General features: G+C 68.8%; 56 protein-coding genes (2 of these 56 only partly in view). 34 read left to right on the forward strand and 22 right to left on the reverse strand.

The window, feature by feature from the left end:
* On the reverse strand, positions 1–1094 hold the beginning of the coding sequence (locus OL599_RS12580; protein ID WP_264714121.1) for an ATP-binding protein. 1777 nt of this gene lie to the left of the window's left edge; 1094 of the gene's 2871 nt are visible here — the first part of the coding sequence; it begins with the start codon at positions 1092–1094; its stop codon lies off the left edge, out of view.
* 254 nt (positions 1095–1348) lie between these two features.
* On the opposite strand from OL599_RS12580, the gene OL599_RS12585 reads away from it, so the two are divergent.
* The 4 genes from OL599_RS12585 to OL599_RS12600 all read left to right on the forward strand — a co-directional run bounded on the left by OL599_RS12585 (position 1349) and on the right by OL599_RS12600 (position 5114).
* Positions 1349–1531 (forward strand): hypothetical protein, encoded by a 183-nt coding sequence (locus OL599_RS12585; RefSeq protein ID WP_264714122.1) that lies wholly within the window; start codon positions 1349–1351, stop codon positions 1529–1531.
* Positions 1532–1647: 116 nt separating this feature from the next.
* On the forward strand, positions 1648–2418 hold the full coding sequence (locus OL599_RS12590) for an SDR family NAD(P)-dependent oxidoreductase (protein ID WP_264714123.1): 771 nt from the start codon (positions 1648–1650) through the stop codon (positions 2416–2418).
* A gap of 91 nt (positions 2419–2509) precedes the next feature.
* Positions 2510–3445, forward strand: a complete 936-nt coding sequence (locus OL599_RS12595; protein WP_264714124.1) for a retroviral-like aspartic protease family protein — start codon at positions 2510–2512, stop codon at positions 3443–3445.
* Positions 3446–3527: 82 nt separating this feature from the next.
* Positions 3528–5114, forward strand: coding sequence for an ABC transporter substrate-binding protein (locus tag OL599_RS12600; RefSeq protein ID WP_264714125.1), 1587 nt, complete (start codon positions 3528–3530; stop codon positions 5112–5114).
* Between the two features lie 28 nt (positions 5115–5142).
* Here the strand turns inward: OL599_RS12600 and OL599_RS12605 are convergent, their stop codons facing one another.
* Positions 5143–6036 carry a MurR/RpiR family transcriptional regulator gene (locus tag OL599_RS12605; RefSeq protein ID WP_264714126.1) on the reverse strand — a complete coding sequence of 298 codons (894 nt, stop codon included), beginning with the start codon at positions 6034–6036 and terminating at the stop codon, positions 5143–5145.
* Between the two features lie 79 nt (positions 6037–6115).
* Between OL599_RS12605 and OL599_RS12610 the strand changes: the two genes are divergently transcribed.
* Both OL599_RS12610 and OL599_RS12615 read left to right on the forward strand, forming a co-directional pair.
* Positions 6116–6841: a COG4280 domain-containing protein gene (locus OL599_RS12610; protein WP_264714127.1), complete on the forward strand. Its 726-nt coding sequence runs from the start codon at positions 6116–6118 to the stop codon at positions 6839–6841.
* Complete coding sequence (locus OL599_RS12615) at positions 6838–7026, forward strand: hypothetical protein (protein ID WP_264714128.1); 189 nt, start codon at positions 6838–6840, stop codon at positions 7024–7026. The genes OL599_RS12610 and OL599_RS12615 overlap by 4 nt, the downstream gene beginning before the upstream one ends.
* An 82-nt stretch (positions 7027–7108) precedes the next feature.
* On the opposite strand, the gene OL599_RS12620 is transcribed toward OL599_RS12615, so the two are convergent.
* The 5 genes from OL599_RS12620 to OL599_RS12640 all read right to left on the reverse strand — a co-directional run bounded on the left by OL599_RS12620 (position 7109) and on the right by OL599_RS12640 (position 12964).
* Positions 7109–7489 carry a hypothetical protein gene (locus OL599_RS12620; protein ID WP_264714129.1) on the reverse strand — a complete coding sequence of 127 codons (381 nt, stop codon included), beginning with the start codon at positions 7487–7489 and terminating at the stop codon, positions 7109–7111.
* Between the two features lie 140 nt (positions 7490–7629).
* Positions 7630–8922, reverse strand: a complete 1293-nt coding sequence (locus OL599_RS12625; protein WP_264714130.1) for an O-acetylhomoserine aminocarboxypropyltransferase/cysteine synthase family protein — start codon at positions 8920–8922, stop codon at positions 7630–7632.
* Positions 8923–9062: 140 nt separating this feature from the next.
* Positions 9063–10487 (reverse strand): M20 family metallopeptidase, encoded by a 1425-nt coding sequence (locus OL599_RS12630; RefSeq protein WP_264714131.1) that lies wholly within the window; start codon positions 10485–10487, stop codon positions 9063–9065.
* A gap of 25 nt (positions 10488–10512) precedes the next feature.
* Complete coding sequence (locus OL599_RS12635) at positions 10513–11358, reverse strand: alpha/beta hydrolase (protein WP_264714132.1); 846 nt, start codon at positions 11356–11358, stop codon at positions 10513–10515.
* A 13-nt stretch (positions 11359–11371) separates the two neighbouring features.
* On the reverse strand, positions 11372–12964 hold the full coding sequence (locus tag OL599_RS12640) for an ABC transporter substrate-binding protein (RefSeq protein ID WP_264714133.1): 1593 nt from the start codon (positions 12962–12964) through the stop codon (positions 11372–11374).
* Between the two features lie 536 nt (positions 12965–13500).
* On the opposite strand from OL599_RS12640, the gene OL599_RS12645 reads away from it, so the two are divergent.
* On the forward strand, positions 13501–15093 hold the full coding sequence (locus OL599_RS12645; protein ID WP_264714134.1) for a pyrroloquinoline quinone-dependent dehydrogenase: 1593 nt from the start codon (positions 13501–13503) through the stop codon (positions 15091–15093).
* Positions 15094–15178: 85 nt separating this feature from the next.
* Entirely contained in the window at positions 15179–15730 is a 552-nt protein-coding gene (locus OL599_RS12650; protein WP_264714135.1) for a c-type cytochrome, read from the forward strand.
* Positions 15731–15774: 44 nt separating this feature from the next.
* Here the strand turns inward: OL599_RS12650 and OL599_RS12655 are convergent, their stop codons facing one another.
* The 3 genes from OL599_RS12655 to OL599_RS12665 all read right to left on the reverse strand — a co-directional run bounded on the left by OL599_RS12655 (position 15775) and on the right by OL599_RS12665 (position 19934).
* Positions 15775–17937 carry a malate synthase G gene (locus OL599_RS12655; RefSeq protein ID WP_264714136.1) on the reverse strand — a complete coding sequence of 721 codons (2163 nt, stop codon included), beginning with the start codon at positions 17935–17937 and terminating at the stop codon, positions 15775–15777.
* A 179-nt stretch (positions 17938–18116) separates the two neighbouring features.
* Positions 18117–18830: a ribonuclease activity regulator RraA gene (locus tag OL599_RS12660; RefSeq protein WP_264714137.1), complete on the reverse strand. Its 714-nt coding sequence runs from the start codon at positions 18828–18830 to the stop codon at positions 18117–18119.
* A gap of 126 nt (positions 18831–18956) precedes the next feature.
* On the reverse strand, positions 18957–19934 hold the full coding sequence (locus OL599_RS12665; RefSeq protein ID WP_264714138.1) for a LacI family DNA-binding transcriptional regulator: 978 nt from the start codon (positions 19932–19934) through the stop codon (positions 18957–18959).
* 136 nt (positions 19935–20070) lie between these two features.
* On the opposite strand from OL599_RS12665, the gene OL599_RS12670 reads away from it, so the two are divergent.
* The 4 genes from OL599_RS12670 to OL599_RS12685 are packed head-to-tail and all read left to right on the forward strand — an operon-like array spanning position 20071 to position 24042.
* A complete protein-coding gene (locus OL599_RS12670; RefSeq protein ID WP_264714139.1) occupies positions 20071–21252 on the forward strand; it encodes an extracellular solute-binding protein in 1182 nt (393 codons plus the stop codon).
* A gap of 4 nt (positions 21253–21256) precedes the next feature.
* Positions 21257–22303 (forward strand): ABC transporter ATP-binding protein, encoded by a 1047-nt coding sequence (locus OL599_RS12675; protein ID WP_264714140.1) that lies wholly within the window; start codon positions 21257–21259, stop codon positions 22301–22303.
* Positions 22293–23198 (forward strand): ABC transporter permease, encoded by a 906-nt coding sequence (locus OL599_RS12680; protein ID WP_264714141.1) that lies wholly within the window; start codon positions 22293–22295, stop codon positions 23196–23198. The genes OL599_RS12675 and OL599_RS12680 overlap by 11 nt, the downstream gene beginning before the upstream one ends.
* A gap of 4 nt (positions 23199–23202) precedes the next feature.
* Positions 23203–24042: an ABC transporter permease gene (locus OL599_RS12685; RefSeq protein ID WP_264714142.1), complete on the forward strand. Its 840-nt coding sequence runs from the start codon at positions 23203–23205 to the stop codon at positions 24040–24042.
* Between the two features lie 293 nt (positions 24043–24335).
* Here OL599_RS12685 and OL599_RS12690 read toward each other — a convergent pair whose 3' ends face one another.
* From OL599_RS12690 to OL599_RS12715, 6 genes are all read right to left on the reverse strand, one after another.
* A complete protein-coding gene (locus OL599_RS12690) occupies positions 24336–24731 on the reverse strand; it encodes a TadE/TadG family type IV pilus assembly protein (RefSeq protein ID WP_264714143.1) in 396 nt (131 codons plus the stop codon).
* Between the two features lie 17 nt (positions 24732–24748).
* On the reverse strand, positions 24749–25168 hold the full coding sequence (locus tag OL599_RS12695; RefSeq protein ID WP_264714144.1) for a TadE/TadG family type IV pilus assembly protein: 420 nt from the start codon (positions 25166–25168) through the stop codon (positions 24749–24751).
* A 38-nt stretch (positions 25169–25206) separates the two neighbouring features.
* Entirely contained in the window at positions 25207–26520 is a 1314-nt protein-coding gene (locus OL599_RS12700) for a pilus assembly protein TadG-related protein (protein ID WP_347403204.1), read from the reverse strand.
* A gap of 213 nt (positions 26521–26733) precedes the next feature.
* Positions 26734–27177: a GNAT family N-acetyltransferase gene (locus OL599_RS12705; RefSeq protein WP_264714145.1), complete on the reverse strand. Its 444-nt coding sequence runs from the start codon at positions 27175–27177 to the stop codon at positions 26734–26736.
* Positions 27178–27322: 145 nt separating this feature from the next.
* The gene (gene trpE / locus OL599_RS12710; RefSeq protein WP_264714146.1) at positions 27323–28837 is read right to left on the reverse strand and encodes an anthranilate synthase component I; all 1515 of its coding nucleotides are present in this window, start codon (positions 28835–28837) and stop codon (positions 27323–27325) included.
* Between the two features lie 34 nt (positions 28838–28871).
* Positions 28872–30767 carry a peptidylprolyl isomerase gene (locus OL599_RS12715; protein WP_264714147.1) on the reverse strand — a complete coding sequence of 632 codons (1896 nt, stop codon included), beginning with the start codon at positions 30765–30767 and terminating at the stop codon, positions 28872–28874.
* A 104-nt stretch (positions 30768–30871) separates the two neighbouring features.
* On the opposite strand from OL599_RS12715, the gene tpiA reads away from it, so the two are divergent.
* From tpiA to eno, 6 genes are all read left to right on the forward strand, one after another.
* A complete protein-coding gene (tpiA, locus tag OL599_RS12720; RefSeq protein WP_264714148.1) occupies positions 30872–31606 on the forward strand; it encodes a triose-phosphate isomerase in 735 nt (244 codons plus the stop codon).
* Positions 31607–31750: 144 nt separating this feature from the next.
* Positions 31751–32089, forward strand: a complete 339-nt coding sequence (secG, locus tag OL599_RS12725; protein ID WP_264714149.1) for a preprotein translocase subunit SecG — start codon at positions 31751–31753, stop codon at positions 32087–32089.
* Positions 32090–32216: 127 nt separating this feature from the next.
* A complete protein-coding gene (locus tag OL599_RS12730) occupies positions 32217–33851 on the forward strand; it encodes a CTP synthase (RefSeq protein WP_264714150.1) in 1635 nt (544 codons plus the stop codon).
* Complete coding sequence (kdsA, locus tag OL599_RS12735) at positions 33844–34674, forward strand: 3-deoxy-8-phosphooctulonate synthase (RefSeq protein ID WP_264714151.1); 831 nt, start codon at positions 33844–33846, stop codon at positions 34672–34674. The genes OL599_RS12730 and kdsA overlap by 8 nt, the downstream gene beginning before the upstream one ends.
* On the forward strand, positions 34674–35084 hold the full coding sequence (locus OL599_RS12740) for a bleomycin resistance protein (protein WP_264714152.1): 411 nt from the start codon (positions 34674–34676) through the stop codon (positions 35082–35084). Before kdsA ends, OL599_RS12740 begins: the two co-directional genes overlap by 1 nt.
* 70 nt (positions 35085–35154) lie before the next feature.
* Positions 35155–36432, forward strand: coding sequence for a phosphopyruvate hydratase (gene eno, locus OL599_RS12745; RefSeq protein WP_264714153.1), 1278 nt, complete (start codon positions 35155–35157; stop codon positions 36430–36432).
* Between the two features lie 42 nt (positions 36433–36474).
* Here eno and OL599_RS12750 read toward each other — a convergent pair whose 3' ends face one another.
* The gene (locus OL599_RS12750) at positions 36475–36726 is read right to left on the reverse strand and encodes a hypothetical protein (RefSeq protein WP_264714154.1); all 252 of its coding nucleotides are present in this window, start codon (positions 36724–36726) and stop codon (positions 36475–36477) included.
* A 175-nt stretch (positions 36727–36901) separates the two neighbouring features.
* Between OL599_RS12750 and OL599_RS12755 the strand changes: the two genes are divergently transcribed.
* Entirely contained in the window at positions 36902–37231 is a 330-nt protein-coding gene (locus OL599_RS12755) for an FtsB family cell division protein (RefSeq protein ID WP_264714155.1), read from the forward strand.
* Positions 37232–37244: 13 nt separating this feature from the next.
* Here OL599_RS12755 and OL599_RS12760 read toward each other — a convergent pair whose 3' ends face one another.
* Positions 37245–38459 (reverse strand): MFS transporter, encoded by a 1215-nt coding sequence (locus OL599_RS12760; protein ID WP_264714156.1) that lies wholly within the window; start codon positions 38457–38459, stop codon positions 37245–37247.
* 333 nt (positions 38460–38792) lie between these two features.
* Between OL599_RS12760 and pdhA the strand changes: the two genes are divergently transcribed.
* The 11 genes from pdhA (at position 38793) to OL599_RS12815 (ending at position 49017) form a co-directional block, all read left to right on the forward strand.
* Entirely contained in the window at positions 38793–39815 is a 1023-nt protein-coding gene (gene pdhA, locus OL599_RS12765; protein ID WP_408886937.1) for a pyruvate dehydrogenase (acetyl-transferring) E1 component subunit alpha, read from the forward strand.
* 5 nt (positions 39816–39820) lie between these two features.
* On the forward strand, positions 39821–41173 hold the full coding sequence (locus OL599_RS12770; RefSeq protein WP_264714157.1) for a pyruvate dehydrogenase complex E1 component subunit beta: 1353 nt from the start codon (positions 39821–39823) through the stop codon (positions 41171–41173).
* A 24-nt stretch (positions 41174–41197) separates the two neighbouring features.
* Positions 41198–42511, forward strand: a complete 1314-nt coding sequence (locus OL599_RS12775) for a pyruvate dehydrogenase complex dihydrolipoamide acetyltransferase (protein ID WP_264714158.1) — start codon at positions 41198–41200, stop codon at positions 42509–42511.
* On the forward strand, positions 42508–42990 hold the full coding sequence (locus OL599_RS12780; protein ID WP_264714159.1) for a GNAT family N-acetyltransferase: 483 nt from the start codon (positions 42508–42510) through the stop codon (positions 42988–42990). The genes OL599_RS12775 and OL599_RS12780 overlap by 4 nt, the downstream gene beginning before the upstream one ends.
* Before the next feature lie 14 nt (positions 42991–43004).
* A complete protein-coding gene (gene lpdA, locus OL599_RS12785; protein WP_264714160.1) occupies positions 43005–44405 on the forward strand; it encodes a dihydrolipoyl dehydrogenase in 1401 nt (466 codons plus the stop codon).
* A 135-nt stretch (positions 44406–44540) separates the two neighbouring features.
* Positions 44541–45506 carry a lipoyl synthase gene (lipA, locus tag OL599_RS12790; protein ID WP_264714161.1) on the forward strand — a complete coding sequence of 322 codons (966 nt, stop codon included), beginning with the start codon at positions 44541–44543 and terminating at the stop codon, positions 45504–45506.
* Position 45507: 1 nt separating this feature from the next.
* On the forward strand, positions 45508–45999 hold the full coding sequence (locus OL599_RS12795) for a type II toxin-antitoxin system RatA family toxin (protein WP_264714162.1): 492 nt from the start codon (positions 45508–45510) through the stop codon (positions 45997–45999).
* A 72-nt stretch (positions 46000–46071) separates the two neighbouring features.
* Positions 46072–46611, forward strand: a complete 540-nt coding sequence (locus OL599_RS12800; protein WP_264714163.1) for a sigma-70 family RNA polymerase sigma factor — start codon at positions 46072–46074, stop codon at positions 46609–46611.
* Positions 46608–47351, forward strand: a complete 744-nt coding sequence (locus tag OL599_RS12805) for an anti-sigma factor (protein WP_264714164.1) — start codon at positions 46608–46610, stop codon at positions 47349–47351. Before OL599_RS12800 ends, OL599_RS12805 begins: the two co-directional genes overlap by 4 nt.
* Before the next feature lie 88 nt (positions 47352–47439).
* Positions 47440–48513, forward strand: a complete 1074-nt coding sequence (locus tag OL599_RS12810) for a threonine aldolase family protein (RefSeq protein ID WP_264714165.1) — start codon at positions 47440–47442, stop codon at positions 48511–48513.
* 69 nt (positions 48514–48582) lie between these two features.
* On the forward strand, positions 48583–49017 hold the full coding sequence (locus OL599_RS12815) for an EF-hand domain-containing protein (protein ID WP_264714166.1): 435 nt from the start codon (positions 48583–48585) through the stop codon (positions 49015–49017).
* Positions 49018–49066: 49 nt separating this feature from the next.
* On the opposite strand, the gene OL599_RS12820 is transcribed toward OL599_RS12815, so the two are convergent.
* Positions 49067–49690, reverse strand: a complete 624-nt coding sequence (locus OL599_RS12820; protein ID WP_264714167.1) for a TetR/AcrR family transcriptional regulator — start codon at positions 49688–49690, stop codon at positions 49067–49069.
* A 154-nt stretch (positions 49691–49844) separates the two neighbouring features.
* On the opposite strand from OL599_RS12820, the gene OL599_RS12825 reads away from it, so the two are divergent.
* The 4 genes from OL599_RS12825 to OL599_RS12840 all read left to right on the forward strand — a co-directional run bounded on the left by OL599_RS12825 (position 49845) and on the right by OL599_RS12840 (position 53957).
* Entirely contained in the window at positions 49845–51008 is a 1164-nt protein-coding gene (locus OL599_RS12825) for an HlyD family secretion protein (RefSeq protein ID WP_264714168.1), read from the forward strand.
* A gap of 6 nt (positions 51009–51014) precedes the next feature.
* The gene (locus tag OL599_RS12830) at positions 51015–52577 is read left to right on the forward strand and encodes a DHA2 family efflux MFS transporter permease subunit (RefSeq protein ID WP_264714169.1); all 1563 of its coding nucleotides are present in this window, start codon (positions 51015–51017) and stop codon (positions 52575–52577) included.
* A gap of 395 nt (positions 52578–52972) precedes the next feature.
* Complete coding sequence (locus OL599_RS12835; RefSeq protein WP_264714170.1) at positions 52973–53671, forward strand: AzlC family ABC transporter permease; 699 nt, start codon at positions 52973–52975, stop codon at positions 53669–53671.
* Positions 53664–53957, forward strand: coding sequence for an AzlD family protein (locus OL599_RS12840; protein WP_264714171.1), 294 nt, complete (start codon positions 53664–53666; stop codon positions 53955–53957). The genes OL599_RS12835 and OL599_RS12840 overlap by 8 nt, the downstream gene beginning before the upstream one ends.
* Positions 53958–54052: 95 nt before the next feature.
* Here the strand turns inward: OL599_RS12840 and OL599_RS12845 are convergent, their stop codons facing one another.
* The 3 genes in view from OL599_RS12845 to OL599_RS12855 are tightly spaced (each overlapping or abutting the next) and all read right to left on the reverse strand, a layout consistent with a single transcriptional unit that may run on beyond the window.
* Complete coding sequence (locus OL599_RS12845) at positions 54053–55555, reverse strand: hypothetical protein (RefSeq protein WP_264714172.1); 1503 nt, start codon at positions 55553–55555, stop codon at positions 54053–54055.
* Entirely contained in the window at positions 55543–56028 is a 486-nt protein-coding gene (locus OL599_RS12850; RefSeq protein ID WP_264714173.1) for a CinA family protein, read from the reverse strand. Before OL599_RS12850 ends, OL599_RS12845 begins: the two co-directional genes overlap by 13 nt.
* On the reverse strand, positions 56025–56256 hold the end of the coding sequence (locus OL599_RS12855; protein ID WP_264714174.1) for a DUF2252 domain-containing protein. Its footprint extends 1124 nt past the window's final position; only the last 232 of its 1356 coding nucleotides appear in the window; its start codon lies beyond the right edge, outside the window; it ends in the stop codon at positions 56025–56027. The genes OL599_RS12850 and OL599_RS12855 overlap by 4 nt, the downstream gene beginning before the upstream one ends.

Raw genomic sequence — 56256 nt, forward strand, 5'->3', positions numbered from 1 at the left:
TGCATCAGCGAGTCCGGCAGCTCCAGCAGTTCCATGACGCGGCGGTTGGCGACCGGGACGCGGCCCTCGGCATCGACCATCAGGATGCCCTGGCTGATGTTCTCGAGCGTGGCGGCGAGGGCTTCGCGCGAGCGGGCGATACGGCGGTGCTGGCGCACCAGAAGAGTGCCGAACAGGGCGGCGACGACGCCGATCAGCGTGCCGAGGATGAGCAGCCGGGTGCGCTGGCGCTGCCACTCGGCGAACACCTCGGCCTCGTCGAGGCCGACGGCGACCAGCAGCGGGTAGCCGGCGACCCGGCGGAAGCTTTCGATGCGGGCGGCGCCGTCGACGGGGCTGACGGTATGGAAGCTGCCCTGCTCGGCGCTGGACAGCAGGGCGGTCGCCTCGGCGCCTGCGAGCCTGGTGCCGATGACGCCGTCGCGCAGCGGCGCGTGGGCGCGGATGACGCCGTCCTCGCCCACGAGCAGCACGTCGCCGTTGCCGATGTCGAGCGACTCGTAGAACCGCGTGAGGTAGCCGATGTCGACGGAGACGACGACGGTACCGCCATAGCTGCCGTCCGGCCTGCCGATGCGGCGGGTGACGTTGATCGACCACTTGCCTGAGAGGCGGCCGAGCACCGGTGCGCTGATGAACATGCGGTCTTCGGTCGCCTCCTTCTGGACCCGCACATGCTCGCGGTCGGACAGGTCGACGCGGCTGGTGACCGGGCCGAGATTGGTCATCAGCACGATGCCCTCGGCGTCGATGATGGTGAGCTGGATGGTCAGGCCATGGGTGAACTGGCGGCTGCGGGCCCAGGTCGTGAGGTCGAAACGCGTGGGATCGCGCTGGTAGGATTCGCGCGCGAACAGCAGGGTCTGGTCGATCGCGTCGAAGGCGCGGGAAATGTTTTCGCTGAAGCCGCGGGCGAGGTTGGTGGTGTCCTGCACGGCACCCTGCAGGGCCTGGCGGTATTCCTGGCGCAGGTGCACGACGATGCCGGCCCAGGCCATGATCACCAGCCCCAGGACCAGCCCCAGGTAACCGGTCTCCGTCCGGAGCACCTTGCGGCGCAGCCACGCAAGCGGCGGCGTCTTCGGTGCCGGCATGTCGGGTTCTCCTGTTGTGGCGCGGCGGTGCAACTGTCGCGGTCGATGCAGGCATGTCAAGGATTCCGGGCCTGGGATGAGGCCCGGTCGGCGCACCGGAGTGTGGGGTGTGATCTAGCTCACATCATAAAAAAATCGTTATTGATATGTTAATACCACCCGATCGCCACCGGCCGGTCGATCGGGGCGGGGTATTCATGACAGGTATCGAACGTGGCGGTTGGGATTCTTGCGACTATTGCAGGCGAGGTCAGGTGGTCATCCAGCAGACGGAGTTGCGGTTCCGCCGGGTGACCGACCGCGGAGTCATCCAGTGCCAGGTGAGCGTGCCCGTCGGCTATTGCGACCAGTGCGGCTTCCGGCATGTCGATGCGGCCGCCGATGCGGCGATCGAGGCGGCGGCGCGCCGGGCCTATGAGGAACTCGGGGCGAAATAGGGGATGATGCGCGGCTGGTGCCCCCGCCGCCCTCGGCGTGCGGTTGCCGGTCGCGCATGCCCGGTGTTACGCACACGATCCAGGGTGATGAACAACCAGACATGGGAGCGACGCCGATGAAACTGTTCGACCTGACCGGCAAGGTGGCGATTGTCACGGGCGGCAATGGCGGGATCGGGCTGGGCATGGCCAAGGGCCTGGCCGGCGCGGGGGCGCGCGTGGTGCTGGCCGGCCGCAATGCCGCCAAGGGCGCGAAGGCGGCCGCGGAGCTGGGCGGGGCGGCGGTGTTCATGGCCGCCGATGTCACGAAGAAGGCCGATTGCGAGAAGCTGGTGGCCGACACGGTGGCGCGGTTCGGCCGGCTGGACATCCTGGTCAATAACGCCGGCACGGCGATCCGCAAGAACCCGCAGGACTACACCGAGGCCGAGTGGCACAAGGTGATGGACACCAACATGACCAGCGCCTTCCTGTGCAGCCAGGCGGCGTATCCGCATCTGGTGGCATCGGGCGCCCGCAACGAGGGCGGGGCGAAGGTGGTGAACATCGGCTCGGTGATGAGCCTGTTCGGCGCCCCGCATGCGGCCCCCTATGCCGCGAGCAAGGGCGCGATCATGCAGTTCACCAAGGCGATCGCGACGGCCTGGGCGAAGGACAACATCCAGTGCAACGCCGTGCTGCCGGGCTGGATCGACACCGAGCTGACGATGAGCGCGCGCGAGCAGGTGGCCGGGCTGAACGAGGCGGTGCTGGCGCGCACGCCGGCGGCGCGCTGGGGCGTGCCGGAGGACCTTTCGGGGATCGCGGTGTTCCTGGCCTCGCCCGGGTCGGACTTCGTGACGGGGACGGCGATTCCGTGCGACGGGGGGTGTTGCGCGCGGGCCTGAGGGATTGGTGCGGCGCCTGGTGTTGCAAGGGGGCGGGGTGGCGGCCGTCGGGCCGTTTGCCGGTGGCTTCGTTGGCGGTTGATGGGACCGGATGAAGAACGTTCTCTGGCTTCTCGTCGGGCTGCTCGCCGCCTGCACGGCGCCGTCGCCGCGAACCGGCCCACAGGGCTGCGACATCCGCAAGGACGCCGAGATCCCCATCACCTTCGAGCGGGGTCTCATCGGCGCGCCCGCCATGATCGAGGGCAATCCCGTCACCCTGCTGATCGATACGGGATCGGAAGCGTCCCTGGTCACGCCCGCAGCCATGGCGGCCCTGCACCTGCAGACCGACCGGCGCAGGCGTACCACCATCCAGGGCACGGGGGGCGCCATCACGACGCAGAACGCCGCGTTGCAGTCCTTCGGGATTGGCGGCATGGAAATGCTGGACCAGAGCACGGCCGTCGGGCCGCTGCCGGGGGTGCGGAATGTCAGACTGGCCGCCTCCGGCCTGGTAGGCGCCGACTGGCTCAGGGATTTCGACGTCGAGCTGGATCTTCCGCATCGGCGCGTTGCACTTTACCGGGTGCAGGGATGCAGCGGGGCGTATGTTCCGTGGCAGGGTCCGACGACCCCGGTTCCTGTTCAGATCTACCGGCGCGGCCTCGTCCTGTTGCCGGTCAAGCTGGATGGCCAATCCGTGACGGCATTGCTCGACAGCGGGGCGAACCGTTCGATCCTGAGCGAGACTGCCGCGACGCGGGTCGGGGTCGGCGGGTCGACGCCCGCTTCGGACAGGCCGGGGACGGCGATCGGCATCGATGGGGCGATGCAAGCGACCCGCGGCCACCGCTTCGGAGTGCTTCGGGTCGGCGGTGCCGAATACAGGGGGCCGCTGATCGGCGTCGGCCCGCTGCAACTTCCGATGGCCGACATGCTGCTCGGCACGGATTGGCTGCGGGTGAACCGGGTATGGATCTCGTACGCGGCGCGCCGGGTGACCATCCAGCCCGTTCGCCCGGTTGGCGATACCCGGGCCGAATAGGGGCGGGGAAGGGCCCGCTGAAGTCTGCTTGCTCCTCACCCGCCCTGCGTGCTGCACTTGCGGGAAACAGGGGAGAAAGGTCATGGGTGGCAACAGGGTCCTGCGTCGGTTCCTGCTGGCCGGAGCGGCCGCATTGCTGGCCGGCGCGGGGATTGCGTCCGGCGCCAAGGCGCAGACCAAGGTGCTGCGGGTGATCCCGCACGCGGACCTCACCATGCTCGATCCGGTCTTTGTCCCGATCGTCATCACCCGCGAGTACGGGCTGATGGTGTATGAACAGCTGTTTGCCTGGGACAGCAATCTGCGGGCGAAGCCGCAGATGGTCGAGACGTGGAGCACCTCGCCCGACGGGCTCACCTGGCGCTTCACCTTGCGCGACGGGCTGAAGTTCCATGACGGTCAGCCGGTGACGACGGCCGATGTGGTCGCGTCGCTGAAGCGCTGGATGGGGCGCGATCCGGTGGGCGCGAAGGTCGCGGCCGTCATGGCGTCGCTGGACCCGGTGGACGGCAAGACGCTCGAGCTGAAGCTCAACAAGCCCTATCCGATGATGCTGTTCTCGCTGGGCTCGGCGGTCGGGCAGATCCCCGTGATCATGCGCGCGGGCGACCTGCAGGACCCGGACAAGCCGGTGACGACGGCGATCGGCTCGGGCCCGTATCGCTTCAACCATGCCGAGCGGATCAGCGGCGCGCGCGTGGTGTTCGACCGCAACCAGGACTACGTGCCGCGCAAGGAGCCGGCGGACGGGCTGACCGGGGCGCGGCTGGCCAAGGCCGACCGGGTGGAGTGGCGCATCGTTCCCGATGCCGCGACCGCGGCGGCCGCGCTGCAGAACGGCGAGGTGGATATCTGGGAGCAGCCCGCGCTGGATCTGCTGCCGCTGCTGTCAAAAACCCCGCAGGTGAAGCTGCAGAAGCTGACCGAGCTGAGCAACATGGTGATGCTGCGGCCGAACACGCTGTATCCGCCTTTCGACAACCCGAAGGCGCGCCTCGCGCTGGCCTACATGATCGACCAGGGCGACGAGATGGCGGCGGGCTTCGGCGATGAGAAATACTGGAAGCGCTGCAATGCCTATTACATCTGCGGCGGGCCGTACGGCACCGAGGCCGGGACGGAGGATTTCAGGCCCGATTTCGACAAGGCGCGGCGCCTGCTGGCGGAAGCCGGCTACAAGGGCGAGAAGATCGTGTTTCCGACGACGAACGAGATCGCCTGGATCGGCCGCATGTCCGAAGTGGCCGCGGATGCCATGCGCAAGGCGGGGATGAACGTGGACCTGGTGTATGCGGACTGGGGCACCACGGCGGGGCGCCAGCGCAACCAGGGGCCGCCCTCGGCCGGCGGGTGGAACATCCTGCTGACCGGCGCTTCCGGGCCGACCATGCACCATCCGCTGACCAATATCGGCACCAACATGGCCTGCGACCGCAAGAACTTCGCCGGCTGGCCGTGCGACGAGGAGGCGGAGCGGCTGCGCCAGGCGTTCCTCGATGCCGACGACGCCGGCCGGGCCGCGGCATTGGACAAGCTGCACCGGCATCTCGCGCAGGTGCAGCCGTATCGTGTGCTCGGGCAGTACGACCAGCCCGTCGCGATGCGTGCGAATGTGACGGGGCTGCTGTCCGCGCCGGTGATCGTCTACTGGAACATCGACAAGAACTGATTGCCGGTGGGGTGGGGGCGGGGTTGGGTCACCGCCTTGTGCCGCCGATGGCCCCCCGCAGTTCATCCAGCCGTTCGAGAGTGGCGATGGTCTCGTGCTCGGCGGAGGCGGCCAGGGCGAGGACGAGGGCTTCGAGGCACACGAGGGTGATGCCGTGCAGGGCGAAGTGCTCGGCGCGGCCGCGCGGGGCCTGGATGCTCAGGCTGGCGCGTCCGGCGATGTCCGGATCGGGCGTGTCGGTGACCAGGACGACGGGGATGCCGAGGCGCTCGGCTTCGTCCAGGACGGCGATGACCTCGCGATAGGCAGGGCCGTAGGCGAGGATCAGCAGGGCATCCGTTCGCGACAGGGCCAGCATCTGGTCGGCGAGTTCGGTGCCCGTGCGGTCGAGTGTCTCGGCCTTCCGGCCGGTGCGCCGGAGCAGGAAGGCGGCGTACTGCGCGATCGGGGCGGACGGTCCGATCCCGAAGACGATCAGGCGTTCCGCTGGGTGGAGCAGGGCGGCGGCGGCGCCGATCTGTGTGCGGATCGCGGGGGATGAGAGCTGTTTCAGGCCGTCCGCTGAGGTTTCAAGCACGGTTGCGATGGCGCGCCCGGCATTGTGCCCGGCCTCGGCGAGGGTGCGGCGCATGCCCGTGACGGGTGTCGCGCCGGGTTGAAGCGATGTTGTGAGCACCTGGCGAAGCTCGGGCAGGCCGCTGAAGCCGAGGGTCTGGACGGCGCGGATGACGGTCGCATCGGACGTGCGGGTGCGGCGTGCGAGCTCGGCGGCCGAGCTGGCCAGCGCGACGACACGGTTCTCGTCGATGAAGCGTAGCACGCGCAGCATGGCGTCGGTCAGGTCGTCGCGATGCTCGCGCAGCCGTCGGGCGTACGGGTCGTCGCGGTCGGGGTGGGCGCGTTCGGTCTTGTTGTGTGGCATTTGCTACATTATATTCGATGACGTAGTTTACGCTACATCAATCGGTCTCGTCGTGGCGCTTCAGGCAAGGGGACGGTGAATGAACTGGGCGATCTTCGCATCGAGCTTTCTGGCGGCGACGGTGGAGTGGGTCGAAGCCTATACCATCGTCCTTGCCGTAAGCCTGACCATCGGGTGGTCGGCGGCGCTGGGTGCTGTGGCCGCGGCATTGGCGACGCTCGGGGCGCTGACCGCGGTGACCGGCGGGGCGCTGCAACTGGGCGTCGGGGTCGAGTGGCTTCAGTTCGTGATCGGGGTGTTCCTGCTGCTGTTCGGCGTGCGCTGGCTGGCGAAGGCGATCGCTCGCGCGGCGGGGCTGGTCGCGCTGCACGACGAGGCGGCTGAATTCCGGGCGACCCGGACGCTGCTGCGGGGCGAGGACGGGCGGGCGGCGTGGCTGGTTGCCTACAAGGGCGTGCTGCTCGAGGGCTTGGAGGTGTGGCTGGTGGTTGTCGCCCTGGGGGCCGGCGGGGTTGGCCTGGTCAGCAGCACGTGGGGTGCGATCGCTGCCCTGGTGCCAGTGGCGGTGGCGGGTGCGCTGTTGCAGGCGCCGCTTCGGCGGGTGCCGGAGAACGCGATCAAGTTCGTCGTGGGCGCGATGATCGTGGCCTTCGGGACGTTCTGGACGCTGGAGGCCATGGGAGGTGCTGCGGCGTGGCCGTTGGGGGATTGGTCGCTGGTCGGGTTGGTCCTGTTTTACCTGCTTGGCGGGTTGTTGCTGGCCGTGGCGTTGCGCCGGCATCTGGTGAAGGGAGTTGTGCGGTGAGGGCCTTCCTGAAGACGCTGTTTGGCGACTTGCGGAATTGCGGTGTGGTGGTCGTGCTGATTGCGGTGGAGGCAGGGTTGGTGCGGGCGGGGCTCGCGCATGTGGCGCCGCTGGTGCTGCCGCCGCTGTGTCTTGTCGGGGTGTCGTGGCTGGCGTGGTCGGGGCGGCGGGTGGTTCGGGGGTAGTTTGCGGTTTTGGCGGCTTGCGTGGGGGTGCCTCTCCCCGCAAGGCGGGGAGAGGGGCAGAGATTTTCATTTCGGCTGGTTGTCAGGCGGCGCTGGCGGTTTGGCTGTAGGCGTTGATGGCTTGGGCCAGGTCGGGGGACAGCGTGCTGCTGAGCGAGGATTGGTCGGCGTTGGTGCCGGATGCCGCTTCGTGGTGATGATGGTGGTGATGCGCCTTTGCCGTGCCTGATGTCGTGGTCGCGCTGGCGGACTGCGGATCGTTGGCTTGCTGCTGGGTGAGCCAGGCCTGCAGGTCCGACGAGAGGGACTGGAACGGGTCGGTGGGGCCCGCGGGCTGGTTCGGTTGCGACGGCCTGGCGCGCTGGGGCTTCGGGTCGGCGGCGGAGACCGTGTCGGGCGTGGGCGGGGCCAGCGCCGTGGCGGCGGAATGCCAGATGTTCGAGGCGATGCTGCTGATCGACACGTCCTGTGCTCCTGTGACGGTGGATGCCGTCGTTGTGGAAGCAAACGGCGTGCCGGAGCGGGAATGGCGGAATTCCGCGCGTGGCCAGGGGGTGGCGGCCGGCAGATCCTGCCTTGGGTGGCAGGATCTGCCGGGTTGCGTCAGGCGCTGGCGGCGTCGAGGGCCTGGCCGAGATCGGCGAGGATGTCGTCGATGTGCTCGATGCCGATGGACAGGCGGACATAGCCGGGGGAGACGCCGGTGGCTTCCTGCTCGGCCTCGTTGAGCTGGGAGTGGGTGGTGGTGCCGGGATGGATGGCGAGGCTGCGGGCGTCGCCGATATTGGCGACGTGGTAGAACATCTTCAGCGCCTCGATGAACTTGCGGCCGGCGGCGGCGCCGCCCTTCAGCTCCATGCCGACCAGGCCGCCCATGCCGTGCGGGAGGTATTTCGCGGTCCAATCCGCCGCCTGGCCGGTGAGGGTGGAGGGGTGGATGACGCGCGCGACGTCCTTGCGCTCGCCGAGATACCTGGCGACCGCCAGCGCGTTGTCGCTGTGCGCGCGCATGCGCAGCGCGATGGTCTCGACGCCCTGCAGGATCAGGAAGGCGTTGAACGGGCTGATGGCGGCGCCGAGGTCGCGCAGCAGGGTGACGCGCATCTTGAGGATGTAGGCGATCGGGCCGAGCGGCTTCACCGCCTGCGACCAGACCGCGCCGTGGTAGCTGGGATCGGGCGTGTTCAGCGCGGGCTGGCGGGCGGCGTGGGCTTCCCAGTCGAAATTGCCGCCGTCGATGACGGCGCCGCCGATGGAGGTGCCGTGGCCGCCGAGATACTTGGTGAGGGAGTACATCACCACCGCGGCGCCGTGGTCGAACGGGCGCACCAGCAGGGGCGCGGCGGTGTTGTCCATGATCAGCGGGATGCCGAAGCGGCGGCCGATGGCGGCGACCTCGGCGATCGGGAAGACGCGCAGCTTCGGGTTGGGCAGGGTTTCCGCGTAGTAGGCGCGGGTGCGCTCGTCGGTGGCGCGGGCGAAGGCCTCGGGGTCGGCGGGGTCGACGAAGCGGGTCTCGATGCCCTGGTCCTTCAGCGTGTTGGCGAAGAGATTCCAGGTGCCGCCGTAGAGGTCGGTGGAGGAGACGATGTTGTCGCCGGCGCGGGCGAGGTTCTGCACGGACAAGGCGCTGGCGGACTGGCCGGAGGCGACGGCGAGGGCGGCGACGCCGCCTTCGAGGGCGGCGAGCCGCTTCTCCAGCACGTCCGTCGTCGGGTTCATGATGCGCGTGTAGATGTTGCCGAGCGCGCGCAGGCCGAACAGGTCGGCGGCATGGTCGGGGCTGTCGAACTGGTAGGACGTGGTCTGGTAGATCGGCACGGCGACGGCGGTGGTGGCCTCGTCGCGGCGCCAGCCGGCGTGCAGCGCGAGGGTCTCGGGGTGCTTGCTGGTCATGTGGGCTCTCCTGGGGCTTCGGGGTCTTGAAGCCCATTTCACGCGGCAAGACAAGGTATCGTATATATTACGATACGAATACGTATATCGTGTCGCCGGAGGGACCGCGCCGGCAAGGAGACGTGCCGGCGCGGTGCGGGTCAGGCGGCGGCGCGGGGCCTGAGCGGCGGCGTCACGTCGTCGGGCAGCGGGCAGACATAGGGATTGGTCTCGGTGCGGGCGGCGTAGTCGGCCTTCGCCTTCTCGACCAGGGCCGGGTCCTTCAGCGCATCGACAGCGGTCGAGGCCATGACCTTGGCGACGTGGATCATGCCCTTGTGCGCCAGTGCCGACTTGCCCTGCGCGGTGAGCTGCCAGGAATGACCGGGCGTGCCGATGGCGTAGGTGGCGCCGCGGGCCTGCACGGTGGGGACGACCCAGCTGACGTCGCCGACATCGGTGGAGCCCATCATCGGCGCGCCCTTGGCGTCGAGTGGCACGACGGTGTCGCAGAGCGGCGTGTCCTTCTTCACCGGCAGGCCGACGCGGCGATAGGCGCTGCTGATGTCCTCGTCGGACAAGGTCGCCTGGAACTGCGCCGCGAGGGCCCGGTCGGCGTCGTCGAAAGGCGGCGGGCCGAGGCGGGTGAGGGCGTCGTACATGGTCTTTTCCAGCGGCGTGTTGCCGAGCAGGTTGGAGACCGCGCTGACGACCTTGATCGCGACCTGCGTCTCGGTCATCAGGGCCGCGCCCTGGGCCACTTTCTTGACCCGCTCGATCAGCGGCCAAAGCTCGGTGAGGTCGCGGGCGCGGATGGCGTAGCGGACTTTCGCGGTGGCCTGCACCACGTTCGGGGCGACGCCGCCGCCGTCCAGCAGCGCGTAGTGGATGCGGGCGTCGCTGGGCATGTGCTCGCGCATGTAGTTGACGCCGACATTCATCAGCTCCACCGCGTCGAGCGCGCTGCGGCCGAGATGCGGGGCGGCGGCGGCGTGGCTGGCGCGGCCGGTGAAGGTGAAGTCGACGCGCATGTTGGCGAGCGACATCCCGTCGTTCACGCCGGAGAAGGCGGCGGGGTGCCAGGAGATGGCGATGTCCACGTCCTTGAAGCAGCCTTCACGCACCATGAACGCCTTGGCCGCGCCGCCTTCCTCGGCCGGGCAGCCATAGTAGCGGACGCGGCCGGGCAGGCCGTTGGCGGCGAGCCAGTCCTTCACCGCGGTGGCGGCCAGCAGCGAGGCGCTGCCGAGCAGGTTGTGGCCGCAGCCATGGCCCATGCCGTCGCCCGCGAGCGGCTTCGGCTCGGCGATGCCGGCTTCCTGGCTGAGGCCGGGGAGTGCGTCGTATTCGCCGAGGATGGCGATGACCGGGCCGCCTTCGCCGGCCTCGCCCATCACGGCGGTGGGGATGCCGGCGAGGTTCTCGGTGACGCGGAAGCCTTCGTCGCGCAGCATCTTCGTGTGCTCGGCGCAGGATCTGTATTCGTTGTAGGCGATTTCCGGCATGTCCCAGATGCGGTCGCTGAGCTCGACGTAGTCGTCGCGCTTGGCGTCGACCAGGCGCCAGATCTGTTCTTCGTTCTGCATGTGGGGCTCCGTTGGGGTCAGGGTGTCAGTTCGCGGCGGCGTGCAGGGCGGCGGCGAGGATGGGGGCGGCGGCGGCGGACATGAGCTTGCCGTCGTGGCCGACATCCGGGACGTCGATGATGGTCCAGGCGCAGGGCTCGCCGCGCGCGCCGGCGGCGGCGCGGGCGGTGGCGATGTAGCGGTGGGCGCGTTCGTAGCGCGTGCCGCCCTGGCGCATGGCCGGCGCTTCCTTGGGGAAATGCTCGCTGGTGGCGTCGATGTCGGCGGTGCCGGCCATGACGGTAAGGCGGAAGGCGAGCAGGGCCTGCAGGGCCGCGTCGTCCATGCCGGTGGCGCCGAGGCCGTAGGGGAACTCGGTGTCGAGGTCGGGCATGGCGTAGGTGCCGGCATTGGCGGTGACGGCGGCGGCGACGTTGTCGCGGAAGCCGAGCGAGATCAGGCGGTGCACGAACTGGCCGCCGGCGGAGTGGCCGAACAGGCCATAGCGCCGCCGGTTGGTCACGCCCTGCGCCTGCAGTGCCGCGAAGATGCGGCCGGGGACGGCGTAGGTCCATTCCGCGCGGGGCTTGGGGCGGCCCAGCGCGTCGGCGCGGTTGCCGAAATTGTACCAAAGTGAGCCGGGGAAGGAGTCGTTCGGGAACTGCGGGGCGATCACGAGCAGGCCGGCCTCGTCCACCAGCGGGAGCCAGAAGTCGCGGTAGTCGTCGCCGTTGCGCAGGACGCCGTGATGCACGAACAGCACGGGCGTGTCGGGGGCGTAGTGGCGCGGGCGGGCGCTGCGCAGGGTGAGACCCCGCCCGGGCAGGGCGGGGTCCTCGTAGGGAACGTCGTTGGCGCCCGGCCGGGCGACAAGGGCACGCAGGTCGGTCATTGCGGCGAAGGTCCTATTTCAGGGAGAGGCCGTCCGGATCGGTCGCCTGGTCGACGCGGCCGACATAGGTGTAGCGGTCCTTGAAGGCCCAGACGGTGGTTTCCCAGTAGAGCGGGATCAGCGCGTGGTCCTGCAGGGCGATGGTCGTTGCCTTCTCGAGATGGGCGCGGCGGCTGGCCTCGTTCATGTCCTCGAGTGCCGGGAGGAAGGCGGCGTCGAAGGCGTCGCTGTGGTAGCGGCCATAGTTGGAGGTGCCGATCCCGCGGTCGGGGAAGGGGCTGACGACGAAGTAGCGCAGCAGCGTGGCCTCGCCGGTGCCGTTGCCCCAGCCGCCGAGCCCGAGGCTGAACTCGCGCTTGGCGCGGCGGGGGAAGAACATGGTCTGGGTCATCGCGTCCACGGTGGTGCGGATGCCGATGCGGGTGAGGTACTGGCCGATCGCCTGGGCCACCTGCGCGTCGTTGATGTAGCGGTCGTTGGTGGCGGAGAGGGTGAGCGCGAAGCCGTCGGGGTAGCCGGCCTCGGCCAGCAGGGCGCGGGCGCGGGCGGGGTCGTAGTCGCGCGCGGGCGGGGTGGCGAGCGAGGAGAACATGCCCGGCGTGACGTACTGGTCGGCGGGGACGGCGAGGCCGTCCATCAGCCGGGTGGCGATGGTCTTGCGGTCGATGGCCAGCGACAGGGCCTGGCGGACGCGGACGTCCTGCAGCGGGTTGCGGCCGTCCTTGGTGGTGATCAGCGGCGTTTGCGGGCGGCCGATATCCGGCTGCAGGAACATGATGCGGTCGGACGGGGTGACGGTCCAGGCAAGGCCGCCCTTCGCCTTCAGCACCGGCAGATCCTGCGAGGAGGGGTTCTCGATGAGGTCGAAATCGCCGGAGAGCAGGCCGGCGACGCGGGGGCCGGTCTTGGGCACCGGCTTGAGGATCACGCGCGACCAGTGCGGCTTCGGGCCGGAATAGGTTGCGTTGGCTTCGAGAACGATGGTGTCGCCGCTGGTGTACTTGGCCAGGCGGTAGGGGCCGGTGCCGTTGGCCATGCGGCCGCCGTCGAACTCGTTGGAGGCCGGCAGGGCGGTGAGGCCGCAATTCTCGGCGTCGCTGAAGGTGACGGTGCCGGCGCCAGCGCTGCGGGCGGAGATGATGGCGAAGCCGGCGAGCAGGTCGAGCAGGCCGGGTTCGGGGCGGTGCGTGTGCAGGACGATGGTGTGGTCGTCGGCCACGTCCACGCGGTCCAGCGCCTTCGGCAGGTTGGTGAAGGACTTGGTGGGGCCGACGCCGGAGCGGGCGCGGCAAAGGCTGAAGACGACGTCGTTGGCGGTGAAGGGGCTGCCGTCGTGGAAGGTGACGCCCGGCCGCAGGGTGATCTTCCAGCTGCGGTCGTCCAGCAGGGTCCAGGCAGTGGCGAGGTCGGGCTGCGGGCGCAGCTGCGGGTCGGTGCGCACAAGGGCGCCGAACAGATCGCGGGCCAGCGCGTTGTTGGGGCCGACCTGGTGGAAATGCGGATCGGCGGAGGAGGGGGCGGCCGCGATGCCCACGGTGATGTCGGCGGCATGGGCCGTTGTGCCGGCAAGCAAAGCGGCCATGGTCAGGCCGATAATCGTCCGCATTGATTTCCCCCTCGTCGCGAGGGGGTGGACGATAAGCGGTGTCGCCGGGTGCTGCTAGCCCGGGCCGCGCGTAACGATTCGGGCGGCGCCGCGGCGGCCGGTGATGCCGGGGACGCGGGCAATCGCAATTGCGTGAGTGCCGGCGTGCCATTCGGCGAAGGCGCCCCGGCTGATCACCCCCAGGAAGTTTGCCGCCGCGCCCGCGCAAAGATCATGACCCGTGAGGCGATCATGTTATGGTTTGTAACCTGCGAAGCGGGCGGGCGCCTCGGCCGCCATGCGGACGAAGCGGAGGAATGCAGCGCAATGCGAGCCGGGTTCTGCGCGCGGGAACCGGGAAGCTGCAACGCAAGGCCGATCACGACGGACGACCCAATAGCGCGCCCCGGACAGAGGGGGCTGCATCAAGGGAGGGACGCATGACGGGCTTCAGCAGACGCACACTCTTGGCGGGCATCGCAGCCCTGCCGTTGGCCGGTGCGACAATGGTTCCGGCCTGGTCGCAGGAAGTGAAGCCGACAATGAAGTGGGGCGACATGTCGGCCGTGACCCAGGATCTGCTGGATCGCGCCGCCGGCGATGGCAACAACTTCCTCATGACCAACGGCGACTATACGCAGAAGCGCTACTACCCGAACCGGCAGATCAACATTACGAATGTGAACCAATTGCGCCCGGCGTGGATCTTCCAGACCGAAGTCAAGGAGTCGCTGGAGACGTCGCCGATCGTCGTCAACGGCGTGATGTATGTGACAACCGCGTTCGATCACGTCTATGCGCTGGACGCGCGGACCGGCGAGGAGTTGTGGCACTACCAGCAGAAGCTCGGCCCGATCACGATCTACTGTTGCGGCCCGAACAATCGCGGCGTCGCCGTCTATGGCGACAAGGTCTATCTGGGGACTCTGGACTCGAAACTGGTCGCGCTGGACGCGAAGACCGGGAAGCAGGTGTGGGAGAAGCAGATCGCCGATCCGGAGCTCGGCTACAGCGAGACGATGGCGCCCACGGTGGTGGACGGCAAGGTGCTGATCGGCACGAATGGCGGCGAATACGGCATTCGCGGCTTCGTGAAGGCGTACAATGCGGCGGACGGCACGCTGCTGTGGACCTTCTACACGATCCCCGAGAACACGGTCGGCGTATGGGCGACCAAGGACGCGACCGGCCGGGACATGCATCGTGACATCGCCGCGGAAAAGGCCCAGCTCGCCAAGACCGGTGACCCGTACAAGCTGCTTGGTGGCGGGGTATGGCAGAATCCGGCGGTGGATCTGGCCACGCGCCGCATCTATTTTGTGGTCGGCAACCCCTCGCCCGACCTCGACGGGTCGGTTCGTCCCGGCGACAACCTCTATACGGACTCGCTGGTGGCCGTCGATCTCGATACCGGCAAGTATGTCTGCCATTTCCAGTACATCGCGCATGACGTTTGGGATCTCGACGCGGTCAGCCCGCCGATCCTGGTGAGCGTGCTGGACAATGACGGCCGGGCCGGGCCGGGCGTGATCCATGCCGGCAAGACCGGCCATGTGTATGTGCACAATGCCAATGACTGCAGCCTGATCCGCTTCTCGGAAGCGATGGTGCCGCAGGAGAACATGTGGACGCTGCCGCTGAAGGAAGGCGCGCGCATGCTGCCGGGCGCCAATGGCGGCGTCGAATGGTCGCCCATGGCGATCAACCCGGGCCTCGGACTTGCCTACGCGATCAACCTGCATCAGCCGATGACGTACCACGTGCAGAATACGCCCTATCCAAACGGCAAGATGTGGCTCGGCGGCGCGTTCAAGGTGATCCCCACGGAGGAGCAGTGGGGCAACATCACAGCGATGGACTACAACACCGGACGGATCCGCTGGCAGGTGAAGACGCCGCAGCCGATGATCGGCGGCGTGCTGGCGACGGCCGGCGGGCTGGTTTTCACCGGCGAGGCCAACGGCCAGTTCAAGGCCTATGATGCGCAGACCGGCGCCACTCTGTGGCAGTTCCAGGCCGGCGCCGGCGTGAACGCGCCGCCTTCGTCCTATACTGTCGGCGGCAAGCAGTACATCGTCGTTGGTGCCGGCGGGAACACCCAGATCGACTACAAGCGGGGCAACGCCATTATCGCCTTCACCGTCGACTGATGGCATCGGCGGGCGGGGATTGCGCCCGGACGGGACGGGCGGGGCCGTGACGTGGCCCCGCCCGATATGCGGCTGGCAAAGGCTTGTGCTGGCCGTCGGGTTTGCCGTGGCCGCTGTCGTTCCCGCTTTCGCGGAAAGCCTGGACGAGACGGTGCAACTCTGCGCCGCGTGTCACGGTGAAAGCGGTATTCCGAGCGACAAGACGATTCCGGTCATCTGGGGCCAGTACCAGGGCTACCTGTACCTGCAATTGCGCGATTACAGCCGCGAGGTGCGCGCCAACGAGCAGATGGCGGCGGTGGTCAGCGGGATGCAGCGCGAGGACATGATGGCGCTGGCGGCGTATTTCGCGAACAAGACGTGGCCCAATCTCGGCCAGCCGCGCGCGCCGGACGATGTCGCGCGCCAGGCCCAGACGGCTGCCGTCGCGGGCCAGTGCACGCAGTGCCATCCCGGCGGCTATGTCGGGCCCGGCACGAATCCGCGGCTGGCGGGCCAGAGCTTCGAATACCTGCTGCGCACGATGCAGGAATTCCAGACCGGGGCGCGCGCGAACAACAGCTGGATGACCGATCTGCTGAAGACGTACAGCAGTGCCGATATCGAGGCGTTGGCAAAATATTTTGCCGGTCTGTGACGGGTGCGAGGCCGCGTTGATGCTGTGATACGCGCGGCCTTGCTTCAGGTCCGTGCCTTGGCCTCGCGGCGGCGGCGGTGCAGGATGAATTCGGTGTAGCCGTTCGGCTGCGTGCGGCCCTTGAAGACGAGGTCGCAGGCGGCGTGGAAGGCGGGGCCGTCATAGGCGGGGGCCATCGGCGTGTAGGCGGGGTCATCAGCGTTCTGGCGGTCCACGACCACGGCCATGCGCTTCATCGTTGCCATCACCTGCGCTTCGGCGACGATGCCGTGGCGCAGCCAGTTGGCGATGTGCTGGCTGGAGATGCGCAGCGTGGCGCGGTCTTCCATCAGGCCCACGTCGTGGATGTCCGGCACCTTGGAGCAGCCGACGCCCTGGTCGATCCAGCGAACGACATAGCCGAGGATGCCCTGGGCGTTGTTGTCGAGCTCCTGCTGCAACTCTTCCGGCGACCAGTTCGGGCGGTCGGCCAGCGGGATGGTGAGGATATCGGACAGCTTCGCGGGCGCGCGGGTGGCGAGTTCGGCCTGGCGGGCGGCGACATCGACCTGGTGGTAGTGCAGGGCGTGCAGCGTGGCGGCGGTGGGCGAAGGGACCCAGGCGGTGTTGGCGCCGGCACGGGGATGGCCGATCTTCTGGGCGAGCATGTCGGCCATCCGGTCGGGTGCGGCCCACATGCCCTTGCCGATCTGGGCGTGGCCGCGCAGGCCGCAGGCGAGGCCGACATCGACGTTGTTGTTCTCGTAGGCGGCGATCCAGGCCGCGTTGCGCATGTCGTTCTTGCGGATCATCGGGCCGGCTTCGATGGAGGTGTGGATCTCGTCGCCAGTGCGGTCGAGGAAGCCGGTGTTGATGAACGCCACGCGCTCGCGCGCGGCGTGGATGCAGGCGGCGAGGTTGACGGTGGTGCGGCGCTCCTCGTCCATGATGCCGATCTTCAGTGTGTTGCGCGGCAGGCGCAGCATGTCCTCGACGGCGGCGAACAGGTCGCTGGCGAAGGCGACCTCGTCGGGGCCGTGCAGCTTCGGCTTGACGATGTAGACCGAGCCGGCGCGGCTGTTCCTCAGCGCGCCGGTGGCCTTGAGGTCGTGGATGGCGATCAGCGACGTGATGGCGGCGTCGAGGATGGTCTCCGGGATCTCGGCGCCGGTGCCGTCGCGCACGGCGTCGGTGTACATGTGGTGGCCGACATTGCGGACCAGCATCAGGCTGCGGCCGGGGACGGTGACGGTGCCGCCGGTGGCGGCGGTGTAGGACCGGTCGGGGTTGAGGCGGCGGTGCAGGGTGCGGCCGTCCTTCTCGAAGGCGGCGGTGAGGGTGCCCTGCATCAGGCCGAGCCAGCAGCGGTAGACGTCCACCTTGTCCTGCGCGTCGACGGCGGCGACGCTGTCTTCGCAATCCATGATGGTGGTGACGGCGGATTCCATGACGACATCGGCGAGGCCGGCGGGGTCGTCCTTGCCGATCGGGTGGGTGCGGTCGATCTTCAGTTCGAGATGCAGGCCGTTGTGCCGGAGCAGGATGGCGCTCGGGGCGGCGGCGTCGCCCTGGTAGCCGACGAGCTGGGCGGGGTCGGCGAGGCCGGTGGCGCCGGTCTTGAGGGTGACGGCGAGCTTGGCGTCCTTGATGGCGTAGCCGGTGGCCTCCGCGTGGCTGCCGCTGGCGAGCGCGGCGGCGGTGTCGAGCACCTCGCGCGCCTTGGCGACGACGCGGGCGCCGCGGACGGGGTTGTAGCCGCGGCCGCGGGTGGCCCCGTCGGTCTCGGGAATGGCGTCGGTGCCGTAGAGGGCGTCGTAGAGGCTGCCCCAGCGGGCGTTGCCGGCGTTCAGCGCGTAGCGGGCGTTGTTGACGGGGACGACCAGCTGCGGGCCGGCGATATGGGCGATCTCGGCGTCCACGTTGGCGGTGGTGACGTGGAACGGCGCGGGCGTGGGCTGGAGGTAGCCGATATCGGTGAGGAACCGCGTGTAGGCGTCCTGGTCGATGGGCTTGCCGGGATGGGCGCGGTGCCAGGCGTCGATGTCGGCCTGCAGCGCGTCACGCCGGGCGAGCAGGGCCTTGTTGCGCGGGGCGAAGGTGGTGACGAGGTGGGAGAAGCTGGACCAGAAGCCGGCAGGGTCCAGGCCGGTGCCGGGAAGCGCCTCGGTGTCCACGAAAGTCTTGAGGATTTCCGACACGCGCAGGTCGGTCGCCGGCACATCGTTCATGGGAACAGCCTCCACGCAGGTTTGCGCGGAGGTTGTTGCCAGGGGTGGGAGATTTGTCGAGAGCCATTATCGATCCGTCAGGAGAAATCATTCACCCATGACGGGATGTTATGGATGAAGGGGATTCGCGCGACCCGTCCTCGGGCCCCTCCCGCAAGGGGAGGGGGGAAGGAAGGGGGTCAGGCGTGGGATTTCTTCCAGGCTTCGTAGGCGGCCTTGGTTTCGGCGTTGGGGGGATAGGTGCCGGGGAGCGGGGCGCCGGCGGCGATGCGCGAGAGCAGGAATTCCTCCATCGCCTCCTGCTCGGTGGCGTCCTGGGCGACTTCCTCGGCGAGATGGGCGGGGATGACGACCACGCCGTCGGCATCGCCCACGATCATGTCGCCGGGATAGACGGCCACACCGCCGCAGGCGATGGGCACGTCGATGTCCACGGCGTGGTGCTGGGCGAGGTTCAGCGGAGCGGAGGGGCCGGCGCAGAACACCGGGAAGGGCATCCGGGCGATGGGGCCGCTGTCGCGCACGCCGCCGTCGGAGACCATGCCGGCGACGCCGCGGACATGCAGGCGGGTCATCAGGATCTGGCCGCCCGAGGCGACGCGGGTGTCGCCGCGGCAGTCCATGACCAGCACCTTGCCGGCCGGGGCGTTCTCGACCGCCTTGCGTTGGGGATGCTCGGGGTTGGCGAAACCCTCGACGCGGTCGAGGTCTTCGCGGGCGGGGATGTTGCGCAGCGTGTAGGCGGGGCCGACCATGTTCTCGCTGTAGGCGCCGAGGGGGCGGGCGCCCTGGATGAAGACGTTGCGGAAACCGCGCTTGAACAACTGGGTGGTGAGGGTGGCGGTGCTGACGCGCTTGAGGCGGGCGATGCAGGCGTCGCTGTACTGGGTCATGGCGGGTTTCCTCCGGTTTTGGCAGTGGCCAGGGTCACGCCCGCGGGGCCCCTTGGCAAGGCCGTGCAGGCATGACATGTTATCGATACCATAATTTGGGTGCACGCGAATGCGCCCGCAAGGGGGTTACGTGGACGCACGCTCGATGATGCGGGACGGGACGAGGACGCGCCGTGGCGCGGCGCGGCCGTTCATGCGCGCGAGCAGGTTCTCCGCCGCGACCCGGCCCATCTCCGCGCCGTCGACGCTGACGGTGGTGATGGGCGGCTCGCAGCCACGGCTCAGCTCGAAATCGCCGAAGCCGCAGATGGCCAGGCGTTGCGGCACGGCGATGCCGAGGGCGCGGGCTTCCTCCATGGCGCCGAAGGCGACGTTGTCGGAGCTGCCGAACAGGGCGGTGCGCTCGGTGAGCAGCGGGGCGACCGCGCGCAAAGCGAGGCGGCCGTCGATGATGCCGCTGGGGGCGGGCAGGGTGCGTTCGGCGACCAGCGTGCCGCCATGCTGAGCCACACGGCGGACGAAGCCTTCGCGGCGGGCGGCGGCGCGCGGGTCGCCGGCGGCGAAGATCATGAAGCGGGTGTGGCCGCCGGCGGCGAAGAAATCCGCGACGGCGACGCCGAGTTCGGCGTGGTCGAAGCCCACCAGCATGTCGGTGGGATGTTCGGCCGCGTCCCAGATTTCCACCACCGGCACCCCGGCGTCTTTCAGCAGGCGGCGCACGGCGGGCGAGTGGCTGGCGCCGGTGAGCAGCAGGCCGTCCGGGCGGCGGGTGAGCACGGCGCGGATCAGCGCGTCCTCGCCGTCGGGCTTGTAGCCGGACAGGCCGAGCATGACGTGGTAGCCGGCCTGGCCCAGCACGTCCGTGAAGGTCTGCACCGGGGCGCTGAACATGGGACTGGCGATGGTGGGCACGATGGCCGCGATCATGCGGCTGCGCCGGCTGGACAGGCCGCCGGCGATGAGGTTCGGCACGTAGCCGAGGCGCTCGATCGCTTCGCGCACCTTCAGCGCGGTGGCTTCGGAAACACGGTCTGGGGTGTTGAGCACGCGCGAGACCGTCATCGGCGCCACGCCCGCGGCGGCGGCGACATCGGTGATCTTCACGGATGCGGCGGGACCGCGGGGCCGGCTGGACAACTGGGTTTACTCCGTGCACCCGTATGGCGTGCGCGCGCAGTTTGCGTCAGTAATACGCAACTCGGCAATCGTGGATCATAGGAATAACTGGGGGGAAGACGAAATGACTGAATACAAAGCGACGCGCCGTGCAGTTCTGGGAGGGATCGGCGCCATCGCCGCGGCGGGCGCGGCCCGGGCGCAGGCGCCGGCACTGCCGAGCGCGCCGGTGAGCCTGAACATCGTCGATGTCGCGGGGAACCTGCAGCTGACGCAGCGCGGCTTCGAGAATTACCGCAAGGCCAAGCCCAACCTGGTGTCGCGCATCAGCTTCACGCAGGCCCCGGCGCCGGAGATTCCCGGCAAGATCAAGGCGCAGCAGGATGCGAAGCGGGTGGACATCGACATGGTGCTGTCCGGCAACGACGCGCTGGCGGCGGGGATCGAGCAGAAGCTGTGGGCGCCGGTGCTGAACGACTACGCCGCGCAGCTGCCGAAGCTCGGCGACATCCTGAGCCCGATGGCGAGCCGGCTGCAGACGGCGGCGCAGAACCAGGCGGTGATCGTGGCGGCCTGCCCGGGCGGGCCGCTGATCGAATACATGCCGGACCGGGTGAAACAGGTGCCCTCGACCGCCGAGGAATTGCTGGCGTGGTGCAAGGCGCATCCGAAGCGCTTCATGTACGCGCGGCCGGCGAACTCCGGGCCGGGGCGCGCGTTCATGATGGGGCTGCCGTATATCCTCGGCGACAAGGACCCGAAGGATCCCGCGAACGGCTGGGACAAGACCTGGGCGTATCTGGAGGAGCTGGGCGGCACGATCGAGTACTACCCCACGGGAACCTCGGCCGTGTTCAAGGAATTCGGCGACGGGTCGCGCGACATGGTGGCGTCGCATGCGGGCTGGGACCTCAATCCGCGGGTGCTCGGCGTGGTGCCGAAGGAAGCCGAGATCTTCGCGCTGAAAGGATTCCACTGGATCGGCGACAGCCATTTCATGTGCGTGCCCAAGGGGCTGCCGGCGGAGAAGATGGCGGTGATCCTGGACCTGATCACGTTCATGCTGCAGCCGGCACAGCAGGCACTGACCTATGACAAGGGCTATTTCTATCCGGGTCCGGCTGTGAAGGGGGTCACGCTGGACATGGCGCCGCAGGAGAGCCAGGACGCGGTGCGCGAGTTCGGGCGGTCGATCTACGACAAGCTGATCGCCGACAACCCGATCGAGCTGCCGCTGGATGCGGACAAGATGGTGTTCGCGTTCAAGCGCTGGGACCAGCAGGTCGGCAGCAAGGTGGCGAAGTAGGCTGATGTCCAGCAAGGAATTCCGCCAGTTGCGGCTTGAGAACATGAGCCGCGACTTCGGGCTGTTGAATGCGTTGAAGGGCGTGAACCTGACGGTGCAGCGGGGCGAGTTCGTCGCCCTGCTGGGGCCGTCGGGTTGCGGCAAGTCGACGGCGCTGAACTGCCTGGCGGGATTGCTGCCGCTGACCGCCGGCAGCATCTGGCTGGACGAGGCGCGCATCGATCTGCTGGGGCCGGAGGCGCGCGGGTTCGGGATGGTGTTCCAGAACTACGCGCTGTTCCCGCATATGAGCGTGCGCAAGAACATCGGCTTCGGGCTGCGCATGCAGCGCCGCCCGAAGGCCGAGATCGCCCGCAAGGTGGAAGAGGCGCTGAAGCTGGTGCGCCTGGAGGCGCAGGCGGAGAAGCTGCCCGGGCAGATCTCCGGCGGGCAGCAGCAGCGTGTGGCGATCGCCCGCGCGATCGTGGTGGAGCCGCCGCTGGTGCTGATGGACGAGCCGCTGTCCAACCTGGATGCCAAGCTGCGGCTGGAGATGCGCGCCGAGATCCGGCGCATCCACAATCTGCTTGGCTGCGCCACGATCTATGTGACGCATGACCAGGACGAGGCGCTGTCGCTGGCGGACCGGATCGTGGTGCTGCGCGACGGCCAGGTGCGCCAGGTGGGCACGCCGGAGGCGCTGTATGCGCGGCCGGAGCATGCCGATGTCGCCGAGTTCATGGGCTATCGCAACCTCATTGCCTCGCGCGCGGTGCGGGCGGGCAACGGGGTGCAGGTGCGCGTGGGCGATGCGGTGCTGACGGGCGTGCCGGTGGATGTAGACGAGGGGGAGGCGCTGGCGGCGATCCGGCCGGAGGATCTGGTGCCGATGGCGGACGGGCCGATCGCGGCCACGGTGATGACGGCCGAGTATCGCGGCCGCGATTTCTACGGGCTTGCGAATATGGCTGACGGGACCGAGCTGTTCTTCCGCTCCGAGGCGCGGGTGGCGGCCGGCGACGCGCTGCGGCTGGGGGCCGATCCTTCGCGGGTGCTGGTGTATGCGCAGTGAAGCGGGCGTGCTGATCTCGGGCCAGGTGCCGCTGCGCGTCCGCCTGGCGCAACGCGGGCTCGACGGCGTGACGCTGCTGGTGCTGCCGGCGGTGCTGTTCATCGTGGGGCTGTTCATCTACCCGTTCGTCTACGGGCTGGTGCTGTCGTTCGAGCCGAAGGAAGGCGGGTGGCTCGCGAACTACGCCAAGTTCTTTGCCGATCCGTATCTTTATACCACGATCGGCAAGACGCTGTGGCTCGCGGTGCCGGTGACGGTGCTGAACGTGCTGGTGTCGATCCCGATCGCGCTGCGGGTGCGGCTGATGCGCCGGCAGCGGCTGCTGACGACCATCCTGGTGGTGCCGATCACGCTGGGCACGGTGCTGGTGGCGGAAGGGCTGCTGAACTATCTGGGGCCGCGCGGCTGGCTCAATCGCGTGATCCTGACGATCGGTTTCTCGGATTCGCCGGTGCGGCTGATCCACAACTACTGGGGCGTGTTCATGTCGCTGGTGATCACGGGGTTCCCGTTCACCTTCCTGCTGACGCTGTCCTACATCACCGGCATCGATCCCTCGTTGGAGCAGGCGGGTGCGATGCTGGGCGCACGGGCGCGGCAGCGGTTCCGCGAGATCATGCTGCCGCTGCTGTTTCCGGGCCTGGTGATCACGTTCTGCCTGTCCTTCGTGCAGGCGTTCTCGGTGTTTCCCTCGGCGGTGCTGCTGGGGGCGCCGGCCGGGGATACGCGGGTGATCTCGATCGCGGCGTACCAGGCGGCGTTCGAGGATTACGACTACTCGATGGCCTCGGCGATCGCGATGATCATGGCCTTCGTGCAGGTGCTGATCGTGGCGGCGTTGCTGGGACTGCAGAACGCGTTCTATCGCGGGCCCGCCGGCGGCGGGAAAGGGTAGGGCGATGATCCGCTATACATCCCTTGGCGCGAAGCTGTGGGCGACGGCCGTTTGGGTGATCGTCGGCTTCTTCGTGCTGAACCTGCTGGCGATGATCGCGACGGTGGTGGTGAACTCGTTCGCCACGCGCTGGCTGGGCACCTGGCTGCCGGCGGCGTTCACCACGCGCTGGTACGCGTCGGCCTGGGACGAGTTCCAGTTGCTGGACGTGTTGATCGTGACGATGGAGGTGGTGGGCGCGGTGGTGCTGCTCTCCGGCCTGCTGGGCGTGCCGGCGGCCTATGCCATGGCGCGGCGGGAGTTTCCGGGCAAGCAGCTGGTGATGCTGCTGATCCTGCTGCCGCTGCTGGTGCCACCGATCACCTTCGGCATTCCGCTGGCGACGGTGCTGTACAAGGCGGGGGCGGCGGGCACGATCTGGGGCGTGATCCTGGCCAACCTGGTGCCGACGGTGCCGTTCGTGATCCTGATCATGATCCCGTTCATCCAGCAGATCGACCCGCGGGTGGAGGCGGCGGCGCGGGTGTTCGGGGCGGGCACGCTGCGCATGTTCATCCATGTGCTGGTGCCGTTGCTGGCGCCGGGAATCCTTGCCGCATTGCTGCTGGTGCTGGTGCGCACGATCGCGATGTTCGAGCTGACCTTCCTGACGGCAGGGCCGACCAGTCAGACGCTGGTGGTGGCACTGTACTACGCGGTGTTCGCGGCCGGCGTGCGGGCGGGGCAGTCGATCGACGCGATGGCGGTGGTGTACATGGTGACGACGCTGCTGTGGCTGCTGATCGCGCTGCGGTTCGTCAATCCGACGCAGATCGTGACACGGGCCAAACGCGAGGCGCATTGACGGAGGTTCCTCTTCTCCATCTCGCCTAGGGGCGGCCGCGATCGAGCATCCCCAAAGCACCCATTGCACCGGCTGACGACGCGGATTGCCTGGCCCGTGGCGCTGGCGATCCAATGCGATACCAACGGCCCTTGACGATGACCCTTCCATCGTCAAGGGCCGTTGGTATCGCGCGCCGATCCGCTTGCGGCACGCAAGCGCGTGCCTGTCGCGGGCTTGGTGGGTGGCGGCGCGCAAAATAACGACTCGTACCAGCGGTCATTCTTCATGCCCGCTGGTATGAGATATCCGGGCTAAGTCCCCGAAGGGTAACAGGCGCTGGCTGTCAGCGCCTTACCAGACAATTGAGGGACGAACCAGGCGATCCCGCTTCCTGTGCTGATCGTCACCTTGCTGAAGTGGCCTAACATATTGTTGCAGGAATTGTTCGACTGGACGGAGACGTCGATCGACGGAATGATGGCACCAGCACCCCAGGTGGTGATCAGCGAGACGGCATAGGCCTTGGCGTCGGTACAGTTCGTGGACCCGATGGCGGTGCACCGAGCGGTCTGAGACGCCGCCATCTGAAGCGTGCCCTTGGCCCATAGCAGCAGCGCTGCCCCCATGATGAAGAAAACGATGAGGAGTAGGGTGGGGCCGATAAGCGCGAACTCGAGAGTCGTGGTTCCCTTGCGGTGGGCCGGCAACAGTCGGAGTAGCCGCCTCATTTCAACCTGGCCATCGTCGTCTCTGTGAGCAGGGGGTTGGTCAGATTGCTGTAGAGCGGCATAAGCGACGTGTAGGTGTAGCTCGCTGAGATCGTGATGTAGGTGCCCGGCATTGTTCCATTGGGACATGGGTTGCCGCAGGTTTGGATAGAGGCTGCCGCAGGCGTGCCGGAAACGCAGTAGCAGCTCGGGCCCGTGATTGTGACGTTGGCGGCGGGCAAGGAAAGTTGCTGCCCGACGATGCTGCGAATGGCGGAGGTGGACACGGTTGGGCCCACCAGGACGGCGTACTGTGCGCCCTGCGCAACCGAGCTTGCCAGCACACCCCTGCTCCAGAACGCGAGGGCGAAGTCGGTGAGGCCGGCGAGCATCACCAGGAGTACGGGCACGATTATTGCGAACTCGAGGGCCGCCACCCCGCGGTCGTTCCGGACAATCCCTGCATGAACCCTCTTCATTGAACGAGGGCCGCGGTCGAGTTCACGCTGGCAAAGCTGACGGTGCCGTAGCCCGCGCAGTTCGCTGCCATGCCGGAGTTGCCAAACATCGTCACGCTCGCCCCAATGACTTCCAGGCATCCGGAACTCCCGCCCTGAGACGTGCCGCCGAAGTTCATTGTGCCATTGGGATAATAAACCACGCCTGTCAGTAACGGTGACGTGTTGCCCGTGAACGTGCTGGTGACGTAGGAGTTGCCCGCGAAGACGATGCCCGGTATCGCACCGTTCACACTGTTGCTGACGGTCGCCGCCGAGAGTGATACCTTTGAGCCCCCGTTCATGTTGAAGGCGCCGGAGGTTATGATCGTCACGCCGCTGCCGGACAGGGACGCCTGCGCACCGAGGGAGATACTTCCGTTCACGTAATATATGCCAGGCGCCAGCGTGACGGTTCCTTGGATATCCCACGTGGAAAAAGTGCCAGGAGTCAGCGAGCTGGTGCTGTTCGGCTTGTTACTGAACGCGGCCCCGGAACCCGCCGAAAGCTTGCCGAAAGCGTTCTGCACGGGAGCGTTGGTTGCATAAGGATCCGGGATTGTGCCGGCATTCGGGTACAGGGCACCGCTTATTTGCCCGGTGATGGAGCCGGCGGCGTAGAAGGCGGGCGCCGACATCGTCGCGGCTCCGCCTGTGGCGATCGAGGAATTTGACCGGATGCTGCATCCTGTCAGACTTACCGTGACGTTGCCCTGAGCAGAAACACCAACCCCACCGGCGCCCAAAGCCAGAACGCAGGGTTGCGCGGATGTGAGTGCCTCGGCCCAGCCGGTCGCGCTGAGGGTGACCGACGATCGGGAGCTCATCATCCGTGTGATCATCAGCGGCACCGCCTGGGTCACGGTCACCTGGACCGCGGTGTTCGCGCTGTTCCGCACGCCGGCCACCACCTGAGCGGTGACCTGGTTGTCGCTCAGGATCTTGTTGGTGGCATCCCATGCCCGGGTCGTGCTGCCCGTTGCACCGTTCAATTCGGCCAGGTCGGCAGCTGCATTGGCAGCATTCGCGACGTTCTTGGCGATCAGGAATTCCTGTGCACCGGCCAGCGCGGCTGCGTCAGCCGTCCGTTGAAGCCTCTGCTTGACGGTGCCCCAGTGTGTGAGCTCGATCCCCATCCCCATGAACATGATCAGGGGGACCGCAGTCAGGGCCGTGAAGACGGCAACGCTGCCTCGGTGATCGCGTCGGAGCGGGCGGTTGGCGGCTGGGTGGCCTGCTCTCCCGCCGGCCTTCAAGCTGCAGGCATCGGATTCGTGTGGCTTCTGGACCAAGATCGTTGCGCTCTCTCATGATCCGCGGCAATCTTCGCTACCCTCAGGCAGGAAATCCGCTTGGCCCGCTGTCCGGGTCCCCGATCCGCCGCAATGTTGCGGGCCGGCTGTTAAGATTACGTCAATAATTGTAGCAAGCTGCTTGGCCCGTCTTTCGCGTGCAATTTCATCCGCGCGGGACCGCGGCGCAATGCCGTCCGGGCCGATATGGCGCTACGGCATGGGCCTGTCGTCGAGACGGCGGGAGAAATGCAGCGCGGTCTGGGTGAAGCCCAGGGCGCGGTAGAAAGCGTGCGCGCCGGTGCGGGCGAGCCCAGTGGTCAGTTCCAGCCGGCCGCATCCGGCGCGGGCCGCAAGTGCTGTGGCCGCCTCCACCAGATGGCGCCCGACCGACCGGCCGCGGGAGTCGCTGGCCACGACCAGGGTGGTGATCCGGGCCGCCGGGCGGTCGAGCTGGAGCATGCGGGCGATATGCAGGGCGAGCACGCCCACGCAGCGGGAGCCGTCCGTCGCGACGAGGATCGGGTCGGTTCCCGTCGCGGCGAGGTGACGCAGTCGTTCGGCCAGGTCGTCCGGCCGGGTTTCGTAGCCGAGTTGCCGCAGCAATGCCTGGATGCCCGGCAGATCGTCCGGGCGGGCCGGGCGGGCGGCGATCATCCGGGCGGGGTGTCGTAGGCGTCGGGCAGGCGGGCGGAAATGGCCAGGGCGGCGCCGGCCTGCTTCGGATATTCGCTCCGGTCCATCATCATGATGGCATCCTTCGGGTTTGCGCGCGCAGGATGCCGCGGGCGATGCGGTGCGGCTACGCGCCCTTGCCGGCGGCGAAGCGGACGGCTTCCTCGGCGGCGCGGAACAAGGCGCGAGCCTTCTGGCGGGTTTCCTCGTACTCGGCATCGGGGTCGGAGTCGGCGACGATGCCGGCGCCGGCCTGCACGTACATCGTGCCGTCCTTGACCACCGCGGTGCGCAGCGCGATGCAGGTGTCCATGGTGCCGTTGGCGGCGAAATAGCCGATGCAGCCGGCGTAGATGCCGCGGCGCACGGGCTCCAGCTCCTCGATGATCTCCATCGCCCGCACCTTGGGGGCGCCGGACAGCGTGCCGGCGGGGAAGCCGGCGGCCAGGGCGTCGATGGCGTCCAGCCCCTCGGCCAGCTTGCCCTGCACGTCGGACATGATGTGCATGACGTGGGAGAAGCGCTCGATGGCGAAGCTCTCGGTGACGCGGACGCTGCCGAGCTCGGCGACACGACCGACATCGTTGCGGCCGAGGTCGAGCAGCATCAGATGCTCGGCGCGCTCCTTGGGGTCGTTGAGCAGCTCGTGCTCCAGCGCCTGGTCCTCCTCGTGGGTGGCGCCACGGCGGCGAGTGCCGGCGAGGGGGCGGATGGTCACGGTGCCGTCGCGCAGGCGGACCAGGATCTCCGGGCTGCTGCCGACCACGCTGAAGCCGCCGAAATCGAGGAAGAACAGGAACGGGGCAGGATTGATGCGGCGCAGGGCGCGATACAGCGCCAGCGGCGGCAGGGCGAAGGGGATGGCGAAGCGCTGGCTCAGCACGATCTGGAAGGCGTCGCCGGCGGCGATGTACTCCTTCGCGCGCAGCACCGCGTCGGTGAAGCCCTGTTTGGTGAAGGTGGACTCGGGCTCGGGCAGCGGCGGCAGTGCCACCGGTGGTGCCGCGAGCGGCAGCGGGCGGGCGAGGGCGGCCTCGGCCGTGGCGAGGCGGCTCTGCGCGCTCTCCCAGGCGGCGGCGGGGGTGACGCCGGCGCGGGGATAGACGGGGGCGGCCAGCGTCAGCAGGTCGGTGACGTTGTCGAAGATGGCATACAGCGTCGGGCGGGCGAGCAGGGCTTCGGGGGTGCCGATGTCGTCCTGGTTCCTGGCCGGCAGCTTCTCGATCTGGCGGATCATGTCGTAGCCGAGATAGCCGATCAGCCCGCCGCACATCGGCGGCAGGAAGTCGGGCACTTCGAGCCGGCTTTCGGCGACCAGGGCGCGCAGGCTGTCGAGCGGCGCGCGGGCGTCGGGAGTGAAGGCGTAGGGGGCGGCATGGGCGTCGCGGTTGATCTCGGCGCGCCCGGTCCGGCAGCGCCAGATCAGGTCCGGCTCCAGGCCGATGATGGAGTAGCGGCCGCGCGTGGCGCCGCCTTCCACGCTTTCCAGCAGGAAGGTGTTGGGCTTGCCGTGGGCAAGCTTGAGGAAGGCGGCGACGGGGGTTTCGAGGTCGGCGACCCCGCGGGTCCAGAGCAGCCGGCCGCGCCCCTGCTCGTAGTCCTGCCGGAATTCGGCGAAGCCGGGGGGCGGGGCGGCGTTCATGCTGCGGTCCTTGGGGCGGTCACGCGGGAAGCTCTCACTCGGCCTGGGCGACGCTGTCGAGCAGGGTGCTGTTCACGCGCGGATTGGCGCGGTCGCGGAGCGCGGTGATCAGCTGCGCCTGCACGTCGTCGCCGAGCGACTTGGCCAGTGCGTCGCGGACCTGGCCATAGCCGATCGGGTCGGCATTCGGGTCGGGGTCCTGGATCTCGGTCAGCACGGCCACGGTGAAGCCGTCGGCGGTCTCGACCATGGTGGGCTCGCCGGGCTTGAGGCTGAACAGCGGGTCGATGAGCTGGAACGGCACGTTGTCGGCGCCGGTGGCGCGGCCGACCGGCGGCAGGTGCTTCACCTCCTGGCCCAGGGCGGCGTCGGCCAGGGGCTTGCCGGCCTTCACCTCGGCGAGGATGCGGGCGGCTTCCTGCTCCTGTTCGTGGCGGATGGCGTCGTGGGTCCAGTCGGCGCGCACGGCGTCGGCGACCTGCTCCATCGGCTTGACGGCGGGCGGGCCGATGTCTTCGACGGCGACGGCGAAATAGGCCTGGCCGGCGTTCGGGTCGCCCGGCGCCTCGGTCAGGCGCGGGGGATCGTCCTTCTTCATCTGGAAGGCCTGCTCGATCAGCGCGGTGCGCAGGGCGGCGGAGCCGGGGATGGGGGCGGCCTGGCCGGCGGGCGTGTTGCCCTTGGCGTCCAGCGTGCCGGTGACGGCGGCGAGGCCCAGATCGGCCGGCATCTCGTCGAGCGGGGTGCCGCCGGCGAGCAGGTCCTCGATCTTGGCGGCGCGGTCGTAGACGAGGTCGGCGGCCTTGTCGGCGACCAGGCGGGTGCGCAGCTCGTCGCTCACCTGGTCAAGGGTCTTCTGCGTGCCCGGCGTGACCTTGGTGACCTTCAGCACGTGCCAGCCCAGGGCGCTGTGCACGGGCGGGGCGACGGTGTCGGCGGCGGCGGCGAAGGCGGCGTCGGCCAGCTCGGCCGCGGGGATCTCGGTGCGGGTGGCGTCGGTGAGCTCGACCGGGGAGCTCCCGGGCTCCTTCTGCATGGCGGCCCAGTCGGCGCCGGCGGCCCATTTATCGGCGAGCGCCTTGGCGCGGGCCTCGTCCGGGGCCAGCAGCACCTGCACCGAGCGCTTCTCCGGCTGGTTGAACTCGGCGCGGCGCTGCTCGTAGGCGGCCTTCAGCTCGTCCTCGCTGACCGGGATGTCGCGGGCCACGGTCTCCGGGGCCAGGATGACCGCCTTGATGCGGCGGTATTCGGGTGTGGAGTAGAGATCCTTGTGGTTCTCGTACCAGCGGGCGAGCTGCAGGTCGGTGGGCGCGGGCGGCGGCGGGGCGGCCGAGAACGGCAGCTCGACGGCCTCGGCGACGCGCTTCTCCTGCTGGAAGGCGTAGACCTGCTTCGTCAGCGTGTCCGGGCTGACGATGCCGACGCGGGCGGTCAGGAGCATCTGGTTCTGGGCGAGGTCGCTGCGCACCATGTCGAGGAAGCGGGCCTCGGTGAGGTTGTTGTTGCGCAGGACCTGGTTGAACTGGTTGCGGTCGAACTGGCCGTTGGGGCCGCGGAACGCGGGGATGTCGTAGACGGCCTGGCGCAGCGCCTCGTCGGGCACGGCGATGCCCATGGCGGTGGCGGCGGCGCTCAGAGCGGCCTGGGTGATGAGCTGGTCGACGGCCTGGGCGGCGATGCCTTTGCGCATCTGCGGCGTGGGGTCCGTCTTGCCGCCGAGCATGCGGGTGACCTGCGCGAGCTGGCGGCGATAGGCTTCCTGCACCTCCGGCAGCTCGATCTTGTGGCCGGCGACCGTGGCCACGGCGCCGTCGCTGCCGATGTTGCGGATGACGTCGCCCACCCCCCACAGCACGAAGGTGGCGACCAGCAGCATGAAGAACAGGCGCGCGACCCACGAATCCAGGTGGCGGCGAAGAGAGGAAAGCATCAGGTCATCCCGTGAGAAAAGCGGCGCACCATACGAGCGGCGGTGCCGGTTTGCCAGCCTTCGCCAGTTGATATAGAGGCGCGGCGGTTGGAACGGAGGCGTATATGCGTCAGTTGATCGCTGGCAACTGGAAGATGAACGGCCTGCTGGACGAGGCGTCGGCGATCGTGGGGCCGTTGCGGCGTGGCGCGGACGGGCTGGGCTGCGATCTGCTGGTCTGCCCGCCGGCGACCATGGTCATGACGGTGGCGCATATACTGGTCGGCTCGGCGGTGGCGGTGGGCGGGCAGGACTGCCACGCCAGGCCGAACGGCGCGCATACCGGCGATGTGTCGGCGCGGATGCTGCGCGATGCCGGGGCGTCCTGGGTGATCCTGGGCCATTCCGAGCGGCGGGCGGATCATGGCGAGAGCGATGCGGCGGTGCGCGCGAAGGCGGCGGCGGCCGTGGCGGCGGGGCTGACCCCGATTGTGTGCGTGGGCGAGACCGAGGCCGAGCGGGCGGCGGGGCGCGAAACCGCGGTGGTGGGCGCGCAGCTCGCGGGCAGCCTGCCCGAGGGGTTCGCGGGTGTGGTGGCCTATGAGCCGGTCTGGGCGATCGGCACCGGGCGGACCGCCACCGAGGCCGACGTGGCGGCGATGCATGCGTTCATCCGCGACGAACTGGTGCGGCTGCTGGGCGCGGCGGGGGCTGGGGTGCGCATCCTGTATGGCGGGTCGGTGAAGCCGTCCAATGCCGCGGCCCTGCTGGCGGTGCCGGAGGTGGGCGGGGCGCTGGTCGGCGGGGCCAGCCTGAACGCGGCGGATTTCCTGGCGATCGCGCAGGCGGCGCGGGGGTAAGGGCGGGGGGAGGCGGCTGGCTTCCTTCGGGTTCGCCCCCTCACCCCGGCCCTCTCCCGCGAGGGGAGAGGGGGAGTTGGGGGGCTCGACTTTGCAATCTGGCGCCGGGCTTGTAGAAGGCGCGGCGAAGCCCCGGGGATTCCGATGACGACCGTATTGCTGATCATCCATCTGTTCGTGACGCTCGCCCTGATCGGCGTTGTGCTGATCCAGCGCAGCGAGGGCGGCGGGCTGGGGATCGGCACGTCGCAGGGCATGGGCAGCTTCATGTCCGGGCGCGGCACCGCCAACCTGCTGACGCGGACCACCGCGATCCTGGGCACACTGTTCTTCGCGCTGTCGCTGACGCTGGCGCTGATGAACCGGGGCACCACCGGCGTCGGCCGGTCGCTGCTGGACACGCCGCCGGCGCCGCAGACCTCGGCGCCGGCCGAACCCGCGCCCGCACCGGCGCCCACCGGCCCGACGGTTCCGACCCGGTAAGCCTTCCGCCAACCACTCGCGAAGCGGGGCGCGCGCCGACCTGCGCCCGGCGCATTCCACCTATCAGGACTCAAGCCATGCTGTACGGGTTTCCCGAGACTCGGGCGCGCCTCTATACTGGCCGCCCATGACGCGGTTCGTCTTCATCACCGGCGGCGTGGTTTCATCCCTCGGCAAAGGTATCGCCTCGGCGGCGCTAGGCTCGCTGCTGCAGGCGCGCGGGTATTCCGTGCGGCTGCGCAAGCTCGATCCCTATCTGAACGTCGATCCCGGAACCATGTCGCCGTTGCAGCACGGCGAGGTGTTCGTCACCGATGACGGGGCCGAGACCGACCTCGACCTCGGCCATTACGAGCGCTTCACCGGGGTGTCCGCGACGCGCGCGGACAACGCGACCACCGGGCGGATCTATGCCGAGGTGATCGCCAAGGAGCGGCGCGGCGACTACCTGGGCGCCACGGTGCAGGTGATTCCGCACATCACCGACGCCATCAAGGAGGCGATCACCCGCGACACCGGCGCCGGCCTGGATTTCGCGCTGATCGAGATCGGCGGCACGGTGGGCGACATCGAGAGCCTGCCGTTCCTGGAGGCGATCCGCCAGCTCGGCAACGAGCTGGGGCCGGAGCAGGTGATGTTCGTGCACCTGACGCTGGTGCCCTACATCCCGTCGGCCGGCGAATTGAAGACCAAGCCGACGCAGCACTCGGTGAAGGAGCTGCTGAGCGTCGGCATCCAGCCGCATATGCTGCTGTGCCGCAGCGACCGGCCGATCCCCGTGAACGAACGGCGCAAGATCGCGCTGTTCTGCAACGTGCGGCCGGAGGCGGTGGTCCCGGCGCTGGACGTGGACACGATCTACGACGTGCCGATCAGCTATCACGCCGAGGGCATGGACCGCGAAGTGCTGCGTCATTTCGGCCTGCCCTTCGCGGTGGAGCCGGATGTTTCGCGCTGGCAGAACATCGTCAACATCGTGCGCGCGCCCGAGGGCGAGGTGCGCATCGCGGTGGTGGGGAAATACACCAACCTGCTGGACAGCTACAAAAGCCTGTCCGAGGCGCTGGCGCATGGCGGCATCGCCAATCGCGTGAAGGTTCAGCTCGACTGGATCGACAGCCAGATCTTCGAGCAGCCGGATCGGGTCGAGAAGCTGGAAGGCGTGCACGGCATCCTGGTGCCGGGCGGGTTCGGCGAGCGCGGCAGCGAGGGCAAGATCGAGGCGGTGCGGTTCGCGCGCGAGCGGCTTGTGCCGTTCTTCGGCATCTGCTTCGGCATGCAGATGGCGGTGATCGAGGCAGCCCGGCACCTGGCCGGGCTGGAACGCGCGTCCTCAACCGAGTTCGGGCCGTGCGACGAGCCGGTGGTGGGGCTGCTGACCGAATGGGCGCGCGGCAACGAAATGGAGCGGCGCAGCGTCGGCGGCAATCTCGGCGGCACCATGCGGCTGGGCGCCTATCCGGCGGTGCTGGCCGAAGGCTCGCTGGTGCGCGCGATGTATGACAGCGCCCCCGAGATCTCCGAGCGGCACCGGCATCGCTACGAAGTGAACGTGCGCTATCGCGAGCGGCTGGAGGATGCCGGGCTGTGCTTCTCCGGCATGTCGCCGGACGGGGTGCTGCCGGAGATCGTCGAGCTTCCGGGGCATCCCTGGTTCATCGGCGTGCAGTTCCATCCGGAGCTGAAGTCCAAGCCGTTCGCGCCGCATCCGTTGTTCCGCGGGTTCATCGAAGCCGCCGTGAAGCAGGCCCGCCTTGTCTGAGGCACGGGCCGTGCGGGTCGGTGGCATCGCGATCGCCAATGACCGCCCCTTCGTGCTGATCGCCGGGCCGTGCCAGATCGAGAGCCTGGGGCACGCGCTGGAAATGGCGGCGGCGCTGGACGAGATCTGCACCGCGGCGGGGGTGCCGCTGATCTACAAGAGCAGCTTCGACAAGGCCAACCGCACCAGCGCCGCCGCCGCGCGTGGCGTGGGCCTGAAGCACGGGCTGGGCATCCTGGCCGCCGTGCGCGAGCGCTTCGGCCGGCCGGTGCTGACCGACGTGCACGCGGTGGAGCACTGCGCGCCCGCCGCCGAGGTGGTGGACGTGCTGCAGATCCCCGCCTTCCTGTGCCGGCAGACCGATCTGCTGATCGCTGCCGGGGAGACCGGGCGGGCGATCAACGTGAAGAAGGGGCAGTTCCTCGCGCCCTGGGACATGGTGAACGTGGCGGCGAAGATCGCGGGCACAGGCAACGAGAACATCCTGCTGACCGAGCGCGGCGCGAGCTTCGGCTACAACACGCTGGTGACGGATTTCCGGGCGCTGCCGATCATGGCGCGCACCGGATATCCCGTGGTGTTCGACGCGACCCACTCCGTGCAGCAGCCGGGCGGGCAGGGCACGTCGTCCGGCGGGCAGCGGGAATTCGCGCCGGTGCTGGCGCGGGCGGCGCTCGCGGTGGGGGTGGCCGCGGTGTTCATCGAGACGCACGAGGACCCGGAGCGGGCGCCGAGCGACGGGCCGAACATGATCCCGCTGCGCGAGATGCCGGCGCTGATCGCGCGACTGAAGGCGTTCGACGCACTGGCAAAACAGGACTGATGGCTGTCCTGGTGCCAGAGCTGATGGTGGCCGATATCTGCCGCAGCGTGGCATTCTATCGGGACGAGCTGGGCTTCCGGGTGATGTGGGAACGGCCGAAGAAACGCTTCGCCTATCTGGGCCGCGACGGCGCGGAGATCATGCTGGAACAGGCGGTGGGGCGGCATTTCCTGGCGGGATTGCTGGAATATCCGAACGGCCGCGGCATGAACCTGCAGATCCGCGTGCCCGATGTCGAGGCGCTGCACCGGGCCGTGCTGGCGAATGGCGCGCTGATCCGGCTGCCCATGGAAGTGAAGTGGTACAGGACCGGCAATTTCCTGTCCTGCAACCGGCAATTCGTGGTGATTGATCCGGACGGCTATCTGCTGCGCTTCTATACCGATCTGGGCGGGCGGGCCGACGACTGACGGGGTGGCACGAAACCGGATGGGGTGATACGCCACCGCCGCCCGAAACAACCTGTGGACAGGTGACCCCATGAGTGCCATCGCCGACATCACTGCCCGTGAAATCCTGGACAGCCGCGGCAACCCGACGATCGAGGTTGACGTGGTTCTGGACAGCGGGGCCGCGGGGCGGGCGGCCGTGCCGTCGGGCGCTTCGACCGGGGCGCACGAGGCGGTGGAACTGCGCGACGGCGACACGACGCGGTTCGGCGGCAAGGGGGTGCAGCAGGCGGTCGCCAATGTCGAGGGGCCCATCCTCGATGCGATCGGTGGGATGGACCCGAGCGAGCAGGTGTTGATCGACGAGACGATGATCGAGCTCGACGGCACGCCGAACAAAGCGAATCTGGGGGCGAACGCGATCCTGGGCGTGAGCCTGGCGGTTGCCAAGGCGGCCGCGGCGGAGAGCGACATGCCGCTGTACCGCTATGTCGGCGGCGTGTTCGCGCGCATGCTGCCGGTACCGATGATGAACATCGTCAATGGCGGCAAGCATGCCGACAACCCGATCGACATCCAGGAATTCATGGTGCAGCCGGTGGGCGCGGGCAGCCTGGCGGATGCGGTGCGGATGGGGGCGGAGATCTTCGCGGCGCTGAAGAAGCAGCTGCACGATGCCGGCCACAACACCAATGTGGGCGACGAGGGCGGGTTCGCGCCCAACCTGAAATCTGCCGACGAAGCGCTGGCCTTCATCAGCCGGGCCTGCGAGAAGGCGGGATACCGGCTGGGCGAGGATGTGACCTTCGCGCTGGATTGCGCCTCGACCGAGTTCTTCAGCGACGGGATGTACCGGCTGGAGGGCGAGGGCAAGGTGCTGGATCGCGAGGGCATGGTTGCCTATCTCGCCGATCTCGCGGCGCGCTATCCGATCGCCTCGATCGAGGACGGCTGCGCCGAGGATGACTGGGACGGCTGGAAGCTGCTGACCGAGGCGCTGGGCGGCAAGCTGCAGCTGGTGGGCGACGACCTGTTCGTGACCAATCCCGAGCGGCTGCTGCGCGGCATCGAGCAGGGAACGGGCAATGCGATCCTGGTGAAGGTGAACCAGATCGGCACGCTGAGCGAGACGCTGGAGGCGGTGGAGATCGCGCACCGGGCCGGGTTCAAGGCGGTGATGAGCCACCGTTCCGGCGAGACCGAGGATGCGACGATCGCCGATCTGGCGGTGGCGACGAATTGCGGGCAGATCAAGACCGGCAGCCTGGCGCGCAGCGACCGCACCGCGAAATACAACCAGCTGATCCGCATCGAGCAGGAGCTGGGAGCGGCTTCGCGCTATGCCGGGCGGAACATTCTGCGGCGCTGAGCAGCGCAGGCCCCTCCCGCGCGGGCGGGAGGGGTTAAGCGTTCAGCGGCCGTAATAGCCGTAATGCGGCGGATGGTAGGCGGCGGGCGGGGCGTAGGAGCGGTAAGGGTGGTACGGGCGCCACGCATGCGCGCGCCAGTCGTGCGGGCGCCAGTGGCGGTCGCGCCACGCCGGCGCGCGCCATTGCTGGTGGCGCCAGCCGCTGTTGCCACGGTCCCAGTCGGCGTGGGCGGGAGTGGCCGCGAGCAAAGCGAGGGCGCCGGCGGCGGCGAGCAGGATCGGACGGTGGAACACGTGGGGCTCCTTTGTTGCGGCGATGTCGTCGCCGATGGAAGGGAGCGCCCCGGCCGTGGCAAAACCGAGACATCGCTTTGGCATTGCAACGGCGGTTTGTAACGCCAGTTTGTACTTGGCCGATTCCTCGGCTATGATCCCGAAGAATTATGTGGCCGATCGTACGGGCTGAGCGATGAGCATTGCGCGCGGGCTGAAACGCAAGGGCAAGGCGGCGATACCTCCTTTGGTATTCCTGTCGCTGGTGACCTATTTCCTCTGGCAGGCCACGCAGGGCGATCGCGGGCTGCAGGCCTATGCGCTGCGCCAGGACGACCTGAAGGCGGCGCAGGCCGAGTTGCAGCGCGCCGAGATCGAGCTGGCGGCGTGGGAGCGCCGGGTGACGGCGCTGCGCACCAGCCGGCTGGACCCGGATTCGCTGGACGAGCGGTCGCGGGCGATGCTGAACCTGTCCGATCCCAACGACATCATCGTGCCCTACGGCAGCGGGCAGCGTCTGTTCTAACCGGCGTCCGGTATTAACCTGCTGGCTCAGGCAGCGCGTGCAGGCGGGGCACCGGCGAGGCGACGATGACCAGCCATTGCGCCACGAAGCCGGCGGCGGCGAGCAGGATGGCGGCTTCCAGGCCGATCATCTCGCCGACCAGCCCGCCCAGGGCGGCGCCGATCGGGCGGGCGCCGGCGGTGGCCATCATCACCAGGGCGGAGACGCGGCCGAGCATGTGCGGCGGCGTGACCGCCTGGCGCAGGGTGGTCTGGCCGATCGTCCACAGGATCGGGCCGACGCCGAACAGGAAGAAGCCGAGCATCGGCAGGATGGCGAACGGCAGCGCCGTGCTGGCGGCCATGGCGGCGGCGGCGGCGACCGAGGCGGCCGGGCCGCTCGCGATCAGCGTGCCGAAGCGCACGCGCGCGCCGAGCCATGGGGCCAGCGCGGCGCCGGCGACCATGCCCACGCCATAGGCGCCCATGATGAGGCCGATGCCGGTGGCGCTCAGGCCCAGGCGGGTGACGGCGAACGGCACGAAGGCGGCCTGCAGGACGAACCAGGAGAGGTTCCAGCCGACGGCGGTGGCCATGATCGGGCGCAGCAGGTCGTGCCGGGCGACGAAGCGCCAGCCTTCCGCGAGCTCGGCGCGGATGCGGCGCGGCGGCGCGGGCGCGCGCGGCGACTCGGGCAAGCGCGCGAGCAGCAGGGCGGCGGCGGCCGAGAGCGCGGCTGCCAGGATGAAGGCGGCGCTGCCGCCGGCGAACGCGACCAGCGTGCCGGCAAGCGGCGGCCCGGCGGCGAAAGCCAGGCTGCGGGCCAGTTCCAGGTGGGTGTTGGCGATGGTCAGCTGCGCGCGCGGCACCAGTGCGGGCACCAGAGCCGGGGCGGCGACGCTGAACACCACCGTGCCCGTGGCGGTGGCGGCGCCGATCAGGGCCAGCAACGGCAACGACAGCATGTCGGCGAAGATCAGCACCGGCAGCAGCGCCAATGCGGCGGCGCGGACCAGCTCGGCTATGACCATGAGGCGGCGGCGCTGCATGCGGTCGGCCAGCAGCCCGGCCGGCAGGGACAGCAGCAGGAACGGCAGGGTCTGGGCGGCCGAAAGCAGGCCGGTGCCGGCCGCGCCCGCGCCGAGCAACAGCACCGCCAGCAGCGGCGCGGCGGCAAGCGAAACCTGCTCGGCGGCCTGGGCCGAGAGGTTGGACCAGGCGAGGCGGCGAAAGCCGGGGGGGAGGGTCATCTCGTGCTCCTGTGCGCGATGGCGGCAGACATCACGTCTGCGCGTGGGCTCGCCATCCGGGCCGTGCGGTGGCAATCTCAGTGCGAAGATGGTGCCGGGTACGAAAGAATCGGTCTCGGAGCAGGGGGGTTGGTGAAACGGCGGCCGGGCGCCTCGGCGCCGCTTTCCGCGTCGGACAAGCGGTTAACCGCAATGCGGTTAATGGTCACTATTGCGTTGCACAAGAATGGTTTGCATACGGCATGCTTGTCTGGTGCGGTGGCCGCCGCTAGGTGTTTGACTGACAGGCTCGGACCGCCGGGCCCGATGGCTCAAGCGTGGGGGGATGGCGCCATGGCGCAGGCTGCGGAGACCAGGAAGCGCGGCAAGACCAGGTCGGGCCAGGACGAGGCCGGGCTGGGCAAGGCGGAGCTGCTGCGGGCCTATCGCGACATGCTGCTGATCCGGCGCTTCGAGGAGAAGGCCGGGCAGCTTTATGGCATGGGGCTGATCGGCGGGTTCTGCCACCTGTATATCGGCCAGGAAGCCGTGGTGGTCGGCATCCAGATGGCGCTGGGCGAGGGCGACCAGGTGATCACGTCCTATCGCGACCACGGCCACATGCTGGCGACCGGCATGGAGGCGCGCGGTGTGATGGCCGAGCTGACCGGGCGGAGCACGGGGTATTCCCACGGCAAGGGCGGCTCCATGCACATGTTCAGCAAGGAGCGGAACTTCTTCGGCGGGCACGGCATCGTCGGCGCGCAGGTGAGCCTGGGCACGGGGCTCGGGTTCAGCAACTGGTATCGCGGCAACGACCGGGTGTGCGCGACCTATTTCGGCGACGGCGCGGCCAACCAGGGCCAGGTGTTCGAGAGCTTCAACCTGGCGAGCCTGATGAAGCTGCCGGTGATCTACGTGATCGAGAACAACAAATACGGCATGGGCACGTCGGTGGACCGCGCCACGGCCAGCCGCGACCTGTCGAAGAACGGCGCGCCGTGGGGCATGCCGGGCGTGCAGGTGGACGGAATGGACGTGGAGGCGGTGCATGAGGCGGCGGCGGCGGCGGTGGCGCATTGCCGCGCCGGCAAGGGGCCGTACCTGATGGAGGTGAAGACCTATCGGTATCGCGGCCATTCGATGTCCGATCCCGGCAAGTACCGCACCCGCGAGGAAGTGCAGAAGATGCGCAGCGAGCGCGACTGCATCGAAGGGGCGCGGCACAAGCTGGAGGGGCTGGGCGTGGACGAGGCCGAGATCAAGAAGATCGACGACGAGGTCAAGGCGATCGTGCAGGACGCCGCGGATTTCGCGCAGACGAGCCCGGAGCCCGATCCGTCGGAGCTGTATACCGACGTGCTGGTGGAGGGCTGAGCACCATGTCGACCCAGATCCTGATGCCCGCTTTGTCGCCGACGATGACCGAGGGCAAGCTGGCGCGCTGGCTGAAGAAGGAAGGCGACGACGTGCGCGCCGGCGACGTGATCGCCGAGATCGAGACCGACAAGGCGACCATGGAGGTCGAGGCGGTGGACGAAGGCAAGCTGGCGCGGATCCTGGTGCCGGAGGGGGCCGAGGGGGTGGCGGTGAACACGCCGATCGCGGTGCTCGCGGCCGATGGCGAGGATGTGTCCGCGGCCGCGACGCCGGCCCCGGCGCCGGCTCCGGTAGCAGTCCCCGCACCGGTTGCGGCCCCGGCACCCGTGCATGCGGCGCCGGCGGCGGCCGCCCCGGCGGCGGAGAAGGACTGGGGGCCGACCGCGCCGCTGACGGTGCGTGAGGCGTTGCGCGATGCCATGGCCGCCGAGCTGCGCGCGGACGACGCCGTGTTCCTGCTGGGCGAGGAAGTCGCGCAGTACCAGGGTGCCTACAAGGTGAGCCAGGGGTTGCTGGAGGAATTCGGGCCCAAGCGCGTCATCGACACGCCGATCACCGAGCACGGCTTCGCCGGCATGGCCGTGGGTGCGGCGATGAACGGGCTGAAGCCGATCGTCGAGTTCATGACGTTCAACTTCGCCATGCAGGCGGTCGACCAGATCATCAATTCGGCGGCCAAGACGCTGTACATGTCCGGCGGCCAGATGGGCTGCCCCATCGTGTTCCGCGGCCCGAACGGTGCGGCGAGCCGCGTGGCCGCACAACACAGCCAGTGCTACGCGAGCTGGTACGCGCATTGCCCCGGGCTGAAGGTGCTGGCGCCGTGGTCGGCGGCCGACGCCAAGGGGCTGCTGCGGGCGGCGATCCGCGATCCGAACCCGGTGATCTTCCTGGAGAACGAGATCCTGTACGGGCAGCATTTCGAATGCCCCGTCGATCCGGACTTCGTGCTGCCGATCGGCAAGGCGAAGGTCGAGCGCGCCGGCACCGACGTGACGATCGTGGCGTTCAGCATCATGGTCGGCGTGGCCATGAAGGCGGCCGAGGCGCTGGCCGAGCAGGGCATCAGTGCCGAGGTGATCAACCTGCGCAGCCTGCGGCCGCTCGACATCGACACGATCGCGGCGAGCGTGAAGAAGACCAGCCGCATCGTGACGGTGGAGGAAGGCTGGCCGTTCGCCGGCATCGGCGCCGAAGTGAACATGCAGATCATCGAACAGTGCTTCGACTGGCTGGACGCGCCGCCGGTGCGGGTACACGGCGAGGACGTGCCGCTGCCCTATGCCGCGAACCTGGAGAAGCTTGCCCTCCCGCAGCCTGACTGGGTGGTCAACGCCGTTCGGAAAATCGTCTGATCATCTGGGTAGGGGAACGCAGCCATGGCCACAAACATCCTGATGCCCGCACTGAGCCCGACGATGACCGAGGGCACGTTGGCGCGCTGGCTGAAGAAGGAAGGCGATACGGTCAAGGCCGGCGACGTGATCGCCGAGATCGAGACCGACAAGGCGACCATGGAGGTCGAGGCGGTGGACGAGGGGGTCATGGGCAAGCTCCTGGTCGCCGACGGTACCGCCGGGGTGAAGGTCAACGAGCCGATCGCCGTGCTGGTGGAGCCGGGCGAGGCGGTGCCGGCCGCTGCGGCGGCGCCGGCTGTGCCGCAGCCGGCGGCTGCTCCTGCTCCTGCTCCTGCTCCTGCTCCTGCTCCTGCTCCGGCGCCCGTGGCGGCCGCCGCCGCACCGGCGGCGCCGGCCGCGAAGGTTGACGGGCAGGCGGCGGGCGAGCGTGTGTTCGCTTCCCCGCTGGCGCGCCGGATGGCCAAGCAGGCCGGGATCGACCTGGCGGCGCTGAAAGGCAGCGGACCCGGCGGGCGGATCGTGAAGGCGGATATCGATGCCGCACAGCAGCGCGGCGTGGCGCCCGCTGCGGCCGCGGCGCCAATGGCGGCGCCGGCAGCCGCCCCGGCCGCCAAGGCGCCCGCGCCGGCGATCGCGGGGCCGCACACGCTGGTGCCGCACAGCACCGTGCGCAAGGTGATTGCGCGGCGGTTGACCGAGGCGAAAGCGACGATCCCGCATTTCTATGTCTCGATGGATGTGGAACTCGATGCGCTGCTGAAGCTGCGCGGCGAGCTGAACGCCAAGAGCGCGAAGGAAGGGCCGGCGGCGTTCAAGCTGTCGGTGAACGACCTGATCATCAAGGCGGCGGCGCTGACCCTGCGGCGCGTGCCCAGGGTGAACGCGAGCTGGACCGACGAGGCGCTGGTTCTGTACGACGACGTCGATATCAGCGTGGCCGTGTCGATCCCCGACGGGCTGATCACGCCGATCGTGCGCAAGGCCGACCAGAAGGGCCTGGCGGCGATCAGCAACGAGATGAAGGACCTGGCCGCCCGGGCCAAAAGCGGCAAGCTGAAGCCCGAGGAGTTCCAGGGCGGCGGGTTCTCGATCTCGAACATGGGGATGTACGGGGTGTCGAACTTCTCGGCCATCATCAACCCGCCGCAGGCCGCCATTCTCGCGGTGGCCGCGGGGCAGCAGCGGCCGGTGGTGAAGGACGGGGCGCTGGGGATCGCGACGGTGATGACCTGCACGCTGTCGGTCGATCACCGGGTGGTGGACGGTGCGCTCGGGGCCGAGTGGCTCGCCGAGTTCAAGCGCATCGTCGAGGACCCGCTGAGCCTGATGCTGTGAGCGGCGCGTTCTCCTTCCGCGACGCCGTTCCCGGCGACGAGGCGATCGTCGCCGGCTTCGTGCAGGCGCTCGCCGAGTACGAGAAGCTGTCGCACGAGGCGGTGGCGACCGAGGCGGATTTCGCCCGGGCGCTGTTCGGCGCGCCGGCGCGTTGCCAGGCCATGATCGTGGAGGCCGACGGGCAGCCCGTCGGCTTCGCGCTGTGGTTCTACAATTTCAGCACGTTCACCGGCCGCCCCGGCCTGTATCTCGAGGACGTCTACGTGCTGCCCGAGCGGCGCGGCCAGGGGATCGGGCGCGCCGTGTTCCGCGAACTGGCGCGCCGTGCGATCGCCGAGGGGTGCGCGCGCATGGAGTGGTCCGTGCTCGATTCGAACGCGCCGGCGGTGAAGTTCTACCGCTCGCTCGGCGCCCGGCCGAAGGACGAGTGGACGATGCAGCAGCTCAGTGGCGAGACGCTGGCCGCGGTTGCGGCCTGAAAAGGAACCGGACAATGGCCGACCAGAGTTTCGACGTGATCGTTCTCGGCGGTGGCCCCGGCGGCTATGTCGCGGCCATCCGCGCGGCCCAGCTCGGGCTGAAGACCGCGGTGGTGGAGCGCGAGCATCTGGGCGGGATCTGCCTGAACTGGGGCTGCATTCCCACCAAGGCGCTGCTGCGCAGTTCCGAGATCAATCATCTGCTGCACAACCTGAAGGACTTCGGCTTCGCCGCCGACAACGTGCGCTACGACCTGGGGGCCGTGGTGAAGCGGTCGCGCGGGGTGGCCAAGCAGTTGTCGTCGGGGGTCGCGCATCTGCTGAAGAAGAACAAGGTCACGGTGTTCGACGGCAGCGGCAAGCTCGCGGGCAAGCACGGGCTGGCGGTGGAGAAGGACGGCAAGCCGGTGGCGACGCTGACGGCGCCGCACATCATCCTGGCGACCGGGGCGCGGGCGCGGCAGCTGCCGGGCGTGGAATCGGACGGCAAGCTGATCTGGACCTATCGCGAGGCGATGGTGCCGGCGGCGATGCCGAAATCGCTGCTGGTGATCGGCTCCGGCGCCATCGGCATCGAGTTCGCCAGCTTCTACCGCAACATGGGTGCGGCGGTGACGGTGGTGGAGGTGCTGGACCGCGTGCTGCCGGTCGAGGACGAGGAGATCTCGGCGTTCGCCCGGAAGTCGTTCGAGAAGCAGGGGATGAAGATCCTGACGTCGGCCGCCGTGAAGGGCGTGAAGAAGGGCGCGGACAGCGTGACGGTGACGGTGGAGGCCGGCGGCAAGAACCAGGAGATCACCGTCGATCGGGTGATCTCGGCCGTGGGCATCGTCGGCAACGTCGAGGGCATCGGCCTCGAAGGCACGGGCGTGAAGGTGGATCGCACCCATGTGGTGATCGACGAATGGTGCCGCACCGGGGAGCCGGGCGTGTACGCCATCGGCGATCTCGCGGGGCCGCCCTGGCTCGCGCACAAGGCGAGCCACGAGGGCGTGGTCTGCGTGGAGAAGATCGCAGGCGTGAACGACGTGCATCCGATCGACTGGACCAATATCCCGGGCTGCACCTATTGCCGGCCGCAGGTGGCCTCGGTCGGGCTCACGGAGGCGCGCGCCAAGGCCGAGGGGCATCAGGTGCGCGTCGGACGGTTCCCGTTCATCGGCAACGGCAAGGCGATCGCCATGGGCGAGCCCGAAGGCATGGTGAAGACCGTGTTCGACGCCAACACCGGCGAATTGCTGGGGGCGCACATGATCGGCACCGAAGTGACCGAGCTGATTCAGGGCTACGCCGTCGCGCGGACGCTGGAGAGCACCGAAGCGGAGCTGATGCACACGGTGTTTCCGCATCCCACGGTTTCCGAGACGATGCATGAGGCCGTGCTTGACGCCTACGGACGCGCCATCCACTTCTAGAGCGTGATCGGTGCGGATAGAGGCACCGATCATGCTCTGGATTATTGTTTTGACGAGCAATTTCATCGCCCGGTGATTCCACCTCTGGCGATATTGCTCTGGCCTGTAGCCTGACCACTTACGGCGGAAGCGAGCATGTCAACCCGCGTCGTCATCGATCATCGCCTGGATGTGCGCCACCCCGAGAAGGCGCACCGCCCGGACAACCCGATCCAGCGCAAGCCCGCCTGGATCCGGGTAAAGGCGCCCACGCACCCCGTCTATCACGAGACGCGGGAGCTGATGCGCAGCCACGGGCTGGTGACGGTGTGCGAGGAGGCGGCCTGCCCGAATATCGGCGAATGCTGGTCGCAGCGCCACGCCACCATGATGATCATGGGCGACACCTGCACGCGCGCCTGCAGCTTCTGCAACGTGCGCACCGGGCAGCCGAATGCGCTGGAGGCGACCGAGCCGCAGCGCGTGGCCGATGCGGTGGCCAAGCTGGGGCTGCGGCATGTGGTGATCACGTCGGTGGACCGCGATGACCTGGCCGATGGCGGGGCGGCGCATTTCGCCGCCGTGATCCGCGCCGTGCGCGAGGCGGCGCCGGCCACCACGATCGAGGTGCTGACGCCGGATTTCCTGCGCAAGCCCGGCGCTGCCGAGGTGGTGGTGCAGGCGCGGCCGGACGTGTTCAACCACAATCTGGAGACGGTGCCGCGGCTGTATCCGTCGATCCGGCCGGGCGCACGCTACTACCAGTCGCTGCGGCTGCTGGATTCGGTGAAGCGGCTGGATCCGACGATCTTCACCAAGTCCGGCCTGATGGTCGGGCTGGGCGAGGGCCGGGCGGAGATCATGCAGGTGATGGACGACCTGCGCGTGGCCGATGTCGATTTCCTGACGCTGGGCCAGTATCTGCAGCCGACGGTGAAGCATGCGGCGGTGGCGGAGTTCGTGACCCCCGAGGGATTCGCGGAGTACGCGGCGCTGGCGCGGGCCAAGGGGTTCCTGCTGGTGTCGGCGACGCCGCTGACGCGCAGCTCGTATCACGCCGATGCCGATTTCGCGCAGCTGAAGGCGGCCCGCGAGACCCAGCTCGCCGCGGCCGCGGACTAGCATGCCGACCCATGCGGAGAGCCGGGTCGTCCAATACCAGGCGGAACAATTGTTCGACCTGGTGGCGGATGTCGGGCGCTATCCGCAGTTCCTGCCGTGGTGCGTGGGTGCGCGCGTGCGCACCCGCACGGAGACGGAACTGGTGGCGGACCTGACCATCGGCTTCGGGCCGTTCCGCGAGAGCTTCACCAGCCGGGTGACGCTGCAGCGCGGCAGCGCGGACACGCCCTGGGACATCCGGGTGCGCTACGAGAAGGGCCCGTTCCGCTATCTGAACAACCATTGGACGTTCACGCCCGAGCCGCATTGCTGCCGGGTGGATTTCTTCGTCGATTTCGAGTTTCGCAGCCGCATCCTGCAGGCGGCGATCGGTGTGGTGTTCCACGAAGCGGTGCGCCGGATGGTGAATGCCTTCCTCAAGCGCGCCCGCGACGTGTATGGGCCGCCGCCGGCATCGGCAACCGGGCCCGCGCCGCAGCCGGCGAAGACATGAGTTTTCGTAACGACGGCCATATGGCATGCGGCCGTTGCGAAGTCGCGCGTCCGGTGGCGTCGGCAGGGCGTCATGCGAGCTGAGGCTGAACTGACCGACCTGCTGGCGTCTGTCGCCCGCGGCGACCGGGCGGCGCTGCGGGCCATCTATGTCAGGCAGTCGACACGCCTGTTCGGGATTGCCATGGCCATCCTGCGCGATCGCTCCAGTGCCGCGGACGTGCTGCAGGACGCGTTCCTGAAGGTATGGGAGCGGGCACGCCAGTTCGATGCCGCGCGCGGCAGTGCCGAGGCGTGGCTGGCCGCCATCGTCCGCCATGCGGCGCTGGATGTGGCGCGCACGCGCGGGCGCGAGGTGGCGAGCGACGATCCGAACCTGGGCGATTCCGCCATCGATCCGGATGCGCTGGAGGCGCTGATGGCGTCCGAGAGCGGCGCGCGGCTGCGCGATTGCCTGGGCCGGCTGGAGGCGAAGAACCGCCAGGGCATCGTGCTGGCGTTCGTGCATGGGTTGTCGCATCCGGAGATCGCCGCGAAGCTGGATGCGCCGCTGGGCACGGTGAAGGCATGGATTCGCCGCGGCCTGCTGAGCCTGCGGGAGTGCCTGTCGTGAGCGGCGCGCCGGCGCGGCCTGCGGGCGGGCTGCCGGACGACCCGGCCGGGCGCGAGGCGATGGCCGGCGAGTTCGTGCTGGGCACGCTGGATGCGCGCACGGCCCAGCTCGTCTCGGTGGCCATGCAGGCCGATCCGGTCTGGCGCAAGGCGGTGGAGGCATGGCAGGCGCGGCTGGCGCCGCTGGCAACGTTGGTGCGGCCGGAGGCGCCGCCGCCCGATACATGGGACCGCATCGAGGCGCGCATCGCGCCGCAACGCGCACCACGGGCGAAGCGGGCGGCGCGGATGGCGTGGGTGTGGCGGTTCTGGGCGCTGGGGGCGACGGCGGTGGCGGCCGGGATCGCCGCCTTTGCCTTCGCGCCGCGGCCGGAGCCGGAACGGATCATGACCGTGCTGGTGACCGACCGGAACGCGCCGGCGCTGATGGCCGAGGTGGACCGGAGCGGGGCGCTGCGCTTGAGCGCGCTGCCGGCGACGACGGGGCGGCAGTTGCAGGCGCCATCGGGCCGCTCGCTGCAGCTATGGGGCCTACCGGTCGGGGCGACGGCGCGGGTCAGCATGGGCGTGCTGCCGCATGAGCCCGGCAAGGTGACGATGATGCCGGGGGGCGCGGTGCGGCCGTCGCCGGGGATGCTGATCGAGATCAGCGTCGAACCGGAAGGCGGATCGCCGACCGGTCAGCCGACGGGGCCGATGGTGTTCTTCGGCCGTCTCGGCGTGGCCGGTCCCGACACCTGATCGGGATTCGCGGGGTCTGGCGCATCCGTCCGGTTGCTGCTTCTCTGCCACGGCGCAATCGCGCTGAAGCCGTTCGGAGAAGTGCCCCATGGTCCATGCCCCGCCGCCCCCGCCCCCCGGTCTGCCGCCCGTGCGCGTCAACCTGTATTCGGACACGCAGACCAAGCCGACGCCGGCGATGAAGGCGGCGATGGTGGCGGCCGAGCTGGGCGACGAGCAGGCGGGCACCGATCCCACCGTGACCGCGCTGTGCGAGCGCATGGCAGCGTTGCTGGGCAAGGAGGCCGCGGTGTTCCTGCCCAGCGGCACGATGTGCAACCAGGTGGCGATCCTGACGCATTGCCGCCCCGGCGATGAGATCCTGGCGCACGAGACCGCGCATATCCTGACCAGCGAAGGCGGCGGCGCCGCGGCGCTGACGGGGGCGCAGATCACCGGGCTGTCCGGGCCGCAGGGCCAGTTCTCGCTGGAGGCGCTGCAGGCGGCGATCCGGCCGAAGAGCCGCTATGCGCCGCCGCAGACGCTGGTGGAGGTGGAGCAGACGGCCAATCTGGGTGGCGGCGCCGTCTGGCCGCTGGCCACGCTGAACGCGATCGCCGCCTTCGCGCACGAATGCGGTATGGCCACCCACATGGATGGCGCGCGGCTGACGAACGCGACCGTGGCCGCCGGCATCGCGCCGGCCGAGATGGTCGCCGGGTTCGACAGCGTGTGGCTGGACTTCACCAAGGGCCTGGGCGCGCCGCTGGGTGCCGTGCTGTGCGGCAGCAGCGAGTTCATCGGCCGGGCCTGGCGCTGGAAGCAGCGGCTCGGCGGGTCCATGCGCCAGGGCGGCATCTGCGCCGCCGCCTGCCTGTACGCGCTGGACCACCACGTGGACCGGCTGGCCGAGGACCATGCGAACGCGCGCGTGCTGGCGCGGGGGCTGGCGCAGATCGAGGGCATCACGGTGGAGGTGCCGCAGACCAACCTGGTGTTCTTCGACACGACCGGCACCGGGCTGACCGCCGAGGCCCTGGCCGCCCGGGTGCGACGCGAGGGCGTGGCGTTCTCGGCGATGGGCAAGTATCGCGGCCGGGCCTGTACGCATCTGGATGTGACCCTTGGGCAGATCGAGGATGCGGTATCGGTGATCCGTCACGCCGTTACGACACAGAGATAACGTAGAAGACACGCCAGGCGTGCCTGGCGTGGTCTAGACTCCCGCGGCGAGAATCGAGGAGGTTCGACGATGCGATGGATGATCCCCGCGTTGGCGCTGGCGATGGTGGCCGGACATGCGCATGCCCAGGGCACGATGGCGCCAGCCACGGCACCGACGACGCCGGCACCGGCCGCGACGGCACCGGCTAGCCCGGCCCCGTCGGTGTCGACCCAGGCGGCCCCGGCCACGAAACCCGCGGCCAAGCCGGCGGGCAAGACCGCTTCAACCAGCCACATGACGCTGCAGCAACGGTTCGATGCCGCCAACACCACGCATGACGGGCACCTGACGAAAGAACAGGCGCGGTCGGCGAAGATGACCCAGACGGTCCGGCACTTCGATGCGATCGACAAGGACCATAAGGGCTATGTGACGATGGACGACCTGCACGCCTATGCCTCGGCGCAGCGCGCGCAGCATCGCACGACTCCGGCGGCGAAACCGGCGCCGACGAAGAGCTGAGCAGGAACGGGCCCCTGCCGCCGCGGTGACGCCACCGCGGGGCGGGGGCCTATTTCGGCGGCCCGAAGGCGCGCAGGAAGGTCTCGACAGCCGCCGCGACGGTGGCGTCGATGTCGGCACCGGTGGGTGCGGGGGGAAGGGCGAGGGTCGCGCGCAGGAACAGGCCGGCGCGCAGCAGCGCCATGAATTGTTCGGCCGCGACATGCGTGTCCGCGGCGACAAGGTGGCCGGCCGCGGCCTGGGCCGCGACCCAGGCGGCGAAGCGGTCGCGGAAGGCCTGCGGACCATTGGTGATGAAGGCGCGGCCCAGCTCCGGGAAGCGGCCGCTCTCGGCGACGGCGACGCGGAAGATGGCGAGGGTCCGCTCCTGCAGCAGGAAGCCCAGGACGCGGACGCCGATCTTGTGCAGTTCGGCGCGGATGTCCTCGACCTCCGCGGGGAAGTTCTCGTCGTTCACCGTGTTGCGGCGGCAGGCCTCGCCGACGATGGTGGCGAAGAGCTGGTCCTTGGACTCGAAATAGGCATAGAGGGTGGCCTTGGACACGTTGGCCGCGCGCGCCACGGCCTCCATGCTGACCGATCCGTAGCCGTTCGCCATGAACAGGTCGGCCGCGGCTTCGAGCACCTGGCGGCGCTTCGGCGAGATCTCGGTGTCGGCATCGGGGAGGGTCACGCCATCTTGAACCATATGTGGATCGTGGTCCGCATGCTCCGGTTGCGTCAAGCCGAGAAGTGAACTGAACGGTTCAGTTCATCCTTGACGTTGCCCGGGGCCGTCCCGTAATCGAATCGCGCTGAACTGCCCGGTTCACCCGAGGACGTCCCTGATGAACGCCGTTTCCGACAAGCCCGCCGCCGCGGTTGGCAGTCAGTCCAGCCCCGGCCCGCGCCGCTCGCGGTGGACGGGCAAGGCGATGCTGCGCACCGGCGGGGCTGTCGTGCTGCTGATCGGTCTCGCCGCGACCGCCAACTGGTGGCTCGCCGAGGGGCGGTTCATCGAGAGCACCGACAACGCCTATGTGCAGGGCGACATCGTCGTGCTCGGCCCGCGCATCGAGGGCGATGTCGCGGCGATCCATGTCGCCGACAACCAGGTGGTGAAGGCAGGCGATCCGCTGATCACGCTGGATCCGGCGGACTGGCAGGCGCGGCTGGATCAGGCGCGCGGCAACGCGGCCGAGGTCGCCGCGGCCGCGGCGACGACGCGCCGCCAAGTGGAGCTGAGCCGGGCGGCGATCGCGCAGGCCGATGCGGCGGTCGCACAGGCCCAGGCGGAAGTGACGCGTGCGGCGGCCGAGGCGGGGCGCAGCGGCGCGCTGGTGGGCGCCGGCTGGACCTCGCGCCAGGCCAACGAGCAGGCGGTGGCCGATGCCCGCAAGGCCGAGGCGGCCCTGGCCTCGGCGCGGGCCCAGCGGGCGACGGCGGAGCAGGGACTGGCGGTCGCCGAGGCGCAGGTGGTGCAGGCCGATGCGCGCCGGCCGACCGCCGAGGCGGCGGTGCGTCTGGCCGAGAGCAACCTGTCCTATACCGTGATCCGCGCGCCGTTCGACGGCGTCGTCGGCAACCGCGCGGCCCAGCTGGGCCAGCACGTGATGGTCGGGCAGCAGCTCATCGCGGTGGCGCCGCCGGCGCAGCGGCTCTTCGTGGTCGCCAATTTCAAGGAGACGCAGCTGCGGCGCATGCGGCCGGGCCAGAAGGTGGTGCTGAGCGCGGATATCGACAGCGGCGCCGAGGTGCATGGCCGCGTGGACAGCCTGGCGCCGGCGACGGGGGCGCTGTTCTCGCTGCTGCCGCCCGAGAACGCCACCGGCAACTTCACCAAGGTGGTGCAGCGCGTGCCGGTGAAGATCGTGCTGGAGCCGGCGGAGGCGAAAGCCGCGCACTGGCTGCGCGCGGGCCTGTCGGTGACCGCCGAGGTGGACACGCGCGGGGCCGATGCCGAGCGCCTGGGCTTCCTGGGCACCGCGGCGGCGACGCTGCGGCTGAGGTAGCGGGCCATGCAGGCGGGCGCGCAGCCCGGCATGCCGAAGCTGAGCTGGCGGCAATGGGCCGGGTTCATGTCCATGGTGGTGGGCATGTTCATGGCGATCCTGGACATCCAGATCGTCAGCGCCTCGATCACCGAAATCCAGGCGGGGCTGGCGGCGAGCCCGGACGAGGCGGCCTGGGTGCAGACCAGCTACCTGATCGCCGAGATCGTGATGATCCCGCTGTCCGGCTGGCTGTCGCGCATGCTGTCCACGCGGGTGCTGTTCACCGCGAGCGCGCTGGGGTTCACGCTGTTCTCGGCGCTGTGCGCCATGGCGACCAATCTCGGGGCGATGATCGCCTTCCGGGCGCTGCAGGGGTTCATCGGCGGCGCCATGATTCCGACCGTGTTCGCCACCAGCTTCCTGCTGTTTCCCGGCGCCGCGCGGGCGCAGGTTTCAGTGCTGATCGGGCTGACCGCGACGCTGGCGCCGACCATCGGCCCGACGCTGGGCGGCTGGCTGACGCAGGCGCTGTCCTGGCACTGGCTGTTCCTGATCAACGTGCCCGTGGGGCTGGCGGTGGCGGCCAGCGTGTGGCGCTTCATCGACATCGACCGGCCGGACCTGTCGATGTTCCGCCGGTTCGACTGGTTCGGGCTGGCGTTGATGGCGACGTTCCTGGGATCGCTGGAATACGTGCTGGAGGAAGGCAACCGCAACGATTGGTTCCAGGACGAGACGATCTGCACGCTCGCCGCGGTGGCCACGGTGGCGGGGGTGGCGTTCTTCTGGCGCATGCTGAGCGAGCGCGATCCGCTGGTGGAGTTGCGCGCCTTTCGCAACGTGAACTTCGCCTTCGGCTGCCTGTTCAGCGTGGTGATCGGCATCGGGCTGTACGGGGCGGTGTATGTGGTGCCGCTGTTCCTGGCGCGGGTGCGCGGCTTCGACAGCTATGAGATCGGCAAGACCATGTTCGTGACCGGGCTCGCCATGTTCTTCTTCGCGCCGGTGGCCGGGCGGGTTTCGAAATACCTCGATCTGCGCTGGATGCTTGCCTTCGGCCTGGTGGTGTTCGGGATGTCCGTGTGGTGGCTGGCGCATCTGACCAGCCAGTCCTCGTTCTGGGAGCTGCTGCTGCCGCAGGCGCTGCGCGGCGCCTCGATGATGTTCCTGTTCCTGCCGGTGAACCAGCTGTCGTTGGGCACGCTGCCGCCGTCGGCGCTGAAGAATGCGTCGGGGCTGTACAACCTGATGCGCAACCTGGGCGGCGCGGTCGGGCTGGCGCTGATCGGCACCATCTCGACCACGCGCACGGCAATACACACGCTGCATCTGCAGGAGCAGGTGACCTGGGCGCGGCCGGGGGCGGAGAAGGCGCTGCACGGCATGACCAGCATGATGTCGGCTGCCAAGGGCGCCGAGGCGCATCTGGCGGCGTTGAAGCGCATGGCGATGATGGTGAACCGCGAGGCGCTGACGCTGGCCTATAACGACGTGCTGCTGCTGATGGCGCTGTGCTTCTTCCTGGCGGTGCCGCTGACGTTCCTGCTGGTGCGGCCGAAGATGGGCGGAAGCGTGGAGGCGCATTGATACCAACGGCCCTTGACGATGACCCTTCCATCGTCAAGGGCCGTTGGTATCGCGCGCCGATCCGCTTGCGGCACGCAAGCGCGTGCCTGTCGCGGGCTTGGTGGGCGGCGGCGCGCAAGATAACGACTCATACCAGCGGTCATTCTTCATGGCCGCTGATATGACGCCGGTTGGATGACCGCGCCAGCCCCGAGGCGGTCCTTGGCGAGGAAGCCGCCTTTCGGCCATAGTAGCTGACCCCAATGGGCACGGGAGAGGAACCTTTTGTGCCACGACGGCACGTCATCATCCTCAACGGCGTCGTTGGAATCCGTGGCGCTGCTGGCGCGCCGTGCGCGCTTGCGTGCGGGGATGCGCGGTGAAGCCTGATGTTGCATCTAAGGTCGAGGCGGCCCATGACCACGCAATCTGATTCGCCACGCGACTTCTGGACCGGCGCGCGTGAGATATCCCCGCTCGCCGTTGGCGTGGCGATCTACGGTCTGGCTTTTGGACTCCTTGCTGTTCAAGCGAGCTTCGATGCTCTCCAGGTTGGAGTGATGGGGGGAATCGTCTTTGCCGGAGGCTCGCAGATCGTTGCGGTCCAACGCATTGTCGCAGGAGCCGGAGCAGTTGCGGCGGTCGTCGCCGCAGTTGCCCTCAATCTCAGGCTCTTGCTGGTGACCGCTTCGATCCGGGATGTCTATGCGGGCCGTCCGTTCTGGCAGGTCGCGCTGGGCGCTCATGTCACCACAGACGAGAACTGGGCACTGATGCTGGTGGAGCGCGCCAAGGGGAGGAATGTCGGCTACTGGTATCTTGTTGGTGGAGGCGTGTGCCTTTGGCTGACCTGGTGCCTCGCCACGGTCATGGGCGTCGTCTTCGCGAGCGCGATCCCGGACCCCAAAGCCCTTGGGATGGACTTTGCATTCACGGCAGCCTTCATCGCCATTGCGAGATCGCTCTGGAAAGGCCGGAGCGATCTCCTGCCTTGGCTTGCAGCGGCCCTGGTCGTCGCCGCGTCAATCCGGTTGTTCGGCATCGAGCCGTCATGGGCGCTGATACTTGGCGGCGTCGCCGGGGCCGGAATGGCAGGTGCGACGCGCCGTGGCTGAATCCTGGCTCGTGATCGCGGCTCTTACGGTCGGTACGTATGCCATCCGGCTTTCCGGAGTCCTGCTCGGGCAGCGGATACCGAGGAACGGTGCATGGGCACGCGCGTTGAACGCGTTGCCGGGATGCCTGATTGTCTCTCTTGTTTCGGTTTCAATCCTGTCAGGCGGCCCGGAAGAGTGGGGCGCAGGTATCGTTGCGGCTGCCGTTGCCGTCTTGAGCAGGAACCTTCCTTTGACGATGGCGAGCGGCATTGCCTCGATCTGGCTTCTTCGCCACTTTGGTTGAAGCGGCTGGGACCGGCCGTGAGCGCAAGCCGGAAGGAAGCGCCGTCAATTGCCGGTGTCGCCTTCCAGGGTGGTCCTCGGACAGAGACGATTGCATCAATGGAATAATTTCTCCCGCAGCGCGTCGCCGTAGAGTTGGACCACCCCGTTCTGCAGATACATCTGCCCCGGGCCGTACGGTGACAGCTTGTAGAGCGCGAGCACGAAATACGTGCTGGCGAGGCTGATGGCCGTGGCGGCGAGCAATACCGCCCGCAGCCGTCTCGACAGCGGGTGCGCGGCCGCTTTTGTGGCCAGCAGATAGAGTGCGATGAAGCCGCCGAACTCCAGCAGCGGGTAGAATTCCATCCGGTAGCGGTAGTTCATGCTGATCGCCGTCAGCATGAGCAACGTGGGAATGGCGAGGCCCGCGAGAATCGCGAGCGTCTGGCGGGTGCTGATCGTGCGGGCGCGGTTGGCGCGGGGCAGCAGGTTGCAGAGGGCGACGAGCAGGATGAGCGGCAGCAGGTCGGTGAGCAGGAAGCTGCTGGGCGGCAGCTCGCTGGCGTCGAGCAGCCGGGTGCGGTGCTCCTCGAACAGCAGCAGCCCGTCGCCGCGGCGGACCACCCAGACCGGGAAGAAGTAATAGACCAGGCCGAAGGGGATGCGGGCGACGTTGAACAGGCCGTATTCGGCGCTCCGTATCAGCCGGTCGGGGTAGAAGCGGTTCATCAGGTAGAGATTGAAATCGGCGAAGGTCAGCGGATTGCCCCAACGCTGGGCATTCACCGCTGCCGCGGCCGCGCAGCCGGCCAGCAGGATGCCGAGCGGCGCCAGGATGCGGCGCGACGATAGCGTCGCGGCCAGCCGTGCGGCGGGGGCGCGCGGCTGGCCGGCGCGGGTGGCGTCGGCGATGGCCAGCACGGCCAGCAGCAGGCCGAGCGCCACGTAAAGGCCCATGCCGGTGGAGACGCGCGTGAGCAGCGCGAGGCCGGCGAGGGCCGCCATGCAGGCGAGGCGGCGCGTGGTGAACGCGCCCAGCAGCACGCCGCGGACCGCGCAGTAGACGAAGCCGGCGGTGATCGCGGCGGACCAGAACAGGACCTCCTGGTAGATCGACGTGCGCAGATATCCGGTCTGCGCGCCGGCCAGCAGCAGCCAGATGCCAAAAGCCGCGACCAGGAGAGCGCGGTCGGGCGAGGGCGGGCTTTGGCGGTAGACGAACAGCAAGGTGCGCAGCTTGAGATAGCCGGCGAGGCTGACGGCGACGAGGCAGGACAGGCCGGTGACATCGGTGCGCAGGCCCTCCGGCCAGGCCAGCAGCGGCAGGCGCACCAGTGCGCAGAGAATGCCCCAGTAGGAGTAGACACGGCCGTCGCGCCGGAAGCCCTCGTTGGCGACGGCGGCGGGATCGACGTCGAACTGCCCGCGCAGCAGGTGCTCGAGCATGCTGTTGAACGTCAGGCCATAGCTCGTGGGATGCAGGACGTTGAAATGGCCGTCGGTCAGGATGATCCCGTAATAGGCGACCATCAGCGCCGACAGCACGATCAGGATGAGGCGATCGCCGATCGAACGCGGGCGTGCCGTCGCGATGCCCGCTTCGGTCAGATCGCGCATTCCAGCAAATCCAGCGCCTGCGCCACGGCGGCGCGGCGGATGGCGGTCCGATCGCCCGGGAAGATCCGCCGCAGCGTCCGGGTGGGGTGGCCGCGGCGAGCGCAGCCGAACCAGACCAGGCCGACCGGCTTCTCGGCGCTGCCGCCACCCGGGCCGGCGACGCCGGTGACGGATACGGCGAGGTCCGCCGGCGTGCGCGCGATCGTGCCTTCAGCCATGCCGCGGGCCACATCCTCGCTGACCGCGCCGACGGCGGCGATCAGGGCGGCGGGCACGCCCACGAGGTCGGTCTTGGCTTGGTTGGAATAGGTGATGAAGCCGCGCTCGACCACGTCCGAGCTGCCGGCGATGGCGGTCAACGACGCGGCGATCAGGCCGCCGGTGCAGCTCTCGGCGGTGGCGACGGTGAGTCCGGCTTCGCGGCAGCGCTGCAGCAGCGCCTCGGCCTGGGCCAGGATGGCGTCGTCGATCATCGGCTCGTCGTCTCCTCGCGCGCCTCGATCCGACCCGACTGGATCGCGGCCTGGAAGTCCCGGAAGTCCTGCTCGGTCTGGTCGGCGTAGGCAATGGCGAAGGCGGCCAGCGCCGCGTCGAAGGCGTCGCCGTTGCCGAGATAGCCGGCGATCGCCGGGGCATCGCCGCTGCGCGCATGCGCGCGCGCCAGGGTGCGGCCGCAGAGCCGCGCGTAGAAGGGCAGGGCG

The organism is Limobrevibacterium gyesilva (assembly GCF_025989185.1).
In the GTDB taxonomy this organism is placed as follows: Bacteria; Pseudomonadota; Alphaproteobacteria; order Acetobacterales; family Acetobacteraceae; genus Limobrevibacterium; species Limobrevibacterium gyesilva.

Bases quoted from the DNA above. Each gene is read 5' to 3' on its own strand.
- OL599_RS12590 (WP_264714123.1), top strand. From the start codon at position 1,648: ATGAAACTGTTCGACCTGACCGGCAAGGTGGCGATTGTCACGGGCGGC.
- OL599_RS12595 (WP_264714124.1), top strand. From the start codon at position 2,510: ATGAAGAACGTTCTCTGGCTTCTCGTCGGGCTGCTCGCCGCCTGCACG.
- OL599_RS12600 (WP_264714125.1), top strand. From the start codon at position 3,528: ATGGGTGGCAACAGGGTCCTGCGTCGGTTCCTGCTGGCCGGAGCGGCC.
- OL599_RS12605 (WP_264714126.1), bottom strand. From the start codon at position 6,036: ATGCCACACAACAAGACCGAACGCGCCCACCCCGACCGCGACGACCCG.
- OL599_RS12610 (WP_264714127.1), top strand. From the start codon at position 6,116: ATGAACTGGGCGATCTTCGCATCGAGCTTTCTGGCGGCGACGGTGGAG.
- OL599_RS12625 (WP_264714130.1), bottom strand. From the start codon at position 8,922: ATGACCAGCAAGCACCCCGAGACCCTCGCGCTGCACGCCGGCTGGCGC.
- OL599_RS12630 (WP_264714131.1), bottom strand. From the start codon at position 10,487: ATGCAGAACGAAGAACAGATCTGGCGCCTGGTCGACGCCAAGCGCGAC.
- OL599_RS12635 (WP_264714132.1), bottom strand. From the start codon at position 11,358: ATGACCGACCTGCGTGCCCTTGTCGCCCGGCCGGGCGCCAACGACGTT.
- OL599_RS12640 (WP_264714133.1), bottom strand. From the start codon at position 12,964: ATGCGGACGATTATCGGCCTGACCATGGCCGCTTTGCTTGCCGGCACA.
- OL599_RS12645 (WP_264714134.1), top strand. From the start codon at position 13,501: ATGTCGGCCGTGACCCAGGATCTGCTGGATCGCGCCGCCGGCGATGGC.
- OL599_RS12655 (WP_264714136.1), bottom strand. From the start codon at position 17,937: ATGAACGATGTGCCGGCGACCGACCTGCGCGTGTCGGAAATCCTCAAG.
- OL599_RS12660 (WP_264714137.1), bottom strand. From the start codon at position 18,830: ATGACCCAGTACAGCGACGCCTGCATCGCCCGCCTCAAGCGCGTCAGC.
- OL599_RS12670 (WP_264714139.1), top strand. From the start codon at position 20,071: ATGACTGAATACAAAGCGACGCGCCGTGCAGTTCTGGGAGGGATCGGC.
- OL599_RS12675 (WP_264714140.1), top strand. From the start codon at position 21,257: ATGTCCAGCAAGGAATTCCGCCAGTTGCGGCTTGAGAACATGAGCCGC.
- OL599_RS12680 (WP_264714141.1), top strand. From the start codon at position 22,293: ATGCGCAGTGAAGCGGGCGTGCTGATCTCGGGCCAGGTGCCGCTGCGC.
- OL599_RS12685 (WP_264714142.1), top strand. From the start codon at position 23,203: ATGATCCGCTATACATCCCTTGGCGCGAAGCTGTGGGCGACGGCCGTT.
- OL599_RS12705 (WP_264714145.1), bottom strand. From the start codon at position 27,177: ATGATCGCCGCCCGCCCGGCCCGCCCGGACGATCTGCCGGGCATCCAG.
- trpE (WP_264714146.1), bottom strand. From the start codon at position 28,837: ATGAACGCCGCCCCGCCCCCCGGCTTCGCCGAATTCCGGCAGGACTAC.
- OL599_RS12715 (WP_264714147.1), bottom strand. From the start codon at position 30,767: ATGCTTTCCTCTCTTCGCCGCCACCTGGATTCGTGGGTCGCGCGCCTG.
- tpiA (WP_264714148.1), top strand. From the start codon at position 30,872: ATGCGTCAGTTGATCGCTGGCAACTGGAAGATGAACGGCCTGCTGGAC.
- secG (WP_264714149.1), top strand. From the start codon at position 31,751: ATGACGACCGTATTGCTGATCATCCATCTGTTCGTGACGCTCGCCCTG.
- OL599_RS12730 (WP_264714150.1), top strand. From the start codon at position 32,217: ATGACGCGGTTCGTCTTCATCACCGGCGGCGTGGTTTCATCCCTCGGC.
- OL599_RS12740 (WP_264714152.1), top strand. From the start codon at position 34,674: ATGGCTGTCCTGGTGCCAGAGCTGATGGTGGCCGATATCTGCCGCAGC.
- eno (WP_264714153.1), top strand. From the start codon at position 35,155: ATGAGTGCCATCGCCGACATCACTGCCCGTGAAATCCTGGACAGCCGC.
- OL599_RS12755 (WP_264714155.1), top strand. From the start codon at position 36,902: ATGAGCATTGCGCGCGGGCTGAAACGCAAGGGCAAGGCGGCGATACCT.
- OL599_RS12760 (WP_264714156.1), bottom strand. From the start codon at position 38,459: ATGACCCTCCCCCCCGGCTTTCGCCGCCTCGCCTGGTCCAACCTCTCG.
- pdhA (WP_408886937.1), top strand. From the start codon at position 38,793: ATGGCGCAGGCTGCGGAGACCAGGAAGCGCGGCAAGACCAGGTCGGGC.
- OL599_RS12770 (WP_264714157.1), top strand. From the start codon at position 39,821: ATGTCGACCCAGATCCTGATGCCCGCTTTGTCGCCGACGATGACCGAG.
- OL599_RS12775 (WP_264714158.1), top strand. From the start codon at position 41,198: ATGGCCACAAACATCCTGATGCCCGCACTGAGCCCGACGATGACCGAG.
- lpdA (WP_264714160.1), top strand. From the start codon at position 43,005: ATGGCCGACCAGAGTTTCGACGTGATCGTTCTCGGCGGTGGCCCCGGC.
- lipA (WP_264714161.1), top strand. From the start codon at position 44,541: ATGTCAACCCGCGTCGTCATCGATCATCGCCTGGATGTGCGCCACCCC.
- OL599_RS12795 (WP_264714162.1), top strand. From the start codon at position 45,508: ATGCCGACCCATGCGGAGAGCCGGGTCGTCCAATACCAGGCGGAACAA.
- OL599_RS12800 (WP_264714163.1), top strand. From the start codon at position 46,072: ATGCGAGCTGAGGCTGAACTGACCGACCTGCTGGCGTCTGTCGCCCGC.
- OL599_RS12810 (WP_264714165.1), top strand. From the start codon at position 47,440: ATGGTCCATGCCCCGCCGCCCCCGCCCCCCGGTCTGCCGCCCGTGCGC.
- OL599_RS12815 (WP_264714166.1), top strand. From the start codon at position 48,583: ATGCGATGGATGATCCCCGCGTTGGCGCTGGCGATGGTGGCCGGACAT.
- OL599_RS12825 (WP_264714168.1), top strand. From the start codon at position 49,845: ATGAACGCCGTTTCCGACAAGCCCGCCGCCGCGGTTGGCAGTCAGTCC.
- OL599_RS12830 (WP_264714169.1), top strand. From the start codon at position 51,015: ATGCAGGCGGGCGCGCAGCCCGGCATGCCGAAGCTGAGCTGGCGGCAA.
- OL599_RS12835 (WP_264714170.1), top strand. From the start codon at position 52,973: ATGACCACGCAATCTGATTCGCCACGCGACTTCTGGACCGGCGCGCGT.
- OL599_RS12845 (WP_264714172.1), bottom strand. From the start codon at position 55,555: ATGCGCGATCTGACCGAAGCGGGCATCGCGACGGCACGCCCGCGTTCG.
- OL599_RS12850 (WP_264714173.1), bottom strand. From the start codon at position 56,028: ATGATCGACGACGCCATCCTGGCCCAGGCCGAGGCGCTGCTGCAGCGC.